General features: G+C 66.1%; 47 protein-coding genes and 3 tRNA genes (2 of these 50 only partly in view). 14 read left to right on the top strand and 36 right to left on the bottom strand.

Translation table 11 applies throughout. From position 1 onward, the window contains the following. The 4 genes in view from QFZ41_RS15695 to QFZ41_RS15680 are tightly spaced (at most 49 nt apart) and all read left to right on the top strand, a layout consistent with a single transcriptional unit that may run on beyond the window. Positions 1-68 carry the final stretch of an SDR family oxidoreductase gene (locus QFZ41_RS15695; protein WP_429199598.1) on the top strand. It extends 700 nt beyond the left edge of the window, so the window shows 68 of its 768 coding nt (coding positions 701-768); its start codon lies off the left edge, out of view; its stop codon occupies positions 66-68. Between the two features lie 12 nt (positions 69-80). Beyond that, positions 81-938, top strand: a complete 858-nt coding sequence (locus QFZ41_RS15690) for a fumarylacetoacetate hydrolase family protein (protein ID WP_429199597.1) — start codon at positions 81-83, stop codon at positions 936-938. Between the two features lie 49 nt (positions 939-987). Beyond that, positions 988-2,307 (top strand): L-fuconate dehydratase, encoded by a 1,320-nt coding sequence (locus QFZ41_RS15685; protein ID WP_429199596.1) that lies wholly within the window; start codon positions 988-990, stop codon positions 2,305-2,307. 4 nt (positions 2,308-2,311) lie between these two features. Further along, positions 2,312-3,454, top strand: coding sequence for an alpha-hydroxy acid oxidase (locus QFZ41_RS15680; RefSeq protein WP_429199595.1), 1,143 nt, complete (start codon positions 2,312-2,314; stop codon positions 3,452-3,454). On the opposite strand, the gene QFZ41_RS15675 is transcribed toward QFZ41_RS15680, so the two are convergent. Continuing rightward, entirely contained in the window at positions 3,455-3,802 is a 348-nt protein-coding gene (locus QFZ41_RS15675; RefSeq protein WP_429199594.1) for an L-rhamnose mutarotase, read from the bottom strand. Continuing rightward, positions 3,799-5,100, bottom strand: coding sequence for an L-fucose:H+ symporter permease (gene fucP, locus QFZ41_RS15670; protein ID WP_429199593.1), 1,302 nt, complete (start codon positions 5,098-5,100; stop codon positions 3,799-3,801). Before fucP ends, QFZ41_RS15675 begins: the two co-directional genes overlap by 4 nt. A 165-nt stretch (positions 5,101-5,265) precedes the next feature. Here fucP and QFZ41_RS15665 point away from each other — a divergent pair, with 165 nt between their 5' ends. Further along, the gene (locus tag QFZ41_RS15665; RefSeq protein ID WP_429199592.1) at positions 5,266-6,039 is read left to right on the top strand and encodes an IclR family transcriptional regulator; all 774 of its coding nucleotides are present in this window, start codon (positions 5,266-5,268) and stop codon (positions 6,037-6,039) included. Here the strand turns inward: QFZ41_RS15665 and queA are convergent. The 6 genes from queA to QFZ41_RS15635 form a co-directional block, all read right to left on the bottom strand. Next, positions 6,036-7,079, bottom strand: a complete 1,044-nt coding sequence (gene queA, locus QFZ41_RS15660) for a tRNA preQ1(34) S-adenosylmethionine ribosyltransferase-isomerase QueA (protein ID WP_429199591.1) — start codon at positions 7,077-7,079, stop codon at positions 6,036-6,038. The genes QFZ41_RS15665 and queA overlap by 4 nt on opposite strands. A gap of 62 nt (positions 7,080-7,141) precedes the next feature. Continuing rightward, positions 7,142-7,744, bottom strand: coding sequence for a response regulator transcription factor (locus QFZ41_RS15655; RefSeq protein ID WP_429199590.1), 603 nt, complete (start codon positions 7,742-7,744; stop codon positions 7,142-7,144). Continuing rightward, positions 7,741-8,874 carry a sensor histidine kinase gene (locus QFZ41_RS15650; RefSeq protein WP_429199589.1) on the bottom strand — a complete coding sequence of 378 codons (1,134 nt, stop codon included), beginning with the start codon at positions 8,872-8,874 and terminating at the stop codon, positions 7,741-7,743. The genes QFZ41_RS15655 and QFZ41_RS15650 overlap by 4 nt, the downstream gene beginning before the upstream one ends. Further along, positions 8,874-10,100 carry a sensor histidine kinase gene (locus QFZ41_RS15645; protein ID WP_429199588.1) on the bottom strand — a complete coding sequence of 409 codons (1,227 nt, stop codon included), beginning with the start codon at positions 10,098-10,100 and terminating at the stop codon, positions 8,874-8,876. The genes QFZ41_RS15650 and QFZ41_RS15645 overlap by 1 nt, the downstream gene beginning before the upstream one ends. 6 nt (positions 10,101-10,106) lie before the next feature. After that, on the bottom strand, positions 10,107-10,898 hold the full coding sequence (locus QFZ41_RS15640) for an ABC transporter permease (protein WP_429199587.1): 792 nt from the start codon (positions 10,896-10,898) through the stop codon (positions 10,107-10,109). After that, positions 10,895-11,800: an ABC transporter ATP-binding protein gene (locus tag QFZ41_RS15635; protein WP_429199586.1), complete on the bottom strand. Its 906-nt coding sequence runs from the start codon at positions 11,798-11,800 to the stop codon at positions 10,895-10,897. Before QFZ41_RS15635 ends, QFZ41_RS15640 begins: the two co-directional genes overlap by 4 nt. A 211-nt stretch (positions 11,801-12,011) precedes the next feature. Between QFZ41_RS15635 and QFZ41_RS15630 the strand changes: the two genes are divergently transcribed. From QFZ41_RS15630 to QFZ41_RS15610, 5 genes are all read left to right on the top strand, one after another. Further along, positions 12,012-13,514 (top strand): aminotransferase class III-fold pyridoxal phosphate-dependent enzyme, encoded by a 1,503-nt coding sequence (locus QFZ41_RS15630; protein ID WP_429199585.1) that lies wholly within the window; start codon positions 12,012-12,014, stop codon positions 13,512-13,514. A gap of 50 nt (positions 13,515-13,564) precedes the next feature. Continuing rightward, positions 13,565-13,879, top strand: a complete 315-nt coding sequence (locus QFZ41_RS15625) for a PsiF family protein (protein ID WP_429199584.1) — start codon at positions 13,565-13,567, stop codon at positions 13,877-13,879. A gap of 167 nt (positions 13,880-14,046) precedes the next feature. Next, positions 14,047-14,685: a uracil phosphoribosyltransferase gene (gene upp, locus QFZ41_RS15620; protein WP_306850348.1), complete on the top strand. Its 639-nt coding sequence runs from the start codon at positions 14,047-14,049 to the stop codon at positions 14,683-14,685. A gap of 142 nt (positions 14,686-14,827) precedes the next feature. Then, on the top strand, positions 14,828-17,566 hold the full coding sequence (locus QFZ41_RS15615; RefSeq protein WP_429199583.1) for a lamin tail domain-containing protein: 2,739 nt from the start codon (positions 14,828-14,830) through the stop codon (positions 17,564-17,566). A gap of 157 nt (positions 17,567-17,723) precedes the next feature. Then, positions 17,724-19,595 carry a hypothetical protein gene (locus QFZ41_RS15610; protein ID WP_429199582.1) on the top strand — a complete coding sequence of 624 codons (1,872 nt, stop codon included), beginning with the start codon at positions 17,724-17,726 and terminating at the stop codon, positions 19,593-19,595. 8 nt (positions 19,596-19,603) lie between these two features. Here the strand turns inward: QFZ41_RS15610 and pip are convergent, their stop codons facing one another. Together pip and QFZ41_RS15600 are read right to left on the bottom strand one after the other, a co-directional pair. Further along, the gene (gene pip / locus QFZ41_RS15605) at positions 19,604-20,560 is read right to left on the bottom strand and encodes a prolyl aminopeptidase (protein ID WP_429199581.1); all 957 of its coding nucleotides are present in this window, start codon (positions 20,558-20,560) and stop codon (positions 19,604-19,606) included. Between the two features lie 274 nt (positions 20,561-20,834). Then, positions 20,835-22,217: an FAD-binding oxidoreductase gene (locus QFZ41_RS15600; RefSeq protein ID WP_429199580.1), complete on the bottom strand. Its 1,383-nt coding sequence runs from the start codon at positions 22,215-22,217 to the stop codon at positions 20,835-20,837. Between the two features lie 117 nt (positions 22,218-22,334). Between QFZ41_RS15600 and serA the strand changes: the two genes are divergently transcribed. Then, positions 22,335-23,570, top strand: a complete 1,236-nt coding sequence (gene serA, locus QFZ41_RS15595) for a phosphoglycerate dehydrogenase (protein WP_429199579.1) — start codon at positions 22,335-22,337, stop codon at positions 23,568-23,570. A gap of 471 nt (positions 23,571-24,041) precedes the next feature. Here the strand turns inward: serA and QFZ41_RS15590 are convergent, their stop codons facing one another. From QFZ41_RS15590 to thrS, 13 genes are all read right to left on the bottom strand, one after another. Continuing rightward, positions 24,042-24,989 carry a GGDEF domain-containing protein gene (locus tag QFZ41_RS15590; RefSeq protein ID WP_429199578.1) on the bottom strand — a complete coding sequence of 316 codons (948 nt, stop codon included), beginning with the start codon at positions 24,987-24,989 and terminating at the stop codon, positions 24,042-24,044. 68 nt (positions 24,990-25,057) lie between these two features. Next, complete coding sequence (locus QFZ41_RS15585) at positions 25,058-26,050, bottom strand: MBL fold metallo-hydrolase (protein WP_429199577.1); 993 nt, start codon at positions 26,048-26,050, stop codon at positions 25,058-25,060. Next, positions 26,047-26,838, bottom strand: a complete 792-nt coding sequence (locus QFZ41_RS15580) for a hypothetical protein (protein WP_429199576.1) — start codon at positions 26,836-26,838, stop codon at positions 26,047-26,049. Before QFZ41_RS15580 ends, QFZ41_RS15585 begins: the two co-directional genes overlap by 4 nt. A gap of 3 nt (positions 26,839-26,841) precedes the next feature. Next, positions 26,842-28,071, bottom strand: a complete 1,230-nt coding sequence (locus QFZ41_RS15575) for a hypothetical protein (RefSeq protein WP_429199575.1) — start codon at positions 28,069-28,071, stop codon at positions 26,842-26,844. A gap of 192 nt (positions 28,072-28,263) precedes the next feature. Next, a tRNA-Pro gene (locus tag QFZ41_RS15570) sits at positions 28,264-28,340 on the bottom strand. A 47-nt stretch (positions 28,341-28,387) separates the two neighbouring features. Further along, positions 28,388-28,744, bottom strand: coding sequence for a MerR family transcriptional regulator (locus tag QFZ41_RS15565; RefSeq protein WP_306850338.1), 357 nt, complete (start codon positions 28,742-28,744; stop codon positions 28,388-28,390). Next, positions 28,725-29,024, bottom strand: a complete 300-nt coding sequence (gene ihfA, locus QFZ41_RS15560) for an integration host factor subunit alpha (protein ID WP_036114917.1) — start codon at positions 29,022-29,024, stop codon at positions 28,725-28,727. Before ihfA ends, QFZ41_RS15565 begins: the two co-directional genes overlap by 20 nt. Position 29,025: 1 nt before the next feature. After that, the gene (gene pheT / locus QFZ41_RS15555; protein ID WP_429199574.1) at positions 29,026-31,407 is read right to left on the bottom strand and encodes a phenylalanine--tRNA ligase subunit beta; all 2,382 of its coding nucleotides are present in this window, start codon (positions 31,405-31,407) and stop codon (positions 29,026-29,028) included. A gap of 64 nt (positions 31,408-31,471) precedes the next feature. After that, a complete protein-coding gene (gene pheS, locus QFZ41_RS15550) occupies positions 31,472-32,464 on the bottom strand; it encodes a phenylalanine--tRNA ligase subunit alpha (protein WP_371023953.1) in 993 nt (330 codons plus the stop codon). A 110-nt stretch (positions 32,465-32,574) separates the two neighbouring features. Then, the gene (gene rplT / locus QFZ41_RS15545) at positions 32,575-32,934 is read right to left on the bottom strand and encodes a 50S ribosomal protein L20 (RefSeq protein ID WP_306850326.1); all 360 of its coding nucleotides are present in this window, start codon (positions 32,932-32,934) and stop codon (positions 32,575-32,577) included. A gap of 14 nt (positions 32,935-32,948) precedes the next feature. Next, positions 32,949-33,146 (bottom strand): 50S ribosomal protein L35, encoded by a 198-nt coding sequence (gene rpmI, locus QFZ41_RS15540; protein WP_036114929.1) that lies wholly within the window; start codon positions 33,144-33,146, stop codon positions 32,949-32,951. A gap of 349 nt (positions 33,147-33,495) precedes the next feature. After that, positions 33,496-34,023 carry a translation initiation factor IF-3 gene (gene infC, locus QFZ41_RS15535; protein ID WP_429200264.1) on the bottom strand — a complete coding sequence of 176 codons (528 nt, stop codon included), beginning with the start codon at positions 34,021-34,023 and terminating at the stop codon, positions 33,496-33,498. 44 nt (positions 34,024-34,067) lie between these two features. Then, positions 34,068-35,969, bottom strand: a complete 1,902-nt coding sequence (gene thrS, locus QFZ41_RS15530) for a threonine--tRNA ligase (RefSeq protein WP_429199573.1) — start codon at positions 35,967-35,969, stop codon at positions 34,068-34,070. Between the two features lie 232 nt (positions 35,970-36,201). Between thrS and QFZ41_RS15525 the strand changes: the two genes are divergently transcribed. Then, on the top strand, positions 36,202-37,212 hold the full coding sequence (locus QFZ41_RS15525; protein WP_429199572.1) for an NAD-dependent epimerase: 1,011 nt from the start codon (positions 36,202-36,204) through the stop codon (positions 37,210-37,212). Positions 37,213-37,490: 278 nt separating this feature from the next. Here the strand turns inward: QFZ41_RS15525 and recD are convergent, their stop codons facing one another. The 6 genes from recD to uvrB form a co-directional block, all read right to left on the bottom strand. Beyond that, entirely contained in the window at positions 37,491-39,368 is a 1,878-nt protein-coding gene (gene recD / locus QFZ41_RS15520) for an exodeoxyribonuclease V subunit alpha (RefSeq protein WP_429199571.1), read from the bottom strand. Continuing rightward, positions 39,365-43,018, bottom strand: a complete 3,654-nt coding sequence (gene recB / locus QFZ41_RS15515; protein WP_429199570.1) for an exodeoxyribonuclease V subunit beta — start codon at positions 43,016-43,018, stop codon at positions 39,365-39,367. Before recB ends, recD begins: the two co-directional genes overlap by 4 nt. Then, the gene (gene recC, locus QFZ41_RS15510; protein ID WP_429200263.1) at positions 43,015-46,431 is read right to left on the bottom strand and encodes an exodeoxyribonuclease V subunit gamma; all 3,417 of its coding nucleotides are present in this window, start codon (positions 46,429-46,431) and stop codon (positions 43,015-43,017) included. Before recC ends, recB begins: the two co-directional genes overlap by 4 nt. 76 nt (positions 46,432-46,507) lie before the next feature. Continuing rightward, positions 46,508-46,930, bottom strand: coding sequence for a CopD family protein (locus QFZ41_RS15505; RefSeq protein WP_429200261.1), 423 nt, complete (start codon positions 46,928-46,930; stop codon positions 46,508-46,510). Positions 46,931-47,026: 96 nt separating this feature from the next. Beyond that, positions 47,027-47,101: transfer RNA gene (locus tag QFZ41_RS15500), tRNA-Val, on the bottom strand. Between the two features lie 86 nt (positions 47,102-47,187). Continuing rightward, positions 47,188-49,215, bottom strand: a complete 2,028-nt coding sequence (gene uvrB / locus QFZ41_RS15495) for an excinuclease ABC subunit UvrB (protein WP_429199569.1) — start codon at positions 49,213-49,215, stop codon at positions 47,188-47,190. Between the two features lie 125 nt (positions 49,216-49,340). On the opposite strand from uvrB, the gene QFZ41_RS15490 reads away from it, so the two are divergent. Beyond that, positions 49,341-49,874 (top strand): GspH/FimT family pseudopilin, encoded by a 534-nt coding sequence (locus tag QFZ41_RS15490; RefSeq protein WP_429199568.1) that lies wholly within the window; start codon positions 49,341-49,343, stop codon positions 49,872-49,874. A 47-nt stretch (positions 49,875-49,921) separates the two neighbouring features. Beyond that, positions 49,922-49,998 (top strand) — tRNA-Asn (locus QFZ41_RS15485). 79 nt (positions 49,999-50,077) lie between these two features. Here the strand turns inward: QFZ41_RS15485 and QFZ41_RS15480 are convergent. From QFZ41_RS15480 to QFZ41_RS15450, 7 genes are all read right to left on the bottom strand, one after another. Continuing rightward, entirely contained in the window at positions 50,078-51,652 is a 1,575-nt protein-coding gene (locus QFZ41_RS15480) for a PAS domain S-box protein (protein WP_429199567.1), read from the bottom strand. A gap of 88 nt (positions 51,653-51,740) precedes the next feature. Next, positions 51,741-52,013: a hypothetical protein gene (locus tag QFZ41_RS15475; protein ID WP_429199566.1), complete on the bottom strand. Its 273-nt coding sequence runs from the start codon at positions 52,011-52,013 to the stop codon at positions 51,741-51,743. Between the two features lie 85 nt (positions 52,014-52,098). Beyond that, the gene (locus QFZ41_RS15470) at positions 52,099-52,704 is read right to left on the bottom strand and encodes a DNA-3-methyladenine glycosylase (RefSeq protein ID WP_429199565.1); all 606 of its coding nucleotides are present in this window, start codon (positions 52,702-52,704) and stop codon (positions 52,099-52,101) included. Then, positions 52,704-52,838 (bottom strand): hypothetical protein, encoded by a 135-nt coding sequence (locus QFZ41_RS15465; protein WP_306850302.1) that lies wholly within the window; start codon positions 52,836-52,838, stop codon positions 52,704-52,706. Before QFZ41_RS15465 ends, QFZ41_RS15470 begins: the two co-directional genes overlap by 1 nt. 27 nt (positions 52,839-52,865) lie before the next feature. After that, a complete protein-coding gene (locus tag QFZ41_RS15460) occupies positions 52,866-53,021 on the bottom strand; it encodes a DUF3309 family protein (RefSeq protein ID WP_429199564.1) in 156 nt (51 codons plus the stop codon). A gap of 134 nt (positions 53,022-53,155) precedes the next feature. Beyond that, on the bottom strand, positions 53,156-54,553 hold the full coding sequence (gene ppnN / locus QFZ41_RS15455) for a nucleotide 5'-monophosphate nucleosidase PpnN (protein ID WP_426285224.1): 1,398 nt from the start codon (positions 54,551-54,553) through the stop codon (positions 53,156-53,158). A gap of 175 nt (positions 54,554-54,728) precedes the next feature. Further along, positions 54,729-57,671 carry the 3' portion of a TonB-dependent receptor gene (locus QFZ41_RS15450; RefSeq protein ID WP_429199563.1) on the bottom strand. 414 nt of this gene lie beyond the right edge of the window, so the window shows 2,943 of its 3,357 coding nt (coding positions 415-3,357); its start codon lies off the right edge, out of view; the stop codon is at positions 54,729-54,731.

The following is a 57,671-nucleotide window of genomic DNA, read 5'->3' as shown; positions in this document are numbered from 1 at the left end:
TCGCCTCCGACGAATCGTCATTCACCACCGGCACCATCCACGTCGTGGATGGCGGCTGGTCGAATTAAGGAAACATTCCGATGAAACTCGTCCGTTTCGGCTCGCCCGGCAAGGAGACTCCCGGCCTCGTCGACGACAGCGGCACATTGCGGGATCTCTCCGGTGTCGTCGCCGACATCGCCGGCGACGTGCTCGGCAACGAGGGGCTGCGCAAGCTCGCCGCGATCGATCCCGCGACGCTTCCCGCCGTGCAAGGCGAACCACGGCTGGGCACGCCGTTCAGTGGCATCGGCAAGATGATCTGCGTGGGCATGAACTACGCCGACCATGCCGCCGAAACGAACGCGCCGGTGCCCGAGCAGCCCGTGCTCTTCATGAAGGCGACCAGCGCCATCGGCGGCCCCAACGACACCGTGGTGATTCCCCGCGGTTCGGTGAAGACCGACTGGGAAGTGGAACTGGGCGTCGTCATCGGCGAAGTGACCCGCGACGTGGGAGTCGACGAAGCCATGGCGCATGTCGCCGGTTATGCCGTCATCAACGATCTGTCGGAACGTGAATTCCAACTCGAGCACGGTGGCCAGTGGGTGAAAGGCAAGAGCTGCGACACCTTCGGCCCCATCGGCCCCTGGCTGGTCACGCGCGATGAGGTGGCGGATCCGCAGAACCTGTCGCTCTGGCTCGAGGTCAACGGCCACCGCTACCAGAACGGCAACACGCGGACGATGGTCTTCGGCGTCGCGCACCTGGTGAGTTACATCAGCCGCTACATGACGCTGATGCCCGGTGACGTGATCAGCACGGGCACGCCGGCCGGCGTAGGTCTCGGCTTGAAACCACCCACCTACCTGAAGCCGGGCGACGTGATCGAACTCGGCATCGAAGGGCTGGGCCGCCAGCGCCAGGACGTCGTGGCGCATCCCGGCCGGCCGTCCTGAATTCCATCGTTACGGATCGATACGTCGCCGGCTAAGGAGGCCGGATCGCATGGTGAAAATTACGGCGCTGGACACATTCGATGTCCGCTTCCCGACCTCGCTCGACCACGATGGCTCCGACGCGATGAATCCCGACCCGGATTATTCGGCGGCCTATGTCGTGATCCGCACCGATAGCCCGGACGGTCTTTCCGGCTACGGGCTCGTATTCACGATCGGACGCGGCAACGACGTGCAGACCGCCGCCCTCGCGGCGCTGGAGCACATGGTGGTCGACCGTCCGATCGAGGACATCGTCGACCGCCTCGGTGACTTCGCCCGCGAACTCAACGGCGACTCGCAGCTGCGCTGGCTCGGTCCGGAGAAGGGCGTGATGCACATGGCGATCGGCGCGGTGATCAACGCCGCATGGGATCTCGCCTCGCGCCGCGCCGGAAAGCCACTGTGGCGTTTCATCGCCGACATGACGCCCGAACAACTGGTCGGGCAGATCGACTTCCGTTACCTGACCGACGCGTTGACGCCCGAACAGGCGCTGGCCATCCTGCGCGAGGCCGAGCCGCACAAGCAGGCGCGCATCGCGCAACTGGAAACCGAGGGATATCCTGCCTATACCACCTCACCCGGCTGGCTAGGCTACTCCGACGAAAAGATGCTGCGCCTCGCACGGCAGGCCGTGCGGGACGGTTTCCGCACGATCAAGCTCAAGGTGGGCCTTCGGGTGGAGGACGATATACGCCGCTGCCGGCTGGCACGCGCGACGGTGGGCCCGGACATCGCCATCGCCGTCGACGCCAACCAGCGCTGGGACGTGGGCACCGCCATCGAATGGCTGAAGCCGTTGGAGAGCGTGGGCCTGGCATGGGTGGAGGAACCGACCAGCCCGGACGACGTGCTCGGCCACGCCGCCATCCGCCGCGCCGTCGCGCCCACCCCCATCTCCACCGGTGAGCACGGACAGAACCGCGTGATGTTCAAGCAGTTCCTGCAGGCGGGCGCGGTCGATCTCATCCAGATCGACGCCGCGCGCGTTGGCGGCGTGAACGAGAACCTTGCCATCCTGCTGTTGGCGGCGCATTTCGGTGTGCGCGTGTTTCCGCACGCCGGTGGCGTGGGCCTGTGCGAACTCGTGCAGCACCTCGCCATGGCCGACTTCGTGGCGATCACGGGCAAGAAGGAAGACCGCGCCATCGAGTACGTGGACCACCTGCACGAGCACTTCGTCGACCCCGTGCGGATCGAGCGCGGCCGCTACATGGCACCGTCCGCCCCGGGCTTCTCCGCCCAGATGCATCCGGATTCGGTGAGCGACCACCTGTTTCCCGATGGCCTGGTCTGGCGCGAACTGTCGTTGACGGTGGACGGCTGAACACATGAGGACACCGGTCACCAACATCGCCGATTTGCGTGACCTCGCGCGGCGCCGCGTACCCCGGGCGTTCTTCGAATATGCCGACCGCGGCGCCTACGACGAATCGACGCTCCGTGAAAACCGGGCCGCGTTCGAGCGGCTGCGCTTCCGCCAGCGCGTGATGAGCGACGTGGATAACCGCTCGCTCGCCACCACCTTGCTGGGCCAGGCGGTGAGCATGCCACTGGCCATCGCGCCGACCGGCCTCACCGGCCTGCAACACGGCAGCGGCGAGATCCACGGTGCACGCGCCGCCGCGAAGGCGGGCATACCGTTCTGTCTCAGCACGATGTCGATCTGTTCGATCGAACAGGTGCGCGCCGCGACGAACGAGCCCTTCTGGTTCCAGGTCTACGTGATGCGCGACCGCGGCTTCACCCGCGAACTCATCCGCCGCGCACGCGCCGCGGAATGTTCGGCGCTGATGCTGACCGTCGACCTGACCGTGCAGGGCCAGCGCCACCGCGAGATCAAGAACGGCTTGTCCGTGCCGCCGAAAGTCACCCTGCGCAACCTGCTCGACGTCGCCAGCAAGCCGCGCTGGGCGTGGAACGTGCTGCGTGCGCCCAGCCGGTCGTTCGGCAACCTCGACGGCCACATCCAGGGTGCGGACAGCCTGACCACCCTCGCGCAATGGATCGCCAGCCAGTTCGATCCCACCTTGAACTGGAACGACCTCGGCTGGATACGCGAACTCTGGCCCGGCAAGCTGATCCTCAAGGGCATCCTCGATGCCGAGGACGCGCGCCAGGCCGTCGCCCACGGCGTCGACGCGATCGTCGTGTCCAACCATGGCGGACGCCAGCTCGACGGTGCTCCCGCCAGCATCGACGTGCTGCCCTCCATCGTCGACGCCGTCGCGGGCGCCACGGAAGTGTGGCTCGACAGCGGCATCACCAGCGGGCAAGACCTGCTGAAGGCGCTGGCACTGGGCGCGCGCGCCGGGCTCATCGGCAAGGCTTTCCTCTACGGCCTCGGCGCGGGCGGCGAAGCCGGCGTCACGCAGGCCATCGAACTGATCCGCAGGGAGCTCAGCGTCACGATGGCACTGACGGGAACGCTGGACGCGGCGAAGGTCTCGCCGGATATCCTCTGGCGCGGGTGATCAGCCGCAGTCGGCGAGGTCGAAGATCTGCCGCATGGGCACCCACTTCTGTCCCGCCTCTGCCCAGGGCAGCGGTTGCTGAAAGGTAGACATCAACGCCTCCCACGCCTGCACCCGTTCACTCGCCGCATCCGCGGCCGCCTTGGCCCCGGCATCGAACTCCGGTCCCACGCGCATCAGCATCATCAAGCGGTTGCCGGTGCGGAATATGCGCATGTCGCGGATCCCGGCGTCGCGGATCGACCGGACCACTTCCGGCCAGATGAATTCCGCCTGGTGCCAGCGCTCGTATTCGGCGATCGCCGCCGGATCGTCACGCAGGTCGAGCGCGAGACACTGCCAGCTCATGCGATGGACTCCGTGGTTGCGCGCGAGCGGCGCCAGGCGAAGAGGAAGATGGCGACGAAGCAAAGCATCGGCACGAGCATCGCGTGGGCGATGCCGAAACGGTCGGACGTCGCGCCCATCGCGGCGGTGACCACGGCGCCGCCGACGATCGACATCACCAGCAACGAGGCACCGAACTTGCGCTCGGTGTCGCCGCGCCCCTCGACGCCGAGGGCGAAGATGGTCGGATACATGATCGACATGAAGAAACTCGAGGCGACCAGTGCGTAGATGCCGATGCTGCCGGGAATGAAAGCGGCGATCGTCGCCAGCGCGACGTTGACCAGGGCGAAGGTACTGAGCACGCGCGCCGGTCGCAGGTACTTCATCAAGGCGGCGCCGGCGAAACGCCCGGCCATGAAGCACAGCAACCCCGCGGTGATGAAGTTGGCCGCGGCCTTGTCCGCGGTCCCCGGCATCGTCGCCTGCGCATAGCGGATCATGTAGCTGAAGACGGCGACCTGGGCGCCCACGTAGAAGAACTGGGCCGCCACCGCGGACATGAACCGGCCTTCGCGCAGCAAACGCCCGAGCACGCCTCGCTCCACCACCGCGCCTTCATCCTCGCTCGACGTGGTGCGTGGGAAGCGGGTCACGGCGATGATCACGGCCCAGGCGATCACGCCCAGGCCGATGACGAGGTACGGCATCTGTACCGCGGCGGCTTCGCTCTTCACGTAGGCCGTATGCGCCACCGCATCCATTGCCGCGAGTTCCGCGGGCGAGCGTTCCACGCCGGTGAAGATGAAATGTTGGCCGATCAACACGCCGGTGATCGAGCCCAGGGGATTGAACGCCTGCGCCAGGTTCAGGCGCGACGCCGCCGACTCGCGCGGCCCCAACAGGGTGACGTAGGGATTGGCCGAGGTTTCGAGGAAGGCCAAGCCCGCCGCGATCACGAACAGACCCACAAGGAAGGTGGCATACGTCGCCGTCGCCGCGGCGGGCCAGAACAGCAAGGCCCCGGCGCCATAGAGCAACAGGCCGAATACGACCGCCGCCTTGTAGCCATAGCGGCGCATGAAGACGCCCGCGGGGATGGCCACGAGGAAATATCCGAGGTAGAAAGCGCTCTGGACCAGCCCCGCCTGGAAGTCCGACAGGGTGAAGGCTTTCTTGAACTGGGCGACGAGCACGTCGTTGAGGTTGTTCGCCACGCCCCAGAGGAAGAACAGGCTGACGATCAACGCCAGGGGAAACCACGGGGTCCGGGCGGGCGCGCGGGAAGCGGAGACCTCCAACGGCGTGTGCAACTGCATGCGTGTCTCCTCTACCGTGTCCGCCCCCAGTGTGCAAATATGAACTTATAATTCACCTGCATAACAAGCTGCGCTGCAACATGCTGCTGCCAGGCCCGGGGCGCACCTGTGCGCACCGGGCAGGCTAGACTCGTCGAGCCATCTTCGTCACCGCCACGGAATGCCATGCCTACAGATTCGCCGAAGTATCGCGCCCCTGCCCTCGACAAGGGCCTCGACATCCTGGAACTGCTCGCCAAGGCGACGCAGCCCCTTTCCATCGCCGAGATCTCCGACGGTGTCGGCCGTTCCCGTGGCGAAATCTTCCGCATGCTCCAGGTGCTCGAAGAGAGGGACTATATCTCCCGCCCGGATGGCGAAGGTTCGTACTCGCTCACGCCCCGCCTGTTCCGCCTCGGCATGGAACAGCCGCCGGTGAAGAACCTGGTGGAAACGGCGATGCCGGTCATGCACCGCCTCGCCGACGAGATCGACCAGTCCTGCCATCTCGTGGTGCCCTCGCAGGAACAGATCGTGGTGATCGCGCGCGTGGATCCGCCCGGCGAAACCGGCCTCGTCGTGCGCGTGGGACACCGCCGCCCGATATCGCATTCCGCGTCCGGCTATGTCCTGCTGGCCTGGCAGACGGACGACACGCGCGAACGCTGGTTCCGCACCATGCTCCAGCACGAGCCGGGCCTGAAGCGCACGCGCATCGAGAACACCATCAAGGAAGTCCGTGGCGCCGGACTCGCCACCATCCCGAGCGAAGTGGTGGACGGCGTCACCGATCTTTCCGCGCCGATCATCGAGGGCAACCACGCCGTCTGCGCGTTGACCGTCCCTTTCATCGAACGCCGGGGCGCGAAGATCGACATGAAAGCGACGGCACGTTTGCTGGTGGCCGCCGCGGCCGACATCTCGGTCGAGCTGTCCCACGGCGCACCAGGTCAGCCCTAGCCCGCCAGGGCGGGCCTGGGTGGCATGATCAGCATGGCGTCGCCGTAGGAGAAGAAGCGGTAGCGCTGCAGCACCGCGTAGCGGTACGCATCAAGGATCACCTCCTTGCCCGCCAGCGCCGACACCAGCATCAACAGCGTCGATTGCGGCAGATGGAAGTTGGTGATCAACGCATCGACGCTGGTGATCTTGTAGCCGGGGAAGATGAAGATCTGTGTTTCGCCGGCGAACGGGCGCAGCACGCCCTCCACGGTGGCGCTCTCCAGGGCGCGCACCACGGTGGTGCCCACGGCCACGACGCGATGACCGGCGGCCCGCGTGGCGCGAATCTTCTCGACGAGTTCCGCGCCCACGTTCAGCCACTCGCGATGCATCACGTGGTCGCGCACGTCTTCCGCGCGCATCGGCTGGAAGGTGCCCGCGCCGACGTGCAGGGTGACGTAGCCCGTCTCCACGCCACGCGCCCGCAGCTTGTCGAGCAGGTCTTCGTCGAAGTGCAGGCCCGCGGTTGGCGCGGCGACGGCGCCAGGCTCGCGGGCGAAGACCGTCTGGTACCGCTCGGCGTCCACCTCGTCGGCGCTTCGCTCGATGTACGGCGGCAGGGGCATCTCGCCCAGCCGCGAAAGCAGGCGCTCCAGCGGCTCCGGGCTCTCGAAGCGCAGGAGGAAGAACTCACCGTCGCGGCCGAGCACGGTCACCATGCTGCCGTCGGCCAGTTCGATGCGCCCGCCTTCCTTCGGCTTCTTGCTGACACCCAACTGAGCCCTCGCCTCGTGCGCCCCCGTCACCCGCTCGATGAGGATCTCGACGGCGCCGCCGGATTCCTTCCGGCCGTAGAGGCGCGCCGGGAGCACGCGGGTGTCGTTGAACACCAGCAGGTCGCCCGGCTGGAGCATCTCCGGCAGGTCGACGAACTTGCGGTCTTTCTTGCTGTGCGCCGCGACGTCGATCACCAGCAACCGGCTCCCGGACCGCCGGACCAACGGGGCCTGCGCGATGAGTTCGGGAGGAAGATCGAAGTCGAAGTCGGATTTTTTCACGGGAACAGCCGGGCGGAACGATGGATGGGAGATTATCCCCCATCGCGCCGCCGCCCGTGCCCCTAGAGCCAGCCTTTTTGCCGGGCCAGGCGATACGCCTCTATCCGGTTGGCCGCGCCGAGCTTGCCGATCGCCTCGGACAGGTAGTTGCGGATCGTGCCGTGCGAGAGGTTCAACTGGACGCCGATCTCGCTGGCGGATTGGCCCTCGCCGGCCAGACGCAGCACCTGCCTCTCGCGGTCGTTGAGCGGATCGGCGTCCGACCATGCCTCGAGCGCCAGCTGCGGGTCGATCGCGCGGCCGCCGCGGTGCACGGCACGCAGCGCCTCGGCCAGGTTCTCGGCGGGCGCGTCCTTCAGCAGGTAACCGCCCACCCCCGCATCCAGTGCACGCCGCAGGAAGCCTGGCCGCGCGAACGTGGTCACGATGATGACCTTCACCGGCAGTTCGTGCCGGCGCACGCGCTGGGCGATCTCCAGTCCCGTCAGGCCGGGCATCTCGATGTCCGTCACCAGCACGTCGGGCTTGAGCCGTTGGAGTTCGCGCCAGGCGGATTCGCCATCGGCGGCGGAACCGAGCACCTCGATATCCGACTCCAGGCTGAGCAGGGCGGTCAACGCGCCACGAACCATGGCCTGGTCCTCGGCAAGCAGCACGCGGATCATGCGAAACCTCCCACTTGCCGGGCATGCGCCGGGATGCCGATTTCCAGCGCCGTGCCCTGTTTCGCCGGCGAGTCGATGGCGAGGCGCCCGCCTATCTGGCGCACACGCTCGCGCATGCCGGATACGCCGTTGCCATGCGCGGCGAGGCCGCCGCAGCCGTTGTCCACGATGCGCATCGAAAATTCCTGTCCGTTCCGGGTGATGATCACGCGTGCCTCGGTGGCACGCGAATGGCGATGGATATTGGTGATGGCCTCGCGCAACACGAGCGCCAGCGACGCTTCGGTCGGCGCGGGCAAGTCGAGTCCATCCGGCAACTCGACACTCAGGGCGATGCCGGAGGCTTCGAGCATGAGCCGCGCCGATACGAGTTCGCTGGCGAGGTCGCCGGCGCGCAGGCCCGTCACCGCGCTTCGCACCTCGGCGAGGGTGTGGCGGGCTACCCGCTCCACTTCCTCCATCTCCTGCTGCGCCCGTGCGGGATCGGCCAGGGCCAGGCGTTTCGCCAGCTCGGACTTCAACGTGATGAGCGACAGCGTATGGCCGAGGAGGTCGTGCAGGTCGCGACCGATGCGCTCGCGCTCGGCCAGTGTCGCCAGCCGGCGAACTTCCGCTTGCGAAAGCCGCAGTTCGGCATCGCGTCGCGCACCGCGCACGTAAAGGTAGTTGCCGAAACCTGCCGCGAGGCCGCCAGCGAACACGACCAGCACGTGCACCATCGGCACATGGAAAAGGTATACCCATGCGAGCGTGAGCAGTGTGGCCACCGCCACGCCAAGCAGCCAGACCTTGGCCCGTCCGGAATAAGCGAGCAGGGTTACTCCGATCACCACATAACCCAGCGATACCGGATTCACCGCCCACAAGACGAAGCCGAGCACGGCGATGATGCCCGCATGGAACGCCAGGCGCGACAAAGGCGCCACGAACACCGCCACGTAGCAGACGAGGTAGACGGGAATCGAGGCGACGGTCGGGCCAAACCAGGTCCAGTCGAACCCCTTCACGGCGAGCGGCGCCTGGATCAGGGCGATGAGCCAGAACACCTGCAAGCCCGCCTGCCAACGCAGGTACACCGGCGAACGCAGGCCGCCGAGCAGGGAATCCGGACGCGGCGGCGGAATACGCATCACGAGGCCATCCTGCCCGTCTCCGCCGGGGGCAACGCCGCCGCCTCGGCTACCGCCCGGGACAAGAGGCGATCGGTCGGCGTCAACGGCACCTCGATGCGCAGGAGCGTGCCTTTCTGCCGGCTCGATTCGAAGGTGAGCGTGCCGCCGAGCGCACGCACACGCTCGCGCATGCCGCAGATGCCGTTGCCTTCGCCACCGTCCACGCCCCGCCCGTTGTCCTTGACGGTCATCATGCAGGCGCGCGTGTCCATGGCCACCGTCACTTCCGCGCACGACGCACCGGCATGGCGGTGGATGTTGGTCACGGCCTCGCGCAGGACGAGGGCGAGTTCAGCATCCACACGCGCGGGAAGCACGGGCATCTCGCTGGTGTAGATGAAATCGATCATGGCGGTGTTGAGCAGCAGCCGCGCCGCCGCCAGCTCGGCGACCACGCCCGAGGCACGAATGCCGGTCACGGCGGAACGCACTTCCGCCAGCGCATCGCGCGCCACCTGCTCGGCTTCCTCCATCTCGCGTCGCGCGGCGGCCACGTCGCGATCTAGCAGGCGGCGCGACAGTTCCAGTTTCAGCGTGATCAACGACAACGTGTGGCCGAGCAGGTCGTGCAGGTCGCGGCCGATGCGTTCGCGTTCCGCCGCCGCGGCCAGCCGACGGACCTCGTCGTGCGACAGTTTCAGCTCGGCGTCGCGTTGCGCGTTGAAGCGGTAGATGACGTTGACCGAGCCGACGGACAACGCGATGAAGGACAAGGTGGCCATGACCGCGACGGGCCACGCCAGCAGGAACCACGCCGTGGCCATGAACCCGGCGATGACGGCCGCGATGCCGATGAAACAACGCCTGGGCGCCCCGTCGAAACCCATCATCGCGCAGGCGTAGATCACATAGCAGGCACCGCCGCTGGCGTTGAACTTCAGCGTGGCATAGCCCAGCAGGGCGACGGCGATCGCGTACAGCCTCGCCTCGCGTACGGGCCGCACGTAGCTCAGGCCGTAAAGGAGCAGGAACAGGGGAAACGTGATGGCGGTCGCCGCGACCCAGTGCGGGCCGAGCTTGTCAGCGAAGACCAGGTCGCCGAAGACGTACACGGTCCAGACGAGATGGAACAGGCTACCGATCCGCAACCTCGGCTTGTCGCGGTAGCGGTTCCAGAGCGAATCAGGCGTTGACTGGAACCACGAGGGGACCATGGAAGTGTCCGGGGAAAGGCGTGCGCTCATGCTACTTCAACCGTGACGGCGCAAACGGCGTGCCGCGATGCCCGCGAAGGCGATCGTGAAGGCGGCCAGGACGGCCACATGCACGGCGTTTCCGCCCTCGCCCAGGCCCACCGCCGAAAGCGCCAGCCGGTCGAGGTGGTAGGCGGGCCACAACGGCGCGATCGATTGAAGGAAGGGTGGCATCACCGACAACGGAAACCACAGGCCCGAGAGGAAAGCCATCGGCAGGTAGACGAGGTTGACCACGCCGGGCGCGCCCTGCCCTTTTACCAGCGTGCCCAGCAGGAGGCCCATCGCGGAGAACGGCAACGAACCCAGCACCTCCACGCCGAAGAACATCGCGGCGCGGGAAGGCGGCAACGCGGCACCTGCCACGAAGATCGCCAGGCACAAGAGGAGCGCCGCGACGATCGCGGCCACGAGCAAGGCCATGCACATCTTGCCCAGCAGGTAGGCGCCTGGTGGCATCGGCAGGGCTCGCTTCAGCGTCAGCAGGCCGCTGTCGCGTTCCAGCGCCAGCGACACGCCGAAGCCGAACAGGCCCGGTGCCATGACGCCGAAGGTGCCGTACGACGCCAGAAGATAACGCGATGCGTCCGCGCTGTTGGCGTGGCTGAGGAAGATGCCGAACATCACGTAGAACACCGACGGGAAGAGCAAGGTCGGCAGAAGGAAGCCCGGGTTGCGCAGGTAGCGCAGGCACTCGGCTTTCGCCTCCTGCACGTATGCGTCGGCGAGGCGCCGCGGCGTCATGGTGGCCACGGTGGTGTGACCGATGGCTGTGTCGATGGTATTCATGCGGCCTCCCGTGCTGCATCCGCGTCGCGGGCGATTTCGGTGAAGGCCTCGGCGAGCCCGGCACGCTGCACTTCGAGTTCGGACAATGCGGGGTCGGCTTGCAGCAGACGCCGTACGACCGCTTCGGCCTGCGTGGTCGTGATCGCCAGCCGGTCCTGCCGTGCCTCCACCGAGTCGACGTCCGGCCACCCGGCAACGATGCCTGGGTCGATCGAACTCAGGCAGCGAATCCGCCGCGAGGCCACGCGCGCGCGGAGCGCGTCGACGGTGCCCTCGGAGACGACCTTTCCCTTCGCTATCACGCAGACGCGGTCCGCGAGGGCCTCGGCTTCCTCCAGGTAATGCGTCGTCAGCACCACCGCGCAACCGCCGGCCACGAGTTGGCGGATAGCCGCCCACAGCGACTGCCGCGCCGCGATGTCCATGCCGACCGTCGGTTCGTCGAGAAAGAGGATCTCCGGCCGTCCGGCCATCGCCATGGCGAACTGGACGCGCCGCTGCTGCCCTCCCGAGAGCGCGCCGTAGCGGCGGCCGAGCAGGTCAGCAACGCCGGCGAGGGCGGCGCATTCGGCCAGCGGACGCGGGTCCGGGTAATAGCTCGCCGTCAGGCGAAGCAGTTCGCCCACCTTCAACGTGGCCGGCAGGTTCGCCGCCTGCAACATTACACCGATGCGCCGGCGGGGCCCGATGTCCTGTGGATCCTCGCCGAAAAGCGTCACGTTGCCGCTGTCGGCGCGATGCAGGCCCAGCAACAGGCCGATGCACGTGCTCTTTCCCGCCCCGTTGGGGCCGAGCAGCGCCAGCAATTCACCGCGATGGACGTCGAGGTCGATGCCGTCGAGCGCGACGACGGCGCCATAGCGCTTGCCGACGTGTTCCAGGCGTGCAATACGAGTGTTCATGGGCCCTCCCTTGCGTCGCAACATATTCCAGCGCAAGTCCTTGGCGGCAGTCGCTTGCGTCATTGTGCGGATGTGACAAGCGTCACCCGGGGGTTACGCGGGTAAAACCCGCATGGTATGCTGAACGAATAATCCCTTTACATATAGATACTTAGCGACCCCATAGGGATTGAATCGAAAGCGGGCCGCGTCACCAGTCGAGGAGTGGGTTATGGGCGTCATCGATCATCTGCGCGCGATGCGCGACTTCGGCGGCACGCCGCGCACGCGTGGTTTGCCGGATGAAACGATCGAGCGTTTCGCCGCGACCGATCCTTCCCTGGTTCGCGCCATCGAAGACGCCGCCGCCTACCACCAGGCGTTGCGTGCCGACTTCAGCGACCTGCTTCGTCTCGACGAGGCCGAGCAGATCCAGCGCGTGCAGTCGTCCCTGGTCAACTTCTATCCCGACGACGGCGTGAATCCCTACGTGCCCGCCGCCGCGCGTGGACCGTGGATCGTCACGCTGAAGGGTGCGGTGCTGCACGACAACGGTGGCTACGGCATGCTCGGCTTCGGCCATAACCCGGAGCACATCATCGAGGCGATGTCGCGGCCGCAGGTGATGGCCAACGTGATGACGGCCAACGTGTCGCAATTGCGCCTGTCCAACGCCTTGCTCAAGGAACTGGGCCGCACGCGCGGCGGCAGTCCCTATTCCCACTTCCTGTATCTCAACTCCGGATCGGAATCGGTCACGCTGGCGGCGCGCATCGCCGACGTCAACGCGCGGATGATGACGGACCCGGGCGCGCGCCATGCGTCCCGCACGATCAAGCGGCTGGCCGTGAAGGGCGCCTTCCACGGCCGCACCGAACGCCCCGCGCTCTATTCGGATTCCTCGCGCCGCAACTATCAGCAACACCTGGCGAGCTTCCGCAACGAGGACAGCCTGATCACGGTCGAGCCCTACAACGTGGCTCAACTGAAAGCGGCATTCGCCGAAGCGGACCGCCAGGGCTGGTTCATCGAGGCCATGTTCCTCGAGCCCGTGATGGGCGAAGGCGATCCAGGCCGCGCGCTCACGCCGGAGTTCTATGCCGCCGCGCGTGAACTCACGCGCGAACACGGCACCTTGCTGCTGGTCGACTCGATCCAGGCGGGTTTGCGTGCACACGGTGTCCTGTCGATCGTGGATTACCCGGGTTTCGAGTCGCTGGAAGCGCCGGACATGGAGACCTTCTCCAAGGCACTCAATGCCGGTCAATATCCATTGTCCGTACTTGCCGTGACCGACCGCGTGGCGGGCCTGTACCGCAAGGGCATCTACGGCAACACGATGACCGCGAACCCGCGCGCCCTCGACGTCGCCGTGGCCACCTTGCAGGAACTCACCGACGAAGTGCGCCGCAATATCCGCGAACGCGGCCAGGAATTCGTCCGCAAGGTCGAAGCGCTGAAGGGCGAACTGGGTGGCCTGATCACCAAGGTGCAAGGCACGGGGCTTCTGTTCTCCTGCGAACTGGCGTCGGAGTTCAAGTGCTATGGCGAGGGTTCCACCGAGGAATACATGCGCGAGCGTGGCATCGGCGTGATCCACGGCGGCGCGAACTCGCTGCGCTTCACCCCGCACTTCCGCGTGACGAGTGCCGAGGTCGACCTCATCGTGGAGGAAATCCGCCACGCCTTGAAGGAAGGCCCGCGCCGTTCGGCGTCGTCGACGAAGGCGGCCTGACCGGCGTAAGCTCCACCGGCCGGATTGCCGGCGTCACGTAGGGGTTCGCCATGCGTACGCAGCTTCGTGTCGTTGCCGTTGCCTCCCTCCTCGCTTTCGCTGCCGGCGCGCTAGCCGCGCCGCAGCAAGTACCCGCCAAGAAAGACCTCACGCCGCAACAGCAGCGCATGAGTACGTGCAATTCGCAAGCCGCCGGCAAGAAGGGCGACGAGCGGAAAACGTTCATGAGCAGCTGCCTGAAAGGCGAGGCTCCGGCGAAGGCCACACAGCAGGACAAGATGAAGTCCTGTAACAAGGATGCTTCCGCCAAGAGCCTGAAAGGCGATGAGCGCAAGGCGTTCATGAGCACCTGCCTCAAGGGCTGAGCAGGTCGAGGGGGACGGGCCCGCTGCCGCGGGATCGCCGACAGGGTCGGCTCCCACCAGAGCACGAGGTGACCTGGTGGGAGCCGACCCTGTCGGCGATGCTTCGAGGGCGGCCGGTGCTCGCCATGCGACAATTCCAGCATCGCTGCCGCCGAATCCGTACCCTCATGAAAATCGTCGAAGTCCGCCATCCCCTCATCCAGCACAAGCTCGGCCTCATGCGCCGCGCCGGCATCAGCACGAAGGAGTTCCGCGAGCTCGCTTCAGAGGTCGCGGCCCTGCTGACCTACGAGGCAACGGCGGACATGGAAACGGAGTGCAAGACCATCGAGGGCTGGGCGGGTCCGGTCGAGGTCACCCATATCAAGGGCAAGAAGGTCACCATCGTGCCGATCCTGCGTGCCGGCCTCGGTATGCTCACAGGCGTCCTGGAAATGATCCCGGCCGCCAAGGTCAGCGTCGTCGGCCTGCAGCGCGACGAGGAGACCCTAGAGCCCGTCGCCTACTACGAGAAGCTGAGCGGCGGCATGGACGAGCGCACCGCCATCATCGTCGATCCCATGCTGGCCACCGCGGGCACCCTGGTCGCCACCGTCGACATGCTCAAGGCCGCCGGCGCGCGGAAGATCAAGGGCCTGTTCCTGGTCGCCGCGCCGGAAGGGCTGAAACGCATCGAGGCCGCCCACCCCGACATCGAGATCTACGTCGCCTCGATCGACGACCGCCTGAACGAGCTGGGCTACATCCTTCCCGGTCTCGGCGACGCCGGCGACAAGATCTTCGGGACCAAGCAAAAACCCTCCTGAGCCCGCGGAGTCGCCGTTTTCGTCACATCCCGCTGTCATAAAACTGGGGCACACTCCGCGAGCGGGCCGGCAGGGGAACGCCACGTCAGGGGATGGCGCGGTGCTTCGGGTCGCAATCATCAACGACTCGAGGGGACATCGAATGCGTTCGACCACGTCACGGCGCGCCATCTGGGCAGCGCTGGCAGGACTCACCGCCGTACTTCCGTTGCAGGCGGCCGATCTATCCATCACCCAGTTCCGCGTCCGCGGCCCAGCCGGCGGCAACGACGAATTCGTGGAGCTGCAGAACACCGGCGCCGCGCCGCTGGACGTCTCGGGCTACAAGCTCAACGCCTCGAACGCGAGCGGCACCACCGGCACGCGCCTGACCCTTCCGGCCGGCACCACCGTGGCGCCAGGCTGTTTCCTGCTGCTGGCCAATGGCGCCAGTTCGGGCTATTCCGGCAGCGTCGTGCCCGACATCAAGTATTCGACCGGCGTCACCGACGACGGCGGCATCGCCCTGCTCGACGGATCGGGTGCGACGATCGACCAGGTCGGCCTCAGCGCCGGCTCGGCTTATAAGCTCGGTACACCGCTGGCCAGCCTCGGCAGCTCGAACACCGACCAGGGCTACGGCCGCAAGACCACCGGCAACGGCCTGCCGCAATCCACCGGCGACAACTCGGCCGATTGGGTGAAGGTCGCCCCGACCGCACCCCGCGCCAGCACGTCGCCGTGCGCGGTGCTGGGCCGCAGCCTGTCGATCGCCGATGCGACGATCAGCGTGCGCAATGGCGACGACCAGCGGATGCCGTTCACGGTATCGCTGAGCGAGCCGGCTCCGACCGACGTCACCGTCCACGCCGCGACCGCCGACGACACCGCCACCGTCGCCGCGGGCGATTACGACGCCGTCGACACCACGCTGACCATCCCGGCCGGCACCACCAGCGGCACGGTGGAGATCACGGTGCACGGCGCCAAGGCCGCCGGTCCGGACAAGGCGTTCCGCGTGAACCTGTCCGATGTCTCGGGCGGCGACGTGACGATCGCCAAGGCCTCCGCCATCGGCGCCATCCTCAACGAGATCCCCATCGCCGCCGAGATCTGGCAGGTCACCGGCCGCGGCCAGGTGTCGCCGCTGGTCGGCAAGCGCGTGGCGACGCACGGCAATATCGTCACCGCCGTAGGCCCCGCCGGCTTCACGATGCAGACGCCGGACAACCGCGCCGACGACGACCGCCTGACCTCCAACGGCATCTACGTCTTCACCAGCAAAGCTCCTGGCGTGAAGACCGGCGACGTGGTCGACGTCGAAGCGACGGTCGACAACTACTTCAACCTGCCCGAACTGAAGAACGCCGACATCACCACCACGATGCATGGCGCCCGCCTTCCGAAGGCCGTGACGTTCGGCAACAACGTGCCCTCGTCGGACCCGAATGCCCTGTCCTGCGGCGAGACGAACTTCCAGTGCTATGTCGGCATGCGCGTCACGATCGACAACGGCATGATCACCACGGGCAACCTGCGTTTCAGCAATGAGCCGTTCGCCGAGGTGTACGTGACCGCCAATGGCAAACGCTCCCTGCGTGAGCCGGGCGTGCGCTACACGGTGCCCGTGCCGGACGGCGTGAACCTGCCGAACTGGTCGGGCAATCCGCAGGTGTTCAAGATGAACACGGCCGACTTCGGTGCCGTCGCACCCGACACGCCGTTCAATGCGGGTACCACTTTCCGCGCGGAAGGCGTGATGTCGTACGCCTTCGGCATGTACACCTTCATCCCGACGAAGGTCGACATCAAGAAGGCGGCAACCTTGCCGCGTGCGGTCGACTCGCGTCCGTTCTACGCGGTGCGTGTCGGCGGGCTGAACACCGAGCGCTTCTGCGATACGAACTTCAACACGACCTTTACCTGCAGCGGCGGCGACACCGAGCCGACGGCGGACGAGGTGAAGCTGAAGACCCAGCGCCTGTCGGCCTATATCGGCGGTGTGCTGAAGCTGCCGGACATCCTCTCGGTGGAGGAAGTGAAGAGCCTGCAGGTGTTGCAGGGTCTCGCAAAACAACTGGGCGACGATTACCCGGCCCAGTACGAGGCGATCCTGCAGCCGGGTCACGACCCCAGCGGCATCAACGTGGGCTTCCTCGTCCGCACGGACCGCGTGCGCGTGCTCGACGTCCGCCAACTCGGCGCCGACGAGACCTGGCAGGACCAGGGCCAGACGGCCTTCATCCACGACCACCCGCCGCTGTTGCTGACCGCGGAAGTGCCCTCGATCGTCGGGCGGATGCGCATCAACGTGATCGCGGTCCATCCGAAGGCACGCCAGAACGTGGACAAGACCGGCACCACGGCCGATCGCGACCGCCAGAAGCGCTTCCTGCAAGCGAAGTCGCTGGCGACCCAGGTGCAGGCGATCCAGACCGATCGCAAGAACCGTCTCGCTCCCCTGCTGGTGGTGGGCGACTTCAACGCCTATCAGTTCAGCGATGGCTTCACCGACGTGGTCGGCCTGATCTCCGGCCGTTACGACGACAGCCAGAACCTGCTTAAGCTCGGCACGAACCTGGTGAAGCCCGCGCTCTGGAACGCCGTGAACTCGGTGCCGCCGGATGACCGCTATTCGTTCCTGTTCACCGAGAACTTCGGCAACATCCAGGGCCAGAGCCCGCGCCAGGTACCCACCCACCAGGTGCTCGACCACGCGCTGCTCAACACGGTCGCGCAGGGCCTGTTCCTGCAGATGAAGTACGGCCGCGGCAACCTCGATGCGCCGGTCCAGACGCTGGACGATTCGGCGTCGGCCACCGACGTGCACAAGGCCATCGGTTCGTCGGACCACGACGGTTTCGTGGTCGACCTGATCGCACTGCCGCTGAGCCTGTTCTGACGACACGGCGGGACGCCCGGTTCGCCGGGCGTCCCGTTTGCCGGTGCCGCGCATCGCGCACCTACAGCGAAAGCCATATGGAAGCCGTCATGGCGGGGGCGCACGATAGCACTCCCACCCGTCTGGAGACGGGCCTCGCCACGCATGGAAAGCGACAATGGTCAACTACACGGACGAAACCCTGGCTGCACCCACGGTGGATGAAGCGGACGGCGGCTATCTGCGGCCGGACATGATGCCGCTGGGCCCGACGGTGAGGATTCCTCTCCCCGCGGACAGCGCGCCAGGCGACGAACTCACGCTGAGCTGGACGGGCGGCCCATCGAACGACAGCCACTGGACGAGCCGGCGAACACTGTTGGCGGCTGGCGAAGCCTGCGTCTTTCGCGTTCCGTTCCTCGTGCTCGTCGCGGCCAATGCCTACGACATCACCGCACACTACGTCCTCCGCCGCGCCGGCTCCGATGTCGACGAGATGTCGTACTCCGCCACATTCACGGTGCAAGACCATCCTGCCTTCTCGCTCTTGCAGGTCTACGACCATGACGGCATTCCGACCGATGTCGTCGCCCACCATGCTCCATGGTTCGAGGCACGCCTGCCGGAAGATATCGCCATGTCGCTGGTCGAGGGCGATGAGGTCGTCATTTCGGTGAGGGGCGTCGTCAGCCAGCTCGGCTCCTCGATGATCGAGGCGGCTTCCACTCTCTGGAGCCTTCCTGTCACGGCCGCCAATGTGGGATTGCCCGTGCGGGCCCGGTTCACCCATGAACTGATCGCGGCCAACTATGGCGAGGGCATGCTGCTCCGCGCCGCGATCGTCCGCACGAGCGGATATATCCAGTATCCGTTCGCCGACTACGAAGTGAGGGTCACCCGGGATACCGAACTGCTGACACCGGTACGCACCGACGAGCTGAGCGGCGACGAAGTGATACTCGATCAGCTCGAACCCGGCCAAGGTCTCGCCGTCTCCGTGATCAACCAGGCACAGACCGAAGGAGCGGTCATCAGGTTCCATCTGGCCGACTTCAGGACGGAGGCCTATCCGGCGGGCGATGGCCCTGCTGTCGATGGAACGATTTCCCGCGAGATCCTGGAACGCCACGGCGACAGCGACTGCTATCTCTATTGCCAGGCGATAAAGGAGGGGGATGATGGTTTCGAGACCGTTGTCGGCAGTTCGCCGAGGCGACGGATCACGATTCGACGCAAGGCCGTCACCGACCCACTGCCTCGCCCTGATCCCCTGCTGGCCATGCCGACGATCGACGGCGTGCCGTCCGGGCAGCTCGATCCGGCAAGGTTTCCCCGCGGTCCGTTCGCACGCATTCCCGCCAGCGCCGATATCATGGAAGGCGACCTCGTCACCTTCGCCCTTCGCATCCCGGAAGGCGTGGTCGAATGGACAGAAAGCATCCTCATCGACGCCAATCTCGAAGGGCTCGACCTGGTGCGCCGCATACCGCCATGGTTCCTGGACTACGCACAGGACAAGCGTGGCTGGCTTTACTATTCCATCGAGCGAAACATCGAGGCGCCTCGCCATTCACCGTCGAGGGAGATCGCCATCGGTGGCTATGTCCCGCGCAATTTCTATCCCTATGCGTGCTCGATGAAACGCAGGGAAGACAACGTCGACCTGATCGAATGCCCCGTCGACCAGCCGCCCTGGCTCGGCGTGCAGAATGCCGTGTTGCGATTCGCCCCGGGCGACCTGTTGATCGTCACGCTGCTCGGAAACGCGTCCGCGGCATCCGCCACGATCGAGGTCGCGGTCGACGACGAGATGGACACGTGGTTCTTCGTGGATATTCCGGCTGACCTCATCCGGCGCAACGCGGGACATGTCCTGCGATACCGGGCGACGAAGATTCGTCTTGGTCACATCGACCATTCGCCTTACAAGGCCCTCGGAATCCTGCCAACCGAAGGCGGCCATGCTGGAACCCGGTCGCGGTCCTCCGGCATGGGCCGACGCCTGCTGGGACTGTTTCGCCGGGACATGCCCGGCGAAACGTCGCGATAAGACCGTCGTCAGGCGGCGAAACGATCGGTCGCGGCGACCAGTTCCCGGGCGATGCCGGGCTCGAACGCCGAGTGCCCGGCGTCCTGCACGATCCGCAGGTCCGCTTCCGGGAAGGCGCGATGCAAGTCCCACGCGCTGCGTGCGGGACACACCACGTCGTAACGCCCCTGCACGATCACCGTCGGGATGTGCCGGATCTTGTGCACGTCGCGAAGCAACTGCCCGTCGACCTCGAAGAAGCCGGCGTTGACGAAGTAATGGCATTCGATGCGCGCGAAGGCGAGCGCGAACTCGTCCTCACCACTGGACGCGATATGGCCCGGGTCCTGGTAGAGATAACTCGTAGCCCCTTCCCACACCGACCACGCGCGCGCCGCGGCGACACGCACCGCCGGGTCGGCACTGGTCAGGCGGCGGTGATAGGCGCTGATGAGGTCGCCATGTTCCGCCTGCGGAATCGCGGCGAGGTAGGTCTCCCAGGCGTCGGGATAGAGCTGGCTGCAACCATCCTGGTAGAACCATTCCAGCTCCGAGCGGCGAAGCATGAAGATGCCGCGCAACACCAGTTCGGTCACACGGTCGGGATGCGTTTCGGCGTAGGCCAGGGCAAGCGTGGAGCCCCACGACCCGCCGAACACCTGCCACCGATCGATGCCCAGGTGTTCCCGCACGCGTTCGATGTCCGCGACGAGGTCCCAGGTGGTGTTGTCGGTCAGTTCGGCATGCGGCGTGGACTTGCCACATCCGCGCTGGTCGAACAGCACGATGCGGTATTTCGCCGGATCGAAGAAGCGCCGGCAGCGCGGATTCGTGCCACCGCCCGGCCCGCCATGCAGGAAGACCACCGGCTTGCCCTTGGGGTTGCCGCTTTCCTCGTAGTAGAGGGTATGCAGCGGCGACACCTCGAGCATGCCGCTGTTGTACGGCTCGATCGCCGGGTAAAGGGCGGGGGAATCCTGGGCCATGGGGCGGGGTCCTGCGGAGTTTGGGGAAGAGGGAAAGGCTAACCGGGCGGGGCGCGGGATGCCACACGTGGCGGAACCTGTGGTGGGCAGCCTTGGTGGGAGCCGACCTTGTCGGCGATCCCGCGGCAGCGGGCCAGGTCGAGGCAAGCACCCATCGCCGCTGAAGCGGCTTCCCACCCGAGCACTGCGGAATCGCCGACAGGGTCGGGGCGCAGCAGCGCATCGGCATCGGCATCGGCTTCGAGGCACTCTCGCCGGAGCGGAGGATGCGGCTCTACAGGAGCTTTCCGGGGTTCATGATGGCGTTGGGGTCCCATACCGCCTTGATCCCGCGCATCAGGGCGATCTCGGCCTCGCTGCGGACGCTGCCCAGCCAGGGCTTCTTCACCAGTCCGATGCCGTGCTCGGCGGAGATCGAGCCGCCGTGGCGCGCCAGCGTGTCCACCAGCATCGAGGTCACGTGCTCGCACTGCCCGACGAACGCGGCGTTATCGAGGTCGGCCGGCTTCAGCACGTTGATATGCAGGTTTCCGTCACCGATGTGACCGAACCAGACGACGTCGAAATGCGGGTACTCGGCAGATAGCAGGTCCTGCATTTCCGCCATGAACGCCGGCACGGCGGAGATTCGCACCGACACGTCGTTCTTGTACGGCTTGTGTGGCGCGAGGCTTTCCGTGATGCCTTCGCGCAGGCGCCACAACGCGGCGGCCTGCCCTTCGCTCGAACTGATCGCACCATCGACTACCCACCCCTCGCCCAGGCAGAACTCGAAGAACCCCAGCGCATCCGCTTCGGCACGCTCGTCGGCCGCGTCGAATTCGGCGACGACGTAGAAGGGGTACGTCCCGTCGAACGGCCGTTGCGCGCCGTGCGCCAGCACGTGGTGCAACGCCCTGTCTGTGAAAAACTCGAAGGCTTCCAGACGAAGGCGGTGCCGCGCTTCCGCGAAGACCTTCATCAGCGCATCCATCGCGGGCACCGCCAGCAGCATCACCTGCGAAGGCGGTGGTGGCGAGGTCAGCGATAGCGTGGCCTCGACCACGATGCCGAGCGTGCCTTCCGAACCGATGACGAGATGGCGAAGGTCGTAGCCGGAAGCGTTCTTGATCAGGCCGCGATTGAGGTCGAGCACCTCGCCCGTGCCCGTCACCACCTTGAGCCCGGCGATCCACTGGCGGGTATTGCCATAACGGATCACGCGGATGCCGCCGGCATTGGTGGCGATGTTGCCGCCAATCTGGCAAGACCCGCGGGCGGCGAAGTCGACCGGATACAACAACCCCCGTTCGCGAGCGGCGTTGTGTACCGCTTCCAGTGCGATGCCCGGCTGCACCGTCAGCGTGCGGTCGATCGGATCGAAACCGAGCACGCGGTTCATCCGGTCGAGACTGAGCACCAGCTCCCCCTTCGCCGCCACGGCACCGCCCGACAGGCCGGTACGGCCACCCGACGGCACGATGGCGACGCCCTGCCCGTTCGCCCAGTGCACAATGCCTTGCACCTCGTCGATGGACGAGGGCCATGCGATCGCGAGAGGCGCCGGCGTCCAGCGCCGGGTCCAGTCGCGGCCGTGGTGCTCCAGGTCACCTGGATCGGTCGACATCTTCAGCTCGGGCAGGAGGCGGGCAAGCTCGGAAAGGCGCGGGTCGGTCATGGGACGGTTCGCTCGGCGGGGGCCCCAGCGTGCCAGCCAAGGCGGCGACCGTCCATCGCCCGCCTCCCAGCGGGTATCTGGCATAGTGGAGCCTTCGTCCAAGGACCGCCCCGAATCATGAAGCGCACGTCGTACCCGAAAGAAGACATCAAGGTTTTGCTGCTCGAAGGCGTCAGCCGGAGCGCCCTGGATACCTTCCGACAGGCCGGGTATTCGCAGATCGAGTTCCACGAGAAATCACTGCCCGAGGACGACCTTCGCGAGCGCATCGCCGACGCGCATATCGTGGGCATCCGCTCGCGCACCCACCTCACCGCCGACGTGCTGGCGGAAGCCCGCCGCCTGATCGCGGTGGGCTGCTTCTGCATCGGCACCAACCAGGTCGACACGGCCGAGGCCGAGCGCCTGGGCGTGCCGGTGTTCAACGCACCGTATTCCAACACGCGCAGCGTGGCCGAACTGGTCATCGCCGAGACCATCATGCTGGTCCGCCGCATCCCTGAGAAAAATGCCGAATGCCACCGGGGTGGCTGGTCGAAGTCGGCGGCGGGCAGCTTCGAGGTGCGTGACAAGGTGCTCGGTATCGTCGGCTACGGCCACATCGGTACCCAGGTGGGCGTGCTGGCCGAGTCGCTTGGCATGCGCGTGATCTTCCACGACGTCGAAGCGAAGCTTTCGCTCGGCAACGCCCGTCCGGCGGCGAGCCTCGACGACCTTCTCGAACGCGCCGACGTGGTGACGCTGCATGTGCCGGAAACGCCGCAGACGCGAAACCTCATCGGCGCGGCGGAAATTGCGCGCATGCGCCCCGGCTCCATGCTGGTGAACGCCTCGCGCGGAACGGTGGTCGATATCGATGCGCTGGCCGCCGCGCTGCGTTCGAAGCACCTCGCGGGCGCGGCGATCGATGTCTTCCCCGTGGAACCCAAGGGCAACGGCGACCCGTTCGTCTCGCCGCTGGTCGGCATGGACAACGTGATCCTCACCCCGCACGTCGGCGGCAGCACGGCCGAGGCGCAGGAGAACATCGGCATCGAGGTCGCGTCCAAGCTGGTTCGCTACAGCGATAACGGCAGCACGCTATCGGCCGTGAATTTCCCCGAGGTGTCGCTGCCGGGCCACCCGACAAGCCGCCGCCTGCTGCATATCCACCGCAATATCCCCGGCGTGCTGTCACGCGTGAACGAAGTGTTCTCGCGCGCCGCGGTGAACATCGATGGCCAGTACCTGCAAACCTCGTCGCAGGTCGGCTACGTCGTGATCGACGTCACCACCACCGAGGAACACGCGGCCGCGTTGCGTAACGAACTGGCGGCGATCGAGGGCACGCTGCGGGCTCGCGCGCTTTACTGAGCGCGGTGCGCCTCGGCTTCGCCATCGTATTGCGCTTTTGCGTCGAGGCAGGGGAGCCGCCGGGCGTCACCCTGGTCGCTAAGTCCTCGTCCGGCCTACGCCTCCCTGCGGAATCGCTCCCAGGGCGACGCCCGACGGCTCCCCTCCGGATTCGTGACGGAGGGGCGTTGTGAAAAGCGTGGGGCCTGTTGCCTTGACGCTTGTCGCATATGCGATACGCCCTCGGCAGCACCCATCGCCGACAGGGTCGGCTCCCACCTGAAACGCAGTGCGGCCAGGCTTCCTCGTCCCCGCTCGCCCAACGACCCACCCCGCCGTCCGGAGGGGAGTCGTCGGGTGCCGTTCTCAGAGCGATTCCGCAGGGAGGCGAAGGCCGGACGAGGACTTAGCGAAGAGAATGGCACCCGGCGACTCCCCCTTGCCTCGACGCAAAGCAAAACACGATGGCGAAGCCGAGCCTGACGCCGCCCTTTAAAGGCCGCCATCGGCGACAACGCGGGCACGCCCACGTTCCTTGGCGAGGTACAAGCGACGATCGGCTACCGCGATGAACGGCAGCACTTCATTGCCTTCCATGGGAACGGCGGTATGCACGCCTGCGCTCAGTGTGAGGCGCTTTCCGGCGCCCACGCCCACATGGGGAATCAATGCCTTGTCGACGAGATCGAGGCAGCGCCAGGCCAGCGCCATGGCGGTGGCTTCGTCGGTGCCTGGTAACAACAATACGAATTCCTCGCCACCGAACCTGCAAAGCAGGTCGCGCGGGCTTCGTACAATGCTGGTGAGTGCCGCCGCCACGCGTTTCAGGCACTCGTCGCCTTCCAGGTGCCCGTAGTGGTCGTTGTATTGCTTGAAGAAGTCGATGTCGAGCACGACGACCGAGATGGCCTGCCTGCCGGCCATCGCATCCCGCCATTCGTTCTCCAGGATCATGTCGAAGCGGCGTCGATTCGCGACGCCGGTAAGGCCGTCCTTGAAGGACAGTTCCTCTAGCTCGCGCTGCATGTCGAGCAGGCGCTCCTCGGTGCGCTTGCGCTCACTGATGTCGAACATGAAGCCGACCAGCGCGTTGGGACTGCCATCCGGATTGCGCACCACGTGCACCACATCGCGAATCCAGACGTATTCGCCATCCTTGCGTAAGGCACGGTAATCCGCTTCGTGGTCGATGCCGGCCTGCGATTGCGCGACGCAAAAGTCGAAGACCCAGGCGCGATCTTCAGGATGCATGCGGTCGGCCCAGTCCTGCACCGTGGCCCATGACTGCGGCGCCCAACCCAGCAATTCCTCGATCTGCGGACCTATGTAGGCGAAGCGCAGGGTTTCCCAGTCGATCTTCCAGGGGATGGCGCGCGTGGACTCCAGCAGGGTCTTGTAAACCCCGATGTCCTCCTCACGGATGATGTCTTCGATGCTCATGGCGCCCCCCGTGCCCGCCTTGCGGCTTTGCAAGCTTAGCGGCCGGGGGGCTGGAAGCTTGAGCGGCGTTACTTGCCGGGGCGGTTCTGCGTGTAGTTCAGCGGGACATAGACATAGCCTTTGCCGTCCTCCGTTTTCGCGATGTGCCCGAACGACGGGAATGGCAAATGCGCCGCGCCGATCATGTAGCCGTTCTTCGCCGCATCGGCGAACGCCGCCTCGCGTGCGCGCTCGGCTTCATGATTGTCGCTGTCCCAAGCGATCCGCACGAAGGGATCTCGGAACTGCACGGCGGCGGAATGCACCACGTCGCCCCACAGCATCAGCGTGGCGCCCTTGCTTTCGACGACATAGAAACTGTGTCCCGGCGTGTGCCCCGGCGCGGCGATGGCGCGGATACCCGGCACGATCTCCGCGGCGCCCTTGAAGACTTGCACCTTGCCGGCGGCGATGTACGGTGCAAAGACTTTCTGTGCGACGTCGAAGCTGACTCTTACGCCTTCGGGCGCCTTCGCACGATTGGCCGGGTTCATCCAGAAATCGTATTCGGCCTTGTCGAGACGGATCGTCGCGTTCGGGAACGCGCGTTCGCCGTTGCGCAGCAAGCCGCCGATATGGTCGGCGTGCATGTGAGTGATCACGACCTCGTCGACCTGATCGGGTGAATAGCCTGCCGCCTTGAGATTATCGACCGTGTTGCCGAGGGTCGGCCCGTAGAACGATCCCGCGCCGGCATCGACGAGCACGAGTTTGCTGCCGGTGTTGACGAGAAACTGGTTCATCGACGACTCCGCGGGCAACGTCTGGAACGCCTTGCGATAGGCCGACGCGATCTGCTCGGACGAAATGCCTATCAGCAGTTGCTCCATCGGAAAGTCGATCGTGCCGTCGTTCAGGGCCGTGACCTCGATGTCGCCGACCATCAGGCGGTAATAGCCCGGTGCCTGCGTGTGGACCATTGGCGCGGCGGCGAAGGCGGAGACGGGGACGAAGGAGGCGGCGATGCCACAGGCCAGTGCGCCGGCGAGGCAGGCGCGTGCGAAACGGGGGAAACGAATCATCGGGAGGTCCTTGGGGAAGGGAGAACGGCGGGGATTGGGTTGATGTCGAACGCGACCGCGGCGTCCATGGCCGGCGCATCGGGTGTATCGAGCGGCGTTTCGAAATGGCCGTTCAGGCGGTTGCCTGCGGGATCTTCGAGGGTGCCGCGAACCATCAACCTGTATCTGCCCGCGCGCCAGGGCGCGTCGGGCGTGAAGGTCCAGGTGGACTCGCCATCGCGCAGTTCGGCATGGCCATCCACCGGACGATCGTCGGCATCGGCAATGGCTATATAGCCCGTATCCCTGCCATCGACCGGAGCGTCCAGCCGCACCACGAGAGGCTGCCGCGTCGCGGGCCGGACCGAAGAGACATGCCATGCCGACTCGACGGGGCCATGCAGGTCCGTCGGCCCGACGTGCCACCGCTTGAGTGGACGGCCGTCGAGCGTGAGCACCACATCGTCCCCGGGCACGAGGATCGGTCCCAGCGCTTCCCGCGCAACCAGGCCGCTCTTCACGCGCCCGGGATGCAGGAGAACCGTCAGGATGCGTCCATCGGGTGACCACAGTTCCTGTGCCAGGAAGGGTTCCCGCAGTTCGCTTCCATCTGCACGCGACAGCGCGACGCGTGGAAGCACGGGGCCCTCGGGCGCCGTGGCGAACTCGAGTGATAGCCGCAGCATGTTGGCGGGAACCACGGCGGTGGATGGCCGTACCGTCACGACCGGCACCTCCACCGGTCGTGCGTCAGCCTGCGGAAGCGCCAGCGCGAACGCCGCGCCCAGCACGAGTCGATACAGGCGCACCGATCACTCCGGCGCCTTGACGAGATCGGGCAGTTCTTCATCCTTCAGCAGCATGTCCTGCCTCGGCTTGATGTTCCGCTGCTGGAACTCGTTACCCTTGAAGCTGAAGTCGGGGAAGGCGTATTCCGAAACGTGGTCGGACATGCGGAAGCTCAGGTCCTTCCCGATCGACACCAGCTGCAGCGCATCGTGCTGGAGGTCGCGGCGAACGACGGCGAACGACTTGTCGTCGAGGTTATCGATGCGCAACGCACCGGCAAGCGGTGCTTCGGTCACGTTGACGCCGGTGATCTCGCCGAACGGCACCTGTTTCTCGATACCCGGCCGGGCGCGCGCCGCATCCAGTTCCGCCACGGAAACCACGTCGGACACGCGGTTGAAATTCACCAGCATCACGAAGTCACTCGCCTTGCCCTGCTCTACCTTGGTGAACGAGACCATGCCCGCCGGGGTATTGCCGTAGCCCAGTTCGGCGACGGTCTTCCCACGCACGTGCGCTCCGTCCTTGAGGTCGTCGAGCGGGATGATCACCAGAGGGGTGCAGGTATAGGCGGCGATCAGGTATGGCTTGCCGCCGAGGTTGGCGAAGCTCATCGCGCGGATGGGTGCACGCGTCTCCATGAGGTTGTGACCACCATGGAAAATCTCGATGGATGTGATCGACTGTTTCGCGTCGAAGGGATAACGCACCCGACGGAGCGTCGAAGCGAAATCCTGGTTCGAAAGACCGGCGACGAACAGTTCGCCGTCACGCCATTTCATGTCGGTGACGGTGAAGCTCCGTTCGGGTGTCTGCTTCCAGAACCGGCTGTTCGAGGTCGGCGCGTCACGCAGCGCGACCGACGTCGAAGGCGCCGACTTCAGGTCGATACGGCGCGCCCGCTTGTCGCTGGTCACCACGAACAACGCCGGCGCCTTGCCGGGGCCATAGCTGGTGGCGACGTATACCTGGGCCGTCCCCGGGCGAACGACCATGTCCTCGATGGTGACCTTCGCGTTGCCGAGCTGCGACGAGAGCAGCGCCTCCAGGTCGAGGATGTTGAACGTGGTGCCCGCCGGTTGCCGTGGCGCGGGGGGCAGCTGGAGCGCGTGAACCTTCGCCGCCTTCCAGTCCGCGACGAAGAGGGTGTCGCCCGGTCCGGCGGCGAGGCGGGAAATCGAAGTGACGTCGGCCGCGTAGGCGTCGACGGACAGGCCGAGCAGGCAGGCCGTGGCGATAGCTGTAAAACGCATGAGGGTGCCCCTTGGCGGCTATGAATCGACAGGGCGATCCCGAACGTGAAGGGATTGCCGACGACTCGCAGCCTAGTCAGGGCCGCCTTGGCGGGGTAGCCACCTGAGACGAACTACAACGGTGATCGCCTCGCACCAATGTTCCACCGCGCCAACGAAAAAAGGCGCCCCGAAGGACGCCTTTTCGAATAATGGTCGGGGTGGCGAGATTCGAACTCGCGACCACTACACCCCCAGCGTAGTGCGCTACCAGGCTGCGCTACACCCCGACGAGCGAACGATTGTAGCAGCAACATCGCGATCTGCGGAAGGCGGATCAGCGACGAAGCAGGGACAGGACTTCTTCGAGCTCCAGGCGTACCTGGCGGACGATCTGGTGCGACATGCTGGCTTCCATGCGGGCCTGCGGGCCTTCCAGGCGGGCGCGGGCGCCGGTGATGGTGAAGCCCTCGTCGTACAGCAAGGAACGGATCTGGCGGATCATGAGCACGTCGTGGCGCTGGTAATAGCGGCGGTTGCCGCGGCGCTTGACGGGCTTGAGGGCCGGAAACTCCTGCTCCCAGTAGCGAAGGACATGCGGCTTGACGCCGCAAAGCTCGCTCACCTCACCGATGGTGAAGTAGCGCTTCGCCGGGATCGCCGGAAGTTCGGTGTTATTCCCTGGATCCAGCATAGCCCTCGACTCTTACCTTGAGTTTCTGGCCGGGACGGAAGGTGACCACCCGCCGGGCAGAGATGGGAATTTCCTCACCGGTCTTCGGATTCCGACCGGGCCGCTGATTCTTCTGCCGAAGGTCGAAATTGCCGAAGCCCGACAATTTCACTTGCTCGCCCCGCTCCAGCGCCTCGCGCACGACCTCGAAATACGCATCCACGAATTCCTTGGCCTCGCGCTTGTTGAGGCCCACGTCGAGGAAAAGCCGCTCGGCCATTTCCGCCTTGGTCAGCGCCATCTTATCCTCGCAGTCTTGCCTTGCATGTCTTCTCCAATGCCCCCACCGCATCTGCCACGCGAGCGTCGGCATCGTCGTCGGTAAGGGTGCGTGAAGCGTCCTGTAAAATCAAGCCCATAGCGAGACTCTTTCGCCCTTCATCGATCCCCTTCCCCGCGTAACGGTCGAACAGGCGGATCTCCGTGAGCACCTCGCCCAGTGCGCCGCGCACGGCGGCCTCGACCGATGCCCAGGACACTTCTTCCGGTAATTCCACGGCGATGTCGCGGCGAACCGCCGGGAAACGGGCAACGCGGCTGGCGCTGGGCAAGCGCCGGGCCAGGATCGGCTCCAACGCCAGCTCCATTACATGGACGTCCGGGCCGAGGTCGAGCGCCTTGGCCAGCGCCGGGTGCAGCGCCCCAAGGAAGCCGGCCTGGAGGCCATCGCGGAGTATGCGGGCGCCACGACCAGGGTGTAGCCACGACGGCAAGTCGGTGGTGTCGACCGACCAGCGAGCCGGCTCACCCGTGTGCGCGACCAGCGCGTCGAGATCGCCTTTCAGGTCGAAGAAGTCGACGGTACGCGAGGCCTCGCCCCACTGCTCCGCCCGGGCGCCACCCGAGGCGACGACGGCGACGCGGCCGATTTCATCGGGTGCGCCGCCCGTGGCGTGGAAGCTGCGGGCGACCTCGAACAGGCGCACGCGGTCCTGCTGGCGCGCGCGGTTGTGCCGCAGCGCTTCGACCAGGCCCGGCAGGAGCGAGGTACGCATGACGGCGAGATCGGCCGATAGCGGGTTGGCCAGGGGAACCTGGTCCTTGTCCACACCCCAGGTCTTCAGCAAGTCGGCGCTCACGAAGGAGAGCGTCACGGCCTCGAAATAGCCGCGGGCGGCCAGCTGGTCGCGCAGGGCCATTTCGGTGAGACGGGCCTCCGGCTCGGCGCGCAGGGCGATCTCACCGGCAGGTATGTGGGTCGGAATGCGCTCGTAGCCGTGGATACGGGCGATCTCCTCGATGAGGTCCTCCTCGCGCTCGATGTCGAAGCGGCTGCTCGGCGGAGTGATGCGCCAGCCATCGGCGACCTCGACCACGCCCATGCCGAGCGCGGTGAAGATGCGGGCGACCTCACTGGCGGCGACGTCGATGCCCAGCACCCGGCGCAGGCGCGCATGGCGGAGCAGGACCGGCGCGTGCTCGCGCAGGTCTTCCAGACGCTCGGCGACCGTCACCGGACCGGCCTTTCCACCCGCGATGGCCAGGATCAATTCGGTGGCCCGCTCCATCGCACGCTTCGGCAGCGCCGGGTCGACGCCGCGCTCGTAGCGGTGCGAGGCGTCCGTGTGCAGGCCAAGCTTGCGGGCACGCCCCATGATCGCCGAGGGGGCGAAATGGGCGGCTTCCAGAAAGATGTTCCGGGTGGCGTCGGTCACGCGCGAATCGAGGCCGCCCATCACGCCTCCGACGGCGAGCGCATGCGTTTCATCCGCGATCACGACGAAGGAGGGGTCGAGCCTCGCCTCGCTGCCGTCGAGCAGTTTAAGGGTCTCGCCGACGTCGGCATGGCGGACCACGATGGACCCCGACACGGTGTCGTTGTCGAAGGCATGCATCGGGTGACCGAGTTCCAGCATCACGTATTGGGTGATGTCGACGATGGCGCTGATCGGGCGGATGCCGGAGCGGCGCAGGCGTTCGGCAAGCCACAGCGGCGATCGCGCGGTCGCGTCCACGCCCTCGATCACGCGGCCGAGATAACGGGGCGCATCGGCTCCGGCCTCCAGCCTGACCGGCCGCGAGGCGCTGGCGGTGACCGGCGCGTCCGTCGTCCCGATCGCCTTCACCTGGCTGCCGAAGAGCGCCGCCACGTCGTGGGCGAGGCCGTGCAGGCCGAGCACGTCGGGACGGTTCGGGGTGACCTTCAGTTCGATGCTGGCATCGGGCAGGCCCATGTATTCGGCCAGCGGCTTGCCGACAGGCGCGTCGGAGGGGAGTTCGAGCAGCCCCGAGGCGTCAGCATCGATGCCGAGTTCCTTCGCGGAGCAGAGCATGCCGTACGACTCGACGCCGCGCAGCTTCGCCGCCTTGATCTGGATACCGCCCGGCAGCGTCGCGCCCACCGTGGCCAGTGGCACGCGGATGCCGACACGGGCATTGGGCGCGCCGCAGACGATCTGCAACGGTTCGCCCTGCCCCGCATCCACCTTGCATACCTGCAAGCGGTCGGCCTCGGGGTGCTTCACCGCCTCGACGATCTCGGCGACGACGACGCCGTCAAGGCCTTCGCCCAGCGGCGTGACCTCTTCCACTTCGAGGCCGGACATCGTGAGCGCGTGGACCAGCGCCGCGCGATCCGCGTCGATGGCGACCAGTTCGCGCAGCCAGTTTTCAGAGAATTTCATGGGAGCGAGCTCGTTGAACGTGGAGTCGTGGCCGGCCGGAAGGCCGGCCTCGCGTCGATGCGGGTCAGGCGAACTGGCGCAGGAATCGCAGATCGTTCTCGAAGAACGCGCGCAGGTCGCCGACGCCGTAGCGGAGCATGGCGAAGCGTTCCACGCCGAGGCCGAAGGCGAAGCCCGTGTAGCGCTCCGGATCGATGCCGCAGTTCTTCAGTACCGTGGGATGCACCATGCCGCAGCCGAGCACTTCAAGCCAGCGCGTGCTGCCGTCCTCGGCATCCCAGCGGATGTCGACTTCGGCCGAGGGCTCGGTGAAGGGGAAATAGCTCGGCCGGAACCGCATCTCGAAATCGCGCTCGAAGAACGCGCGCACGAACTCGGCCAGCGTGCCCTTCAGGTCGGCGAAGCTGGAGGTCTCGTCGACCAGGAGGCCTTCGATCTGGTGGAACATCGGCGAATGGGTCTGGTCCGAATCGCTGCGATAGACCTTGCCCGGCGCGATGATGCGGATAGGCGGCTGGCGGCCCTGCATCGAACGGATCTGCACCGGCGAGGTATGCGTGCGCAGCAGGCGTCCGTCACCGAAATAGAAGGTGTCGTGCATGGCGCGCGCCGGATGGTGCGGCGGGAAGTTCAGCGCCTCGAAGTTGTACCAGTCGTCCTCGATCTCGGGACCGTCGGCGCGCTGGTAACCGAGCCGGCCGAAGATATCGGCGATGCGCTCGAGCGCGCGGGTGATCGGGTGGATGCCACCGTATTCCCCGTCGCGTCCCGGCAAGGTCACGTCGATGCGCTCGGAGGCGAGGCGGCGGTCCAGTTCGGCTTGCTCCAGCGCCTGCTTGCGCGCGGCGATGGCGTCGGTGAGGCGTTCCTTGGCGCGATTGACCTCGGCGCCACGCGCCTTGCGCTCGTCGCCGGAAAGCTGGCCCAGGGCCTTCAGGGCTGCGGTGACCGCCCCGTTCTTGCCCAGCAAGGCCACACGCACGGCGTCCAGCGCCTCGAGCGAGGGGGCGGATTCGATGTCCCGTAGGGACGCGTCGATAGGCTCGATCGATTCCATCGGTTTTCCTGCTTTTTCCGGGCACGCAAAAAAGTGTGGGGAGAAGGCAAGGCCTTCTCCCCACGTCATCCATCATCGCGCGATAAGACTACCGCGCGTGGTAAAGCGGATTACGCAGCCAGACTGGCCTTGGCCTTCTCTGCGATCGCACCAAACGCCTTGATGTCGTGCACGGCGAGGTCGGCGAGGACCTTGCGGTCGACCGTGATCTGCGCCTTGGCCAGGCCATTGATCAGGCGGCTGTACGACAGGCCGAACTGACGGGCGGCGGCATTGATACGAACGATCCACAGGGCGCGGAACTGACGCTTGCGCTGCTTGCGGCCGATGTAGGCGTACTGACCAGCCTTGATGACGGCCTGGTTGGCTACGCGGAATACCTTGCGGCGGGCGTTGTAATAGCCCTTGGCACGGCCGATGATCTTCTTGTGACGACGACGGGCGGTAACGCCACGCTTAACACGAGCCATGGTTCAACCCTCCCTTAGAGATACGGCAACATGCGAGCCACACCCTTGGTGTCGCAAGCTTTGACGTGGTTGGGAGCGCGCAGGCCGCGCTTACGCTTGGTCGACTTCTTGGTCAGGATATGCGACTTGAAGGCGTGACCGGCCTTGAACTTGCCGGATGCGGTCTTGCGAAAACGCTTCGCGGCCGCCCGGTTGGTCTTGATCTTGGGCATCGGAATGCTCCGTATTCGGTTACTGACTGATCCGGCGGCGAGCCTTGGGAGACAACGCGCTTTCCATCCTGCCGGGAACGGTGATTCGGCCCATCCATACGGGCCGAGCCGGCGATGATACCGAATCGTGAAGGCTTCCGCCAGAGGTGGCCACCCTTCCGGAGAGCCGAATCGGGCCCCTGCCCGGTAAACCGAATCCTGCCCGGTAAACCGAATCCTGGTGGGAAGCGGCCTCGGCCGCGATGGGGCTTGGGGCAAGAGCCATCGCAGCCCAGGCCGCTTCCCACCCGGACATGCTCCCACCCTGGACGGGCGGCCACAAAAAAGGCGCCGGAGCGCCTTTTCTGGATCAGGCCTTCTTCTTCGGGCCGATCATCATGACCATCTGCCGGCCTTCGAGGCGCGGGAACGACTCGACCACACCGTCTTCGCCGATGTCCGCCTGGACACGGCGGGCCAGGTTCTGGCCGAGGTCCTGATGGGACATCTCGCGACCGCGGAAGCGGATCGTGACCTTGACCTTGTCGCCCTCTTCGAGGAACTCGCGCATCTTGCGCAGCTTGATCTGGTAGTCGCCCTCGTCGGTGACCGGGCGGAACTTCACTTCCTTGATCTCGACCTGCTTCTGCTTCTTCTTGGCAGCGGAGGCCTTCTTCTGGGCTTCGAACTTGAACTTGCCGTAATCCATGATCTTGCAGACCGGCGGATCGCCGTTCGGCTGGATCTCGACGAGGTCCATGCCCAGCTCCTCGGCGGCACGAATGGCGTCACGGGTCTCCATGATGCCCAACTGCTCGCCCTCGGCGCCCAGCACGCGCACCCGCGGCACGCGGATGTCGTTGTTCTTGCGATTGCCCTTGTTATCGGTCGTAGCGATACCGCTATCCTCCAGAAGAATGATCCCAATACCGGACCCGCGGCCTAGCGGCGGGTCTCGGCTTCCAAACGTTCGACGAATTGTGCCACCGGCATGCTGCCGAGGTCTTCGCCGCCGCGGGTACGTACGGAAATGGTACCCGTTTCCTTCTCGCGATCGCCGATCACGATGAGATAGGGCACCTTCTGCAACGTATGCTCGCGGATTTTATATCCGACTTTTTCGTTGCGCAAATCGGCTTCCACCCTGAACCCTTGTCCGACAAGGGTTTGCGTCACCTCACGCACATAATCGGCCTGCGCGTCGGTAATGCTGAAGGCAACCGCCTGAATGGGGGCGAGCCAGGTCGGAAGCAAGCCCGCGTGGTGCTCGATCAGGATGCCGATGAAGCGCTCCATGGAGCCCACGATGGCCCGGTGCAGCATGACCGGGTGCCGGCGCTGGCTGTTCTCGTCCACGTACTCGGCGCCCAGGCGCTCGGGCATCATGAAATCGACCTGCATGGTGCCGACCTGCCAGGCCCGGCCGATCGAATCCTTCATGTGGTACTCGATCTTCGGACCGTAGAAGGCGCCCTCGCCCGGCAGCTCCTCCCATTCGACCCCGGCCGCCGAAAGGGCGCCACGCAGGGCGTGCTCGGCCTTGTCCCAGACCTCGTCCGAGCCGATCCGCTTGTCGGGGCGGAGGGCGATCTTCATGGCGATGTCATTGAAGCCGAAATCCTCGTAGACCTTCATGGCCTGGCCGTGGAAGGCCGCGACCTCGTCCTCGATCTGGGCCGGGGTGCAGAAGATGTGGCCGTCGTCCTGGGTGAAGGCGCGCACGCGCATGATGCCGTGCAGCGCGCCCGAGGGCTCGTTGCGATGGCAGCCGCCGAACTCGCCGTAGCGCACCGGCAGGTCACGGTAGCTGTGCAGGTTGGTGTTGAAGATCTGCACGTGGCCCGGGCAATTCATCGGCTTCAGGGCGTACGTGCGCTTCTCCGATTCGGTGAAGAACATGTTTTCCTGGTAGTTGTCCCAATGGCCGGACTTCTTCCACAGGCTCACGTCCATGATCTGCGGGCCGCGGACCTCGCGGTAGCCGCTCTTCTTGTAGACGCCGCGGACGTACTGCTCCACCGCCTGCCAGATGGCCCAGCCCTTCGGATGCCAGAAGACCATGCCCGGGGCCTCTTCCTGCATGTGGAAGAGGTCGAGTTGCTTACCGATGCGGCGGTGGTCGCGCTTTTCGGCTTCCTCCAGCTGGTGCAGGTAGGCCTTGAGGTCCTTGTCGTTCAGCCACGCGGTGCCGTAGATGCGGGTCAGCATCTCGTTGTTGGAATCGCCGCGCCAGTAGGCGCCGGCCACCTTCATCAGCTTGAACGCGCGCAGCTTGCCCGTATTGGACACGTGGGGGCCGCGGCACAGATCGGTGAACTCGCCCTGCGTGTAGAGCGAAAGCTCCTCGTTGGCCGGGATGCTCTCGATGATCTGGGCCTTGTATTCCTCGCCCATGTCGCGGAAGAAGCGGATCGCCTCGTCGCGGCTCTTCACCGAACGGGTGACGGGGATCTGCTCCTTGACGATCTTCTCCATCTCCGCCTGGATCGCGTCGAGGTCGTCCGGCGTGAACGGCCGCTCATAGGCGAAATCGTAGTAGAAGCCGTTCTCGACCACGGGACCGATGGTGACCTGCGCGCCGGGGAACAGGCGCTGCACGGCCTGACCGAGCAGGTGCGCGGTGGAGTGACGCAGGATGTCCAGCGCCTCCGGGCTCTTTTCGGTGACGATCTCCAGGGCCGCGTCGTGGTCGATGGTGAAGCTGGCATCGACGAGCTTGCCGTCGACCTTTCCGGCGAGCGTGGCCTTGGCCAGGCCGGCACCGATCGAGGCGGCGACGTCCTGCACGGTGACGGGATGGTCGAACGGGCGCTGGCTGCCGTCGGGTAGCGTGATCTGGATCATGAATGGTGTTCCGGACAAACAAAAAGGGCGCCAGGCGCCCTTCGAAAGATGACGAAGACGTGGCGGGGGCTCAGGTTGGGAAGCGAGTAGTCCGCATGTCGCACACTCGGCCGGCGTTGCCGCGGGCCACCTTCGTCTCGTGGATATCGCGCAAAAACTAGATCAGGGCCGCTGCCGTGTCAATCCGGGCGTCCGTTACACTGTGGGGCCGCCCAAACCGCAGGTCCCCACCATGCGCATCCTGGTCACCGGCAGCGCCGGTTTCGTCGGTTCGGCCCTCACCGAGCGCCTCCTGGCGCGCGGCGACACCGTGCTGGGCTTCGACAACCATAACGATTACTACGATCCGGCGCTGAAAGAGGCGCGCCTCGCCCGCTTCGCCGCGCACCCGGCATACACCCATCTCCGCGCCGACCTGGCCGAGCAGGCGGCGGTGGACAAGGCCTTCGCGGATTTCCAGCCAGAGCGCGTGGTGAACCTCGCCGCCCAGGCTGGCGTGCGTTACTCGCTCACCCACCCGCACGCCTATGTGCAGAGCAACCTTGTCGGCTTCGTGAACATCCTCGAGGCCTGCCGGCGGCATCAGGTGGGGCATCTGGTCTACGCCTCGTCCAGTTCCGTGTATGGCGCCAACCGCAAGATGCCCTTCGCGGTGGAAGATGCCGTGGACCATCCCGTCAGCCTTTACGCGGCCACGAAGAAGTCGAACGAACTGATGGCGCATACGTATAGCCACCTGTTCGGCCTGCCGACGACGGGCCTGCGCTTCTTCACCGTGTATGGCCCGTGGGGCCGGCCGGACATGTCGCCGATCCTGTTCGCCAACCGCATCGTTCGCGGCGAACCGATCGACGTGTACAACCACGGCCAGCACAGCCGCGACTTCACCTTCATCGACGACATCGTCGAAGGCGTGATCCGTACGCTCGACCACCCTGCGGCGCCGGACCCGGCGTACGACCCGGTGGTGCCGAATGCGGGTAGCTCGGCCGCGCCTTACCGCGTGTACAACATCGGCAATGACGAGCCGGTGCAGTTGCTGGACTTCATCGGCCTGCTGGAGAAGCACCTCGGGCGCACGGTCGAGAAACGCCTGCTGCCGATGCAGCCAGGTGATGTGCCCGATACGTGGGCGGATGTGTCGGCGCTGAGGCGGGATGTGGGTTATGCGCCGGCGACGTCGGTCGATGAGGGGCTGGCGAAGTTCGCCGCCTGGTACAGGGCGTTCTATAAGGTGGGTTGATCGCGGCACCGTTATCGCCGCTGAAGCGGTTCCCACAGGAGGTTGCATAGGGCCTGAGAGAGTCCGCTTTGGTCCTGATTCCGCAGGTGTATTTCTGAGTGGCCTGCTCGATGCTTTGGTGGGAAGCCGCTTCAGCGGCGATGGGTGCTTGCCTCGGCCCGGCCCGCTGCCGCGGGATCGCCGACAAGGTCGGCTCCCACCAGGTCTGATCCTGATTCCACAAGGTCTGATCCTGATCCCACAAGGTCGGCTCCCACCGAAGCAGGTTGACGTGCGGATCAGAGCAAGCGGCGCAACAGGCCCGAGGCTCGCTGTGTCTTCCGCTGCACCGCGTAGCCGAGGATGTCCGGCGCGGCCAGTGAGGTGAACCAGCGCCTGGCACGCGTCACGCCCGTATAGACCAGTTCGCGTGTCAGCACGGGAGACGGTTCGACGGGCAGCGCGAGCGCCGTATGCTCGAACTCCGAGCCCTGCGATTTGTGCACGGTCATCGCATACACCGTTTCCACCGCCGCCAGACGGCTCGGCACGACGAAACGGATGCGTTCGCCGCCGCGCTCGTCCATCACGGCGAACACCACGCGCAGGGCCATGCCACCCTGCCCGTCCGGCACCCACAGCGTGACGCCCACGTCGCCATTCATCAGGCCCAGCGCGTAATCGTTACGCGTGACCATCACCGGGCGGCCTTCGTACCACCCGTCCACCGCATCGATGAGGCCTCGTTCGAGCAGACCCTGTGCGATGCGCTCGTTCTGCCGCACCACGCCGGTCTCGCCATGCCGCGTGGCGCAGAGCAACTGAAACCGCGCATAGGCCTGCAATGCATCCGCACCCCATGCCTCGAAGTCGGCCAACGGCGCATCCGCCGCCGGACGTCGCGTTTCAATGCGCTCGAAATAATGCGTGTAACCGGGAGCCTCTCCCCGTCCCTGGATGGCCAGCGTGGCGACCGATTCGGGCGATGGCGCCAAGGCGGCGATGTCACCGTCCGCACGCTCCAGCACGGAGCGGACGCCCGCCAGGTCGCCGGCGTTGATCGCGGCGGCCAGCGCCCCGATGCCACTATCGTCGCCGAATCGCCTGCTACGGCGGAGCATCGCCACGTGCTGGTCGAGGGCACGCGCCTCGGCCGGCACTGTCCACGCGCCGACATCCACGTGGCATACCTCGGTCAACCACGCGTGCGTGTCCGCGTCGTAATAACCGCGGTCCGCGCGCGCACAGAGATCGCCGAGGACGGCGCCCGCTTCCACCGACGACAGCTGGTCCTTGTCGCCAAGCAGGATCAGGCGTGCGCCGGCGGGCAGCGCGTCCAGCGTCGCGGCCATCATCTCCAGGTCGATCATCGAGGCTTCGTCGATGACGAGGACATCCAGGTGCAGGGGATTGTCGCGGTCGTGGCGGAAGGCACGGCTGTCCGGCCGGCTGCCCAGCAGCCGGTGCAAGGTCGTCACTTCGGCCGGGATCGCCTGCTTCACCGCCGCCTCCACATCGAGGCGCTCGATCTGCCCGGCGATGGACGCATTCAATCGCGCGGCGGCCTTGCCGGTGGGGGCGGCGAGGCGAATGCGCAGGCGCGGCAGGCCTTCGCGATGTGCCAAGGCCTGCAAGAGCCCCAGCACGCGCACGACCGTGGTGGTCTTGCCCGTGCCCGGTCCGCCCGTCACCACGGCGAAGGCGCCGCGTATAGCGATGGCGCAGGCGATCTTCTGCCAGTCCGGGCCATCGCCATCACGAGGGAAGAGACGATCGAGTTCGACATCGAGGTCGGCTGGCACGGGCATGTGGCCGAAGCGTGACACGATGGCTTCGGCGACACGAGCCTCGTCCCGCCAGAAACGCCGCAAGTAGATCCACCCGCCGTCGAGTACCAGCGGAGCGGCCGGGTCGCCGGCGGGACCGGCCACGAGCGTTGACGCGCCAAGCCATCCCTCCGCGTCCATAAGCGCGCCTTCCATCTCGCCCAGGCGCGCCACGTCCAAGCAGATATGCCCCTCGCCCAGTTCGCGGCTCACCAGGGCCGACGCGGCCAGGACGCGCGCGTCGACGCCCGGTTCGAGACTGCCGAGGAAACGCGCGAACGCACGGTCGATGGAACGCAGCCGTCCTTCGGCCACCGCCGTGTCGAGCCAGTGCGAGATATCGGCGATCATGCGTCCGCCCCTTCGAACAAAGCGTCGAGCGCCTCGATCATCGCCTTCGGCGGACGCTCCACGTGGACACCGTGACCTTTGCCGTCGATGCCGCGCAGGTAGAGGTACACCGCGCCGCCCACGTGGATGTCGTAGTCATATGCCGCGCCGAGCCGCGCGCGCAGTTGCCGGTGCAGCGCGAGCAGGTATAGCGCGTATTGCAGTTCATAACGGGAGTCGAGGATCGACCGTCGCATGGCGGCGGGCGTATACGCCTGCTCGTCGCCCCCCAACCAGTTGGATTTGTAATCGGCCACGTACCAACGCCCCTCGTGTTCGACGATGAGGTCGATGAAGCCCTTGAGCATGCCATTGACACGGTCGGCGGCCAGCGACGGCCGGGCCGCCCCATCGAGCGTGAATTCGCGCACGATGCGATCCAACGCCAGGGTATCCACGCCACGCGCCTCGAACATGAACTCGAGTTCGGCGCGATAACGCCGTGGATCATCGAGGGCCGCCAACACGAGATGGCACCCATCCGGCAACGTCAGCGGCGTACGCAGGAAGCCTAGCAGCCAGTCGGTGAGCGGATCGATCGCACGCTCCCAGCCCCGGCGTTCGCATCGCCGCGCGACGGTGTCGCGAACACGTGCCGGGTCGGCGGCGACCTCGGCGAAGCCTTCTTCGGCGGCCCATTCGAGCAGGTCGTGAAGGAAGGTACCCGCTTCGGCGCCCCGCTCGAAGCCATGGATGGTGGCGATGTCGGCCGGTGTCGCCGCCGGCTCCGTCGCGTACTCGACGATCACGTCGTCCGCCGCGGTTTCCGGCGCTGCCACGGCATCGTCGGCATAGCGCAACGCGCTGTAGCTGGCGATCCACCACGGCGCGGCGCGGGGAATGTGGGGCTCTCGCGCCGGCTGCGGATGCTCGCCTCGCGTGGCCGGCTGGTAAGGATGCTCGTGTGGCGCGGGCATGTACTCGACGGCGATGGAGGGATGTCCCCCGGCCAGTTCGCGCAACATGCCCTCGATGGCACCGTTGTCGATCTCGTTGCCGCCACCCAGCACGTGACCGAAGGCGCCGCGATGCAGTTGTGGCTTCTTCGAAGGGTTGTGGCAGACAGGCGCCACGCCGACCCAGCATGCATGGCGCGCACGGGTCATCGCGACGTACAGCAGGCGCAGGTCTTCCTGCAGCGCCGCACGCTCGGCTGCTTCCTTGGCTTCGCGCACGGGCTCGCCGGCGCCATCGTGACTGGCGGCCAACAATTCCAGTTGGGCGCCGGCGCCGTCGTGATAGCGATAGCCCTGGCCCGCACGGGCACTCCCCGACGCGCAGGCGAAGGGCAGGAACACGAGCGGATATTCCAGGCCCTTCGACTTGTGGATCGTGACGACCTTGACCAGGTCGTCGTCGCTTTCCAGGCGGACGATCTGGTCGTCGCCATGGTGGGTGGATGTGTCGGCGATGCGCTCCGACAGGTGGCGGATCAGCGCCTGCTCACCTTCGATGGTGGCGGCGGCTTGCTGCAGCAACTCCGCCAGGTGCAGCAGGTTGGTCAGCGAACGCTCGCCACCCGGCGCCTCGAGCAAGCGAGCCGGCAAATCGAAGACATGGAGGAAGCGATGCAGCATCGCGAGCACCCCGCCCCTGCGCCAGGTCTCGCGCAGTTCGAACAGCTGCTGGCCGCGCCTTTCCCAGTGTCGTTCGTCCACGTTGAGGCGTTCGAGCTCGGCATACCCGAGGTCGAGGCTGCGCGTCGCGAGCGCGGCGCGCATCGCCGTGTCCGACGCGGGCTCCGCCACCGCCCGTAACCAGAGCAGCACGTCGTGCGCCTCGATGCTGTCGAGCACGGAATCGCGATCGGACAGGAAGACGCTGCGCACGTTGCGCCGCGCGAGCGCCGTGCGCATCTCGGCTGCTTCGTTGTGACTGCGCACGAGGACGGCGATATCCGCCGGCCTGAGCGGCGCGAACGTGCTTTCATCGGACAGGAAGCCGCACTGGCCACGCTCCGCCGCCTGCAACAGATCGACGATGCCGGCCGCGCACGCACCGGCCATCTGCTCGCGATACACGCGTACGCCTACCGGCGCCTCGTCATCGAGCAACCAGAGGCGCAACGCGGGTTGGGGCTGTCCCTCGACCACGAAGGTTTCCGGCCGCCCGCGCGCTCTCACGGGGACGAAGGGCAAACCGCGATCGGCGAAGTGGAACGCGCCCGTGGCATGCCGCTCCGCATACCCGAAGACCGCGTTCACCGCGGCCACCATGCCTTCGCTGGATCGATGGTTTGTATCGAGGCTGTAGTGCGGTGGTTGCGCTTCGCCGCGCGCGGTGAGGTAGGTATGGATGTCCGCGCCGCGGAAGGCATAGATCGCCTGCTTCGGATCGCCGATCAGCAACAGGCCCACCGACGGCACGCCCGCATACACGGCCCGGAAGATCCGGTACTGGAGCGGGTCGGTATCCTGAAATTCATCGATCAGCGCCAGTGGGAACTGCTCGCGCAGCGTCGCCGCCAGGCCAGCTCCGGATGGCGACGCCAGCGCGAGGTCGAGGCGCAGCAAAAGATCATCGAAACCGATCTGCGCACGGCGGCGCTTCTGTGCGGCGAATCGCTCACGCACCCATTGCAAGGCATCGGCAAGCACGGCATGGCGAACCGGAACCTTTCCCGCCTGCCATTCCTGCCAGCGTTCGAGCGCCGCGAATGCGGGATGGGCCGGCGGGGTCTTGCCCTTGGCGGTGGCCTTGACGAGGCGGCTCGTGGCATAGCGCGCGATGTCGAAACCGGCCGCGTCTCCGCTCGATGTCCAGCGGCGCATCGCGGCCATATCCTCCGGCATGCGCTCGGGCTTGTACCAGCCGTTGTGCAGGACCTTGTCGCGCGTGGCCGCGAAAATCATCGCCTCGATCGCATCCGCATCCGCCGCCCACGTCGAGGCGGCGTCGCTGTTCCGACGCGCCGCTTCCTCATCCCAGGCCGCGCGCCCGGCAAGGATGGCGGCGATATCCACCACCTCGGGCAGCACTTCCCCGTTGACCCGCAAGGTGGTTTCGCCGCCGGCGAGAAGTGGCCGCAGCGAACGCGACAAGGCGTCGGGGGAAGTCCACTCCTCGATGACCGGCGCCAGCCGCGCCTCGTCGAGCGGATAGAAGGCCTGGCGCCAGTAGTCGCGCACGCACTCGGCGAGTAACTCGCTCTCGTCGGGCTCCAGCGTCTGCGCGAACGCATGGCCGCTGCCGAACGCGTGCTGGGTCAGCATGCGCTGGCTCCAGCCATGGATGGTGAAGATGGCCGCTTCGTCCATCCATTGCGCGGCCAGTTCCAACCGGCGCGCGCACGCCGCATGGCGCTCTGCCGGCTGGGTATCCAGCAAGCCGGCGAGGAACGGCTCGCCGGAATGGCCATCGCGGAAGGCGCGCGCCGCGTCCACGAGCCGCGTGCGGATGCGTTCGCGCAATTCCTGCGTGGCCGCCTCGGTGAACGTCACGACGAGGATCTGCGGGGGCAGCAGTGGTTCGGCGATGCCGTGGCCGAGCACGGCGCGCACGTAGAGCGCCGCGATGGTCCAGGTCTTGCCGGTACCCGCGCTCGCCTCGATCAGGCGCACGCCATCGAGCGGCATCGACAGGGGTTGCAGCGGCTGCACGTTCGCGCTCATGCGGACTCCACGCGCAGGCAGCCGACGACATCACGGTACGGTTGCAGCCAGCGCTCGAAGCCCGCCTGTTCCAGCGTGACAAAATCGGGATACGCGCGAAGCAGGTAGGGATCGCCGTCCACCTCGCCGCGCGAACGCTCGTGCACGCCGTCGTATGTCCGGCGCGCCGCCGCGGCGGCTTCGTCAGGCGAGGCCGTGGCGAGCGCCGCCAGCGCCGTTCGCACGGCGACCGGCAGAGGCGCGCGCATGCCTTCGAGCCACGCGCGTACCAGTGTCTCCAGCATGGCCATGGCATGGGTGGCATCGATGGGCGCCAGGATCGCCGTGGCGTCCGGCCCGATGTAACGTGTTTCCAACGCGAGGCCGGCGGCCTGTGCGACGAGGTGATCGACCCACGGCATCACCAGCCGGTGCGCATGCACGGTACCTTCGTTGTCCAGCACGTTGGACGGAGACAACAGGAAGGCGGCGAGCCGTCCCTCCCTGTCGGCGCGAAGATCCGCCAGCCAGTCCTCGATGACGATACCCGCGGCCTCGATGCGAACCTCTCGCTTGCCTGCATCCAGCGGCCACGCACGCCGTTCGGCGGTGAAGCGCGCGAACACGGTCGTCGCGGTTGCTTCGATCTCTCGGCGCACCGGCCCGGCGAAGCCGCCCATCGGGAACAGGCCGCTGCGTTGCAGACGGGCCGTGGCGGCATCGATCGACGACCCGGCATCGCCCTCCGTGTGAATCGCGGCACGCAACACCGCGTCGGTCATGCTGAAACGGTCTAACCCATCGATGGCGAATGGCTCGAGTTCATCCGTCGCCGCCTCCACCGCGTCGAAGCGGACGCCCAGGCGCGACTGGAAGAACTCGCGGACGGGATGGCGCAGGAAACGGCGCAGCACGGCGAGACCGAGCGGGCGCTCGACGGACACGGGCGGCAAAGCGTCGTCCATCACTCGTTCGGCGCCGTCATGGGCTTGCCGCCACTCACGTGCATAGGTGAAGAGCCTTTCGTCTCCGGTGCCGAAATAGGCGCGACTGAATGGTTGTAGCGGATGCTCCACCGTGATGCGCGGCAGCAAGGGACCACCATCGCCCGCTTGCCACCCCGCGGCGAGATAATCGCGTAGCTGCCCCACCAGCACCGAAGGCGCGCGTTCGGCGTTGTCCCGCGCGCTGCGTCCGACCCATCCGATGTGCAACGCATCCCGTGCGGAAAGCAGAGCTTCGAGGAACAGGTAGCGGTCGTCCTCGCGCCGCGAGCGGTCGCCAGGACGCCACGCCCCGGACCGCGACATCAGGTCGAAATCCATCGGCGGACGTGCGCGCGGATAATCGCCGTCGTTCATGCCCAGCAGGCATACGAGGCGGAACGGAATCGCCCGCATCGGCATCAGGGTGCCGAAACTCACGGCACCGGCGAGGAAGCGCTTCGACAGGCCACCGTCGTCGAGTTGTCCCAGCCAGGCCTCGCGCACGACATCCACGGGGAGCGCCTCATCGAACGCGGCTTCCGCGCAGGCGCGCTCCCAGGCGTCCAGGGCTTCGTGCAGGCGCTGGATGCGCATGCTGTCGTCGGGCTCGGCCGCTTCGAAGAACTCGCGCATCAGCGCGCGCAGCCGGAGGGCCCATGTGGCGGGGGGCGCTGGCTCAGCCATCGATCGCCAGTGCGTACCGAGGCTGTCCAGCAAGTCGGACAGCGGCCCGACCAGGCCCGCGTCGAGCCCACCGACCTCGTCATACGGTTCGATGTCACCCCACGCCTCGCCACGCCCGACGGCGTACCCCAACAACATGCGCCTGAGGCCGAAGCGCCACGTGTTCTGTTCGAGGGCGGGAAGCCCCAACGACGCCCGTTGCGCGGCGTCGAGCCCCCAACGGATGCCTGCGCCTTCGATCCAGCGATGCACGAGCGGCAAGTCGTCCTCGCCGAGTCCGAAGCGTTTGCGTATCGCCGGCACGTCGAGCAGGTCGGCGAGGTCGCCGGCGGCGAAGCGCGACTCGGTCATGCCCAGCAACATGTCGAGCGCCATCACCAGCGGCACGGTCCCACGCGAGGCGCGGTCGGCCACGCTGAAGGGAATGTAACGCGGGTCGTCGCGTGGCACGCGGCCGAACACCGCATCGATGTGCGGTCCGTAGGTTTCGATGTCGGGCACCATCACGATCATGTCGCGCGGCAGGATCGGGGCTCCCTCGCGCGCCGAGGCCTCGAAACGCGCCAGCAACTGATCGTGGAGGATCTCCACCTCACGCTGCGGACCGTGAGCGACATGGAAGGCGATGCTGGTGTCGCCCGGGTCGACCGTCGCGGGCGTCGCCGGCACGGGATCCAGGTCGAGGATCGCCGCCTGTACCTTGCCGAGCAAGCGCCGTGACGATGGCTCGGCGAACAGGTCGATGCGCTGGTCCCATGCGGTGAAGCGTTCGCGGTAACTCTCCGGATGATCGAACTCATCGAGCATGCGGATGTAATCACGGCCCTGCTTGCCCCACGCCGCAAGCAACGGATTCGCGTGCAGATGCATGTCCGCGTCGGAGGGCAAGGCCGGCATGCCCGGTTTCAGTGCCTGACGCCGCCGTTCGGCACGCAGCAACTCACGGTCGTCGACGATGTCGGCCCAGTAGTGGCGGCATGGATTCATCACCACCAGCAACACCTGCGACCAGCGTGAGATGGCGGACAGCGCCTCCAGTGTCTGCCGGGGCAGCGACGACATGCCGAACACCACGATCCGCCTCGGCAGCGCCGCCGGCCGCGAGGTGGCCGATGCGATCGTTGCCAGGAACCGTTCGTGCACGGCCGCGCGATGGCCATCGGCCTCGCCAGCCCCCACGTCGTCCAGCAGGCGCCGCCACAACGCGGCCTGCCAGCGGTCGCCAGCGGAGAGAACGGGAGCCCCGCCACGGGCATCGCGCATCACATCGCGCCCGGCTGCCCAGTCGTCCAGCCAATCGGCCCGGTACACCTGGTACTGGTCGTAAAGATCGGCGAGCCGCTCGGCGAGCTGGTGGCATTTACGTGGATCGTCCTCCCGCCCGAGGTAAGCGGCGAGCGACTCGAACCCGGCCTCTTCCGCCAGCGATGGCAACAGGCGCATGAGGCGCCAGACCAGTCGCGATTTGTCGAAGGGAGATTCCTGCGGCACCGCGTCGCGCCCGAGCACCGCGCGATAAGCCTTCCAGAGGAAGCGGCCGGGAAGCTGCACGTTCACCGCCGCCGCGATGCCCAGGCCGCCCTCGTCGACCGCGCGTGCCAACGCCATCTGGAACCACTGCGCGATACCGTTCGACTGGACCAGCACCCACTCGTCCTCGAGCGGCGCCAGCGGCGCGCGCCGAAGCCACGCGACCAGGACGTCGCGCAATTCCTCAAGGCGGTTGCCGTGCAGGACCATCAGGCCCGGCGCGATCTCGTCCACGTCGTTCAACGGGCGGCTCCAGGGCGAAAAACGTCAGCGTGGATCATCGCCGATCCACGTCTCGCCGGGCGAGACTTCAGAACGGCTTGGCGACGACGAGGAAGACGATCGCGAGCAGCACCAGCACCGGCAATTCGTTGAAGATGCGCAGCGTCTTCGTCGGCGGCAGCACGCCACCGGCGATGCTGCGCTTGAGCAGGCGGCCCGACCATATGTAATAGCCGAGCATGACGGCGACGAGCGCCAGCTTCGCATGCAGCCAACCGCCCTCGATGTGGAAATACAGCCAGAGGACGAGCCCGAACAGGAAGGCCAGTCCGAACATGTTGTGGCCGAACTTGTACAGGCGGCGGCCCATGAGTTCGAGCCGCGCCTTCACCGCGGGCTCGCTGCCGGCCTCGGCGATGTTGACCAGGATGCGCGGCAGGTAGAACACGGTCGCCATCCAGGCGATCACGAAGACGATATGCAGGGACTTGATCAGCGGGTAGGCCAGCACCGGCAGCGCTCCGTCGGGAAAGGCCATAGTTTAGGCAATAAAAAAGGAGCCGAGGGCTCCTTTTTGCGATCTTCGTGCCACTCGCCTGAGGGAAAGTGGTGGGCGGTACAAGGATCGAACTTGTGACCCCTACCATGTCAAGGTAGTGCTCTACCGCTGAGCTAACCGCCCGAAGAGCTGCGCAGTTTACCGGCCGCCGCACGGCTCCGCAAGGGTCCGGCCCGGATTTTTTACCGGCCCGGGACTCATGGCGGGAGTCAGCGCAGCGCCCGCTCGCGCAGGCGGTGGATCTCGTCGCGGATCTTGCCCGCCTCCTCGAACTCCAGGTTCTGGGCATGCTTGTACATGCGGGCCTCGAGCTTCTTGATGGCCGCGCCGGCCTGCTCCGGGCTAAGGGCCGCGTAGTCGGCGGCCTCCTCGGCCACCTTCTTCGCCGCTTCGCGGGCCTTCCTGCCCTTGCCGCCGCGCGAACCGACGTCGGCGCGGGCGCCTTCCATGATGTCCGCGATGCGGCGCACGACCGTGGTCGGCGTGATGCCGTGGGCGGCGTTGTATTCGATCTGCTTCTCGCGGCGGCGGGCGGTCTCGTCGATCGCGTCCCTCATCGAGCCGGTGATCTCGTCGCCGTAGAGGATCGCCTTGCCACGCACGTTGCGCGCCGCGCGGCCGATCGTCTGGATGAGCGAGCGGGTCGAGCGCAGGAAGCCTTCCTTGTCCGCGTCGAGGATCGCCACCAGTGAGACCTCGGGCATGTCGAGGCCTTCACGCAGCAGGTTGATGCCCACCAGCACGTCGAATTCGCCCAGGCGCAGGTCGCGAATGATCTCGGTGCGCTCCACGGTGTCGATGTCGGCATGCAGGTAACGCACCTTCACGTCCTGCTCGGACAGGTAGTCCGTGAGGTTCTCGGCCATCCGCTTGGTCAGCGTGGTCACCAGCACGCGGTCGCCCAGCGCGACCCGCTTGTGGATCTCGCCCAGCAGGTCGTCCACCTGGGTACGCACCGGACGCACCTCCACCTCGGGATCGATCAGGCCGGTCGGGCGCACCACCAGTTCCACCACGTTGTCGTCGGAACGTTCCAGCTCGTACTTCGCAGGCGTCGCCGACACGTAGATCGCACGGGGCGCACGACGCTCCCATTCCTCGAAGCGCAGCGGCCGGTTGTCCATCGCCGAAGGCAGGCGGAAACCGAACTCCACCAGGGTCTCCTTGCGCGAGCGGTCGCCCTTGTACATCGCGCCCAACTGCGGCACGGTCACATGCGATTCGTCCACCACCATCAACGCGTCCGGCGGCAGGTAATCGAACAGCGTCGGCGGCGGCTCGCCCGGGCCGCGGCGGGTCATGTGGCGCGAGTAGTTCTCGATGCCCTGGCAGAAACCCACCTCGGCCATCATCTCCAGGTCGAATCGCGTGCGCTGCTCCAGGCGCTGGGCCTCGACCAGTTTATTGTCGCGATACAGCTGCTCCAGGCGCTCGGAAAGCTCGACCTTGATCGTCTCCATCGCGTTCAGCACGCTCTGCCGCGTGCTCGCGTAATGGGTCTTCGGATACACGGTGTAGCGCGGCACCTTGCGCAGCACCTCGCCGGTCAGCGGATCGAACAGGGAGAGGTTTTCCACGTCGCCGTCGAACAACTCGATGCGCAACGCCTCGGATTCCGACTCCGCGGGGAACACATCGATGACCTCGCCGCGCACACGGTACGTACCGCGGCGCAGTTCCATTTCGTTGCGCACGTATTGCAGTTCGGTGAGCTGGCGGATCAACGCGCGCTGCTCGATGTGCTCGCCGCGCGACAGGATCAGGCGGAGGCTCATATAGTCTTCGGGATCACCGAGACCGTAGATCGCGGACACCGTGGCGACGATCAGTGAATCCCGCCGCGACAACAGGGCCTTGGTCGCGGCCAGGCGCATCTGCTCGATGTGGTCGTTGATGCTCGAATCCTTCTCGATGAAGGTGTCCGAGGCCACGACGTAGGCTTCCGGCTGGTAGTAGTCGTAGTAGCTGACGAAGTACTCCACCGCGTTGTGCGGGAAGAACTCCTTGAACTCGCCGTACAGCTGCGCGGCAAGCGTCTTGTTGGGCGCCAGCACAATGGTCGGTTTCTGGATCTTCTCGACCACGTTGGCGATCGTGAAGGTCTTGCCCGAGCCGGTGACGCCCAGGAGGGTCTGCGCGGCGAGTCCGGATTCGAAGCCTTCGGTGAGGCGGCGGATGGCCTCGGGCTGGTCGCCGGCGGGCTTGTACGGGGAAACGAGCTGGAAGCGATCGGTCATGGCTGACGATATGCAGGTTTGGATGCCAAGTTTAAAGCGCCAGCGCCTACACGCCGTGACGCGCCGCACCGATGGGTCGGCGCGCGGGCAGAGGGCAAGCTCGGGCGCCACCCAGTGCCCTTCCCATGCCCCGCCACCGTTCACACGGCTTCACCTGGACCGAACTGCTGGCCGTCATGGCCGTGACCGGCGTGCTCGCTAGTGTCGCGCTGCCGGCCCTGGGCGAGGCCCTTGCCCGCCACCGGCTCCGCGCGACGGCCGACGCCCTGATGGATGCCCTGGCCCGGACGCGCGCCACCGCCGTCCGCAGGAACCACCCCACCGTCCTCTGTGCGAGTCGCGACGGTCGCGCGTGCTCGCCTTCGTCCGACTGGACCCGGGGCTGGATCGGCTGGGACGACGATCAGCGCACGGTGTTCGAGTCGATGGAGCCTCTCGACGATGCGCTATCGGCCGCCCGCCGTCCGGGCCGCCAAGCCTTCACGTTCGGCCCGGATGGCACCTGCCCCGCCAGCAACCAGACCATCACGCTCTGCGTGCACGGCCGCCCCGCCACCGCCGTCTCGATCGTCGTCGCGCTTTCAGGCCGCGCGCGGCGCAAAACCGCCACGCCCGAGGACGCCGCCGCGTGTGCGCGCCCGCTGTCACGAAAACGTTAAGAGCGCTTGACAGCCCCTCCCCACTTCCACAAAATACGTGGCTCCCCGCCCGAATAGCTCAGCCGGTTAGAGCACTTGACTGTTAATCAGGGGGTCGTTGGTTCGAGTCCAACTTCGGGCGCCAGGTTTTGAAAGGGTCTGCAGCGATGCAGGCCCTTTTTTCTTGGTAGCGGGAGCGAAGAACCTTTTCTTTGGCTGCCCGTCTATTCCGCCCGAACCGCCGCGAGTAAATCCGCCCGCCCGTATGGCTTCTGCAAGCGCGCGCGAACGCCAGGCGTGTCACCAGGCAATTCGGCGTAACCACTGGCCAGGATCACGTGGATGTCCGGGTGCGAATCCGCCAGGTGCGACGCCAGTTCCGCGCCCGTCATGCCCGGCATGGCGTGGTCGGTGACGACGATGGAGAACGGCGACGTTCCATCGATAAGCTTCAGAGCCTGCAACGCGGACGACGCGCCCACGGCGTCGTAGCCTTCGAAAGAGAGCATCTCGACCGTCGTCGACAACACGAGTGGATCGTCGTCGACCACCAGGACGGACGTCGCGTTGGCGGCGACGGGCATGGCACCGGCCGACGACGGTTCCTGCACCGACACATCCGTCTTGTCAGTCGCCGAGCGTTCGCCCGGCCGCACCACCTGGTTGGCCACGGGAAGCCACATGTCGACGACGGTGCCCTCGTTCCGTGAACTGCTGAGGCGCAAGGCGCCTCCGCACTGCTGGACGATGCCATGCACCATGGACAGCCCCAGACCCGTGCCTTTGCCCACGCCCTTGGTGGTGAAGAAGGGTTCGGTCGCCCGGGCCAATGTCGCCGGATCCATGCCCTCGCCCGTATCGGTGATGGAAAGCCGAACGTAGTCACCGGGAGGAAGGCCCAGGGCATCGGGATCGCGGACGACTTCGGCGCGCCCCGAGATCGTGACCGTTCCGCCATCAGGCATCGCGTCGCGCGCATTGACGCCCAGGTTCAGCAGGCAGAGCTCGAACTGGTTCGGGTCCACCAGCACGGCCGGCAACGACAACGGAAAACTCGCCTCGACCACGACGGAGGGACCGAGCGACGTGCGCATGAGATCGGACATGCCGTAGACCAGGTCCGCCAGGTTCACCGGCTCCAGGTGCAATTGCTGGCGCCGGGCGAAGGCGAGCATGCGCTGCGTGAGCGCCACGCCCCGGCGAACGCCGCTCAAGGCATTCGTGACGAGCGTACGAGCCTTTGCAGGAAGATCCTGTCGCTGGGTCAGCAGTTCCAGGTTGCCATGGATGGCCATGAGCAGGTTGTTGAAATCGTGCGCCACGCCGCCGGTGAGCTGGCCGACCGCCTCGAGCTTCTGCGACTGGAACAAGGCCTCCCGAGCCTGCTCGAGGGCGCGGGCGGCGTTGCGCTGCTCCGTGACGTCGCGCGTGACCTTCGCGAAGCCGACGAACTTGCCCGACTCGTCGTCGATGCGATCGAGCACCACGTGGGCCCAGAAACGGCTGCCGTCCTTGCGCACGCGCCAGCCTTCGGTTTCCAGGCGCCCCACCTCTTTCGCCGCTTGCAGGTTCGACCATGGCTCACGGCGGGCGACATCGTCCGGCGCGAAAAAGGCGGAATAATGCCTTCCGATGATCTCTTCGGGCAGGTAGCCCTTGATCCGCTCGGCGCCGGAGTTCCAGCTGGAGACGTTACCCTCGGGATCGAGCATGTAGATGGCATAGTCCGCCACCCCCTGGACCAGGAGGCGGAACTGTTCGTGGCTGCGTCGGAGTTCTTCTAGGTCGTCGTGCTTCATCAGTGGCCCCTGGCTCAGCGCGGCAACCTACCGACGTGCTGCTCACAAAAATGTGAAGTCGCTTTCACGGTCGGCAGACGGCTTGGCATCAGCTGTCGATCTGGGTGATGGAGGCCACCCGGCCCTTGACCACCTCGAACTGGATCGACTTGCCGCGCTGGAAGTATTCAAGCCGGTAGCCTTCCAGCCCGCCGTGGCGGGTTTCGATCGGTGTCTCGCGATCCGGTTTGCCAGCGACCTGGCGGAGACGGCCCTCGCTGTCGCCGGTGGAGACGACCTGCGAGCCGAAACGGTAGGTGTCCGCGGCGGCGGCACCGATGGAAAAAACGGCGAGGATGATCGTAGCGGCGACACGCTTCATGGCGGGCTCCTTGTCTGCGTTGGCACGGAGCGTATACCCCGGTAGCCGCCCAGCCAAGATGGCGGCCCCCTCGCCCCTGCCGGGGTCAGGCTTTCGACACGTGGGTATTGCCCGCGATGAACCAGCGCCAGAGCAGGTCCGTGCCTTCACGGATGCCGATACGCGCCGAGCCCGGCACGAATTCCGGCGGTGGCATGCCATCGTCCACCACGGTGTACCCATCGCGCGCCCTCACCAGGTCGATGCCGTTCTGCGCCCCGGTGATTCCAAGGGCCTGGGTGAGCCGCGCAGGCCCGCTGCAAAGTTCTCGATCACGGCGGGCCTTGGGCCGCGCCTGGCGCATGAGGTCGATTCCGGCCAGCGGCTCTAGCGCGCGGATGAGCACGCCCGCCCCCTCCCCGTCGTCGCCGCAGACGGTGTTGCAGCACCAATGCATCCCATAGGTGAAGTACACATACATGTGCCCGGGCGGCCCGAACATGACGGCGTTGCGTTTGGTCTTTCCGCGATACGTGTGCGCCGCCGGGTCGATCGCGCCGCAGTACGCTTCCACTTCCACGATGCGTCCCGCACGGCCATCGGCGCACGCCAGCACCTTGTTGAGCAACTGCGGGCCCACGACACGTGGGTCACGATGGAAGAAAGAGCGCGGAAGGATGTCGCCAGGCCAGCGAGGTCGACGGGGTGCCATCAGGTCTCCGGGGTCTCGCCATCGGTATCCGGATCGGGCCCCGGCCTCTCGACCGGCTCGTGATCGTAAGGCGGCGGCGAGGTGCCGGGCAGCGGCTTCTCGCTGTCCGGCACGGGACGATGCGGTCGTGGCATGACGTTCTCCTGTGGCGCGTACGCCGATCAGAATACGCCAAGCAACCAGCAGATCAGGACGATGGCGAGGATGACGCCGATACCGCCGCTCGGACCGTAGCCCCACGAACTGGAGTAACCCCAGGTCGGAAGGCCGCCGATGAGGGCGATGATGAGGACGATGATAAGGATGGTGACCAGCATGGACGTCTCCCCGCAGTGGACTGTGAGCGCATCGTCGCGCGCGCCACCGTCTAGGAGGCGTGACGCGGGCCGCCTCGTTCCGCGTCACGTTCAGCGAACGGACGGCCGGCGCCCGCAAGCCACCGGCCGGTGTATCAGGTGCGAACCACGTAGCAGGGCTCGTACGCCGTGCCGCCGGGGAGCTTCATGCGGTGCTGTTCGACGAAGGCCTTCAGCAGGTCGTCCAGCGCACGCATGATGTCGGTCTCGCCGTCGATCACGAAGGGACCGCGTGCCTCGATGGCCTTGACGCCTTCTTCCTTCACGTTGCCCGCGACGATGCCTGAGAACGCGCGGCGGAGATCAGCGGCCAGCTCGTGCCGCGGACGGTCGCGATGCAGGGCGAGCCCGGCCATCGCTTCGTGGGTCGGACGGAACGGCTGCTGGAAGGACAACGGGATGTCGAGCGCCCAGTTGAAGAAGAAGGCGTCCTTGTTGTCCAGCCGGTGGTTGCGCACCTTGTCGATGCCCGAGACCATGGCATGCGCCACCGCGGCGGGATCGTCGATGATGATCTTGTAGTGCTTCGCCACGTCGTCGCCGAGCGCGAGGCGCAGGAAGCGGTCGATCTGCTCGAAGTAGGCAGCCGAATTCTGCGGGCCGGTGAAGATCAGCGGGAACGGAATGCCCTTGTTCTGCGGCAACAGGAGAATGCCGAGCATGTAGAGGATTTCTTCCGCCGTGCCGACGCCGCCGGGGAACACGATGATGCCGTGGCCGAGACGGACGAAGGCCTCGAGGCGCTTCTCGATGTCCGGCATGATCACCAGGTTGTTGACGATCGGGTTCGGCGATTCGGCCGCGATGATGCCCGGCTCGGTCACGCCGATATAGCGATTGCCCTTGCGGCGTTGCTTCGCGTGGGCGATGGTCGCGCCTTTCATCGGACCCTTCATCGCACCCGGACCGCAGCCCGTGCAGATGTCCAGGCTGCGCAGGCCGAGTTGGTAACCGACGCGCTTGGTGTACTCGTATTCGTCGCGCGAAATGGAATGGCCACCCCAGCAGACCACGAGGTTCGGGTCCACCTGCGGACGCAGGATGCGCGAATTACGCAGGATCTCGAACACGGCATGCGTGATGCCGACGGTGTCGTCCAGGTCGAACGCGCCGGTTTCCAGCTGCGTCGACACGTAGACGATATCGCGTACCACGGCCACGAGCAGTTCATTGATGCCGCGGATGATGCGGCCATCGACGAAGGCCTGCTCCGGCGCGTTCTTCAGTTCGATCTTGATGCCGCGATCTTCTTGCAGCACCTGCACGTCGAAGTCCGGGTACTGCTCGAACATCGAGCCCGGATCGTCGGAAAGGTTGCCCGAGGTCAGCACCGCCAGCGCGCAACGGCGCAGCAGCTGATGCAGCCCGGACCCGCTCGCGTCGCGCAGGCGCGCGACTTCGTTACGGGAGAGGATGTCGAGACCGCCGGCCGGCGAGACACGCGCACTGACGGTCTTGCCGGAAACCGGATCCCCGAACTGGATGGCATTCATGGAGTTACTGTCCTTCTGACCGCGAATTAGCGGCGAACCCCGCCCCGGGGTGGGAGCGGACCGCCTAGGATCACGCGTCCGGCGCCAAGGGGTCAAGACCGGCGCCCGCCGCCTCAAAAAGAAGGCCGGCACCCTCGCGGGTACCGGCCTCCGGGTCACGCAGCGAATCCTTCGCTTAGAACGTGTAGCGCACGGTCAGCATGGCGGACCAACGCGAGACCGGGTTGACCTTGGTCGCGCTGTTGTCGGTCGGGGCGTCGTAGATGCCCTTCAGGCCCGGCTGGTAATTACCGTTGGCGTCGGTCGGCAGGTTGTAGATGTACTTGCCCGTGGTCGGGTCCACGCCACCGAAGTTGGCGAGGTTACGGGTGTACGGGAAGCCGATGTACGACTGCTGGCCCCAATCCTTGTTCACCAGGTTCAGGAAGTTGTAGATGTCGAGACGGATCTCGCCCTTGTTGCCCTTGAAGATGCCGGGCACTTCCTGGCTCAGGCTCAGATCGATCTGGTTGACCCAGGCCGACGTCGCACCGTTGCGCTTGGCAACCTTGCCCTGCTCCTTGCGCAGGTAGTTATCGTTCTGGATGAAGTCGTAGAACTGGTTGACCAGCTGCTGCGAAGCCGCCGCCGTGCCGCCGGAGTTGCGGAAGATCGTGCCGTCGCCGCGGGTCGGGATGTACGCCAGGTCCTTCGAATAGCTGTCGCCGTTCGAATCGTTGCCGAAGATCCAGCTATACGGCACGCCCGTGTGGCCGTCGTAGAACATGCTGACGGTGGTGGCGTAGTCGCCGAAGAAGTTGTGCTGCCACGTGATCGACGCGTTGAGGCGCTTCGAGATGTTGGTGTTCGCCGTGGAAGCAACGTCCTCGTTCGGGTTGTACCAGGCGCTGTTCGAGTAGTTCGACGTGGCCTGGCTGGACGTGCCCGGGTTGACCTCGGTCGAGTGGCCGCCGGTCGCCGCGACGCTCCAGGACCAGCCATCGGCCATCGGCTTCGAGAACGAAAGCGTGACGGTGTCCGCGCCACCCTTCTTCGTGTTGGTCAGGTAGGTGACACCCTGGGCGAAGCGATTGTCACGGCGGGCGCGAGCGAACGAACCACCCGTGTTGGAACCGGTGAGGTTCTGGCCGCAGTTGACGCCAGTCGGGCCGCCAACAGGCGTCGCCCCACCGATACAGCCGTTATAGGTGAAGCGACCATCCGGCATCACGCCCGTCGGAGCGCCCAGGTTGAGGTTCTGGTAGAGGATGCCGTCCTGAACATCGAGATGCTGCCATTCGATGCTGGCGATGATGCCCTGCCACGGCAGCTCGCGATCGAAGGCCAGCGACGACTTCCAGACACTCGGCAGGTTGAAGTTCTTGTCGACGGTATCGACAGCCTGCTGCGGAATGGTTCCGTTGCCGGTGGTCGGCTGATTGAACGGATTCGGGCTGAACTGCGGGCACGGCACGCTCTGACGACCCAGGAGGCACGTGACGCCGTCGGCCTGTCGATCGTACGAGTACGTGGCGATGTTGATGCCGTTGTTCTGGTACGGGTTCGTCATCCAAACGGTCGGCGGATCGGACTGGAACAGGCCAACGCCGCCGCGCAGCTGGGTCTTGTATTCGCTGTCGAAGGTGTAGTTGAACGACAGGCGTGGCTCAACCAGTTGCGTACCGTTGATGGTGTTCGCGTTACTGAAGCCGTACGCCGACTGGAACGTCGGGTTGTAAAGCGGCTTGTCGTCCGTCAGGTACTTGTTGACGCGGAAGCCGTATTGCACGGACAGGTTGTCCGTTGCCTGCCAGGTATCCTGCAGGAAGAACGTGTGACGGCGCAGTTCCCACTGGGCGGCGATATCGTTGAGCGAGTAGCCCTGCGCAGGCCGGTACAACGAGTAATTGCTGTACAGACCGCTGCCGAAGTTGGCGACACCGTTGTTGCCGAACGTGTACGCACCGAACTCGGTACGGCCGAACAGGTTGTAGATGCGGTTACGCTCCCACTCGAAGCCACCCTTGATGGTGTGGTCGCCGAGATACAGCGTACCTGCCCACATCGCGTTGAGGCTCTTCACCGACGCGGAGTTGTAGTGGCTGAACTGGTCTTCGCCGAGGTTGATCGTCGGACCGGTGGGGCTGGTCGTGAAACCCGTGTTGTTCAGGCGCACGGTGATCTGCGGCTGCTGGTTATCCACTGAACGGTTGAGCTGGTAGTCGCTGTAGCCGACCTTGGTCTCCGACGAGAACACGTCGTTCCAGTCGTCGAACGACTGCAACGTATAGTTCTTGATATCGGTGTTGACCGTGTACCAGTAGCTCGACAGGCCGATCGACGAGGTGCCGTTGCCCTGCGGGTTAGGCTTGGTTTCCTTGGTACGCGAGTACGCAAGGTTCATGCGGTGACCGTCGGTGATGTTCCAGTCGATCTTCGCGATGTAGCGCTTGTCTTCCAGCGTACCGGCGTTGGCACCGGTCGAACCCGGAACGAGACCGAGGCCGTTGGCGGCATTGATGATGCTCTGCAGGTCGCCCGGCGACACCTTGTTGATCGTCGAGTTGGTCAGCGTCGGATCGAGGCCGTTGACGGCGCCCGAGCTCAGCCCGGTGACTTCTTCCTTCTCATAGCCGGCGAAGAAGAACAGCTTGTCCTTGATGATCGGGCCGCCGACGGTGGCACCGGCCGTCCAGTTACGGTCGAACTCGGTGTAGTCGCGGTTGTCGTCGAGCCAGCCGGCCTTGCCGACCATGCTGCTGGCGTTCTTGAAGCCGTAGTAGACCGAACCGTGGAAGTCGTTGGTACCCGACTTCGTCACCGCGTTGATTTCGGCACCGACGGTATCGGAAGCGACGTCGTAGTTGGCGGTCGAGATGTTGAACGAGTCGATCGTGTCGAGCGACACCGGGGAGCCGACGGTCGGCATGCCGGTGGAGTTCAGGCCGAACGGGTCGCCCACGCCAAGGCCGTCGACCTTGATGTTGTTGAGACGGGTGTTCTGGCCGTTGGCCGAGATGGCGCCGGTGCCGTGGTCGACGTTGACGCGCGGGTCGCGGCGGGCGATGTCGGCGATGTTGCGGCTCGGCGACGGAGCGGCCTTCAGCTCGCGCTGCGAGATGTTGGTGCCCAGGCCCTT

It is taken from the genome of Luteibacter sp. W1I16 (genome assembly GCF_050434905.1).
GTDB lineage: Bacteria > Pseudomonadota > Gammaproteobacteria > Xanthomonadales > Rhodanobacteraceae > Luteibacter.
The sequence above is the reverse complement of the archived record's forward strand: the minus strand, read 5'-3'. Positions and strand labels throughout refer to the sequence as shown.

Excerpts from the sequence above, each read along its gene's own strand:
- QFZ41_RS15690 (WP_429199597.1), top strand. The coding sequence starts at position 81 with ATGAAACTCGTCCGTTTCGGCTCGCCCGGCAAGGAGACTCCCGGCCTC.
- QFZ41_RS15685 (WP_429199596.1), top strand. The coding sequence starts at position 988 with ATGGTGAAAATTACGGCGCTGGACACATTCGATGTCCGCTTCCCGACC.
- QFZ41_RS15680 (WP_429199595.1), top strand. The coding sequence starts at position 2,312 with ATGAGGACACCGGTCACCAACATCGCCGATTTGCGTGACCTCGCGCGG.
- QFZ41_RS15675 (WP_429199594.1), bottom strand. The coding sequence starts at position 3,802 with ATGAGCTGGCAGTGTCTCGCGCTCGACCTGCGTGACGATCCGGCGGCG.
- fucP (WP_429199593.1), bottom strand. The coding sequence starts at position 5,100 with ATGCAGTTGCACACGCCGTTGGAGGTCTCCGCTTCCCGCGCGCCCGCC.
- QFZ41_RS15665 (WP_429199592.1), top strand. The coding sequence starts at position 5,266 with ATGCCTACAGATTCGCCGAAGTATCGCGCCCCTGCCCTCGACAAGGGC.
- QFZ41_RS15655 (WP_429199590.1), bottom strand. The coding sequence starts at position 7,744 with ATGATCCGCGTGCTGCTTGCCGAGGACCAGGCCATGGTTCGTGGCGCG.
- QFZ41_RS15650 (WP_429199589.1), bottom strand. The coding sequence starts at position 8,874 with ATGCGTATTCCGCCGCCGCGTCCGGATTCCCTGCTCGGCGGCCTGCGT.
- QFZ41_RS15645 (WP_429199588.1), bottom strand. The coding sequence starts at position 10,100 with ATGAGCGCACGCCTTTCCCCGGACACTTCCATGGTCCCCTCGTGGTTC.
- QFZ41_RS15640 (WP_429199587.1), bottom strand. The coding sequence starts at position 10,898 with ATGAATACCATCGACACAGCCATCGGTCACACCACCGTGGCCACCATG.
- QFZ41_RS15635 (WP_429199586.1), bottom strand. The coding sequence starts at position 11,800 with ATGAACACTCGTATTGCACGCCTGGAACACGTCGGCAAGCGCTATGGC.
- QFZ41_RS15630 (WP_429199585.1), top strand. The coding sequence starts at position 12,012 with ATGGGCGTCATCGATCATCTGCGCGCGATGCGCGACTTCGGCGGCACG.
- QFZ41_RS15625 (WP_429199584.1), top strand. The coding sequence starts at position 13,565 with ATGCGTACGCAGCTTCGTGTCGTTGCCGTTGCCTCCCTCCTCGCTTTC.
- upp (WP_306850348.1), top strand. The coding sequence starts at position 14,047 with ATGAAAATCGTCGAAGTCCGCCATCCCCTCATCCAGCACAAGCTCGGC.
- QFZ41_RS15615 (WP_429199583.1), top strand. The coding sequence starts at position 14,828 with ATGCGTTCGACCACGTCACGGCGCGCCATCTGGGCAGCGCTGGCAGGA.
- QFZ41_RS15610 (WP_429199582.1), top strand. The coding sequence starts at position 17,724 with ATGGTCAACTACACGGACGAAACCCTGGCTGCACCCACGGTGGATGAA.
- pip (WP_429199581.1), bottom strand. The coding sequence starts at position 20,560 with ATGGCCCAGGATTCCCCCGCCCTTTACCCGGCGATCGAGCCGTACAAC.
- QFZ41_RS15600 (WP_429199580.1), bottom strand. The coding sequence starts at position 22,217 with ATGACCGACCCGCGCCTTTCCGAGCTTGCCCGCCTCCTGCCCGAGCTG.
- serA (WP_429199579.1), top strand. The coding sequence starts at position 22,335 with ATGAAGCGCACGTCGTACCCGAAAGAAGACATCAAGGTTTTGCTGCTC.
- QFZ41_RS15590 (WP_429199578.1), bottom strand. The coding sequence starts at position 24,989 with ATGAGCATCGAAGACATCATCCGTGAGGAGGACATCGGGGTTTACAAG.
- QFZ41_RS15585 (WP_429199577.1), bottom strand. The coding sequence starts at position 26,050 with ATGATTCGTTTCCCCCGTTTCGCACGCGCCTGCCTCGCCGGCGCACTG.
- QFZ41_RS15575 (WP_429199575.1), bottom strand. The coding sequence starts at position 28,071 with ATGCGTTTTACAGCTATCGCCACGGCCTGCCTGCTCGGCCTGTCCGTC.
- QFZ41_RS15565 (WP_306850338.1), bottom strand. The coding sequence starts at position 28,744 with ATGCTGGATCCAGGGAATAACACCGAACTTCCGGCGATCCCGGCGAAG.
- ihfA (WP_036114917.1), bottom strand. The coding sequence starts at position 29,024 with ATGGCGCTGACCAAGGCGGAAATGGCCGAGCGGCTTTTCCTCGACGTG.
- pheT (WP_429199574.1), bottom strand. The coding sequence starts at position 31,407 with ATGAAATTCTCTGAAAACTGGCTGCGCGAACTGGTCGCCATCGACGCG.
- pheS (WP_371023953.1), bottom strand. The coding sequence starts at position 32,464 with ATGGAATCGATCGAGCCTATCGACGCGTCCCTACGGGACATCGAATCC.
- rplT (WP_306850326.1), bottom strand. The coding sequence starts at position 32,934 with ATGGCTCGTGTTAAGCGTGGCGTTACCGCCCGTCGTCGTCACAAGAAG.
- rpmI (WP_036114929.1), bottom strand. The coding sequence starts at position 33,146 with ATGCCCAAGATCAAGACCAACCGGGCGGCCGCGAAGCGTTTTCGCAAG.
- thrS (WP_429199573.1), bottom strand. The coding sequence starts at position 35,969 with ATGATCCAGATCACGCTACCCGACGGCAGCCAGCGCCCGTTCGACCAT.
- QFZ41_RS15525 (WP_429199572.1), top strand. The coding sequence starts at position 36,202 with ATGCGCATCCTGGTCACCGGCAGCGCCGGTTTCGTCGGTTCGGCCCTC.
- recD (WP_429199571.1), bottom strand. The coding sequence starts at position 39,368 with ATGATCGCCGATATCTCGCACTGGCTCGACACGGCGGTGGCCGAAGGA.
- recB (WP_429199570.1), bottom strand. The coding sequence starts at position 43,018 with ATGAGCGCGAACGTGCAGCCGCTGCAACCCCTGTCGATGCCGCTCGAT.
- uvrB (WP_429199569.1), bottom strand. The coding sequence starts at position 49,215 with ATGACCGATCGCTTCCAGCTCGTTTCCCCGTACAAGCCCGCCGGCGAC.
- QFZ41_RS15490 (WP_429199568.1), top strand. The coding sequence starts at position 49,341 with ATGCCCCGCCACCGTTCACACGGCTTCACCTGGACCGAACTGCTGGCC.
- QFZ41_RS15480 (WP_429199567.1), bottom strand. The coding sequence starts at position 51,652 with ATGAAGCACGACGACCTAGAAGAACTCCGACGCAGCCACGAACAGTTC.
- QFZ41_RS15475 (WP_429199566.1), bottom strand. The coding sequence starts at position 52,013 with ATGAAGCGTGTCGCCGCTACGATCATCCTCGCCGTTTTTTCCATCGGT.
- QFZ41_RS15470 (WP_429199565.1), bottom strand. The coding sequence starts at position 52,704 with ATGGCACCCCGTCGACCTCGCTGGCCTGGCGACATCCTTCCGCGCTCT.
- QFZ41_RS15465 (WP_306850302.1), bottom strand. The coding sequence starts at position 52,838 with ATGCCACGACCGCATCGTCCCGTGCCGGACAGCGAGAAGCCGCTGCCC.
- QFZ41_RS15460 (WP_429199564.1), bottom strand. The coding sequence starts at position 53,021 with ATGCTGGTCACCATCCTTATCATCGTCCTCATCATCGCCCTCATCGGC.
- ppnN (WP_426285224.1), bottom strand. The coding sequence starts at position 54,553 with ATGAATGCCATCCAGTTCGGGGATCCGGTTTCCGGCAAGACCGTCAGT.